Source organism: Elizabethkingia sp. YR214 (assembly GCF_003058195.1).
Lineage (GTDB): Bacteria > Bacteroidota > Bacteroidia > Flavobacteriales > Weeksellaceae > Elizabethkingia.
In genome coordinates, this window is the sequence record NZ_QBUH01000001.1 from 173,014 (window position 1) to 230,684 (window position 57,671).

Annotated in this window: 37 protein-coding genes (2 of these 37 only partly in view); 21 read left to right on the forward strand and 16 right to left on the reverse strand. The window is 35.8% G+C overall.

Features of this window, described 5'->3' with window-relative positions:
• The 4 genes from C8J95_RS00770 to C8J95_RS00785 all read right to left on the reverse strand — a co-directional run.
• A protein-coding gene (locus C8J95_RS00770; protein ID WP_107807206.1) for a putative porin crosses the window boundary here: on the reverse strand, positions 1 to 492 show its beginning. It extends 1,449 nt beyond the left edge of the window; 492 of the gene's 1,941 nt are visible here — the first part of the coding sequence; it begins with the start codon at positions 490 to 492; the stop codon falls past the left edge of the window.
• Between the two features lie 207 nt (positions 493 to 699).
• Positions 700 to 2,130 (reverse strand): RagB/SusD family nutrient uptake outer membrane protein, encoded by a 1,431-nt coding sequence (locus tag C8J95_RS00775; RefSeq protein ID WP_107807207.1) that lies wholly within the window; start codon positions 2,128 to 2,130, stop codon positions 700 to 702.
• Between the two features lie 10 nt (positions 2,131 to 2,140).
• Positions 2,141 to 5,068, reverse strand: a complete 2,928-nt coding sequence (locus C8J95_RS00780; protein ID WP_107807208.1) for a SusC/RagA family TonB-linked outer membrane protein — start codon at positions 5,066 to 5,068, stop codon at positions 2,141 to 2,143.
• A 459-nt stretch (positions 5,069 to 5,527) separates the two neighbouring features.
• A complete protein-coding gene (locus tag C8J95_RS00785) occupies positions 5,528 to 5,734 on the reverse strand; it encodes a hypothetical protein (protein ID WP_107807209.1) in 207 nt (68 codons plus the stop codon).
• 89 nt (positions 5,735 to 5,823) lie between these two features.
• On the opposite strand from C8J95_RS00785, the gene C8J95_RS00790 reads away from it, so the two are divergent.
• Positions 5,824 to 6,222 carry a peptidase S24 gene (locus C8J95_RS00790; protein ID WP_107807210.1) on the forward strand — a complete coding sequence of 133 codons (399 nt, stop codon included), beginning with the start codon at positions 5,824 to 5,826 and terminating at the stop codon, positions 6,220 to 6,222.
• A gap of 200 nt (positions 6,223 to 6,422) precedes the next feature.
• Here the strand turns inward: C8J95_RS00790 and C8J95_RS00795 are convergent, their stop codons facing one another.
• The 10 genes from C8J95_RS00795 to rimP all read right to left on the reverse strand — a co-directional run bounded on the left by C8J95_RS00795 (position 6,423) and on the right by rimP (position 26,277).
• Positions 6,423 to 6,632 carry a SusD/RagB family nutrient-binding outer membrane lipoprotein gene (locus C8J95_RS00795; protein ID WP_255412692.1) on the reverse strand — a complete coding sequence of 70 codons (210 nt, stop codon included), beginning with the start codon at positions 6,630 to 6,632 and terminating at the stop codon, positions 6,423 to 6,425.
• Between the two features lie 745 nt (positions 6,633 to 7,377).
• A complete protein-coding gene (locus C8J95_RS00800) occupies positions 7,378 to 8,913 on the reverse strand; it encodes a RagB/SusD family nutrient uptake outer membrane protein (RefSeq protein WP_107807211.1) in 1,536 nt (511 codons plus the stop codon).
• Between the two features lie 13 nt (positions 8,914 to 8,926).
• Positions 8,927 to 11,869 (reverse strand): SusC/RagA family TonB-linked outer membrane protein, encoded by a 2,943-nt coding sequence (locus tag C8J95_RS00805; protein WP_107807212.1) that lies wholly within the window; start codon positions 11,867 to 11,869, stop codon positions 8,927 to 8,929.
• Positions 11,870 to 12,074: 205 nt separating this feature from the next.
• A complete protein-coding gene (locus tag C8J95_RS00810) occupies positions 12,075 to 13,505 on the reverse strand; it encodes a RagB/SusD family nutrient uptake outer membrane protein (RefSeq protein WP_255412693.1) in 1,431 nt (476 codons plus the stop codon).
• Positions 13,506 to 13,507: 2 nt separating this feature from the next.
• Positions 13,508 to 16,453, reverse strand: a complete 2,946-nt coding sequence (locus C8J95_RS00815; protein WP_107807213.1) for a SusC/RagA family TonB-linked outer membrane protein — start codon at positions 16,451 to 16,453, stop codon at positions 13,508 to 13,510.
• A 332-nt stretch (positions 16,454 to 16,785) separates the two neighbouring features.
• Entirely contained in the window at positions 16,786 to 18,168 is a 1,383-nt protein-coding gene (locus C8J95_RS00820) for a RagB/SusD family nutrient uptake outer membrane protein (RefSeq protein ID WP_107807214.1), read from the reverse strand.
• Between the two features lie 18 nt (positions 18,169 to 18,186).
• Entirely contained in the window at positions 18,187 to 21,096 is a 2,910-nt protein-coding gene (locus tag C8J95_RS00825; RefSeq protein ID WP_107807215.1) for a SusC/RagA family TonB-linked outer membrane protein, read from the reverse strand.
• Between the two features lie 491 nt (positions 21,097 to 21,587).
• On the reverse strand, positions 21,588 to 24,473 hold the full coding sequence (gene infB / locus C8J95_RS00830) for a translation initiation factor IF-2 (protein WP_107807216.1): 2,886 nt from the start codon (positions 24,471 to 24,473) through the stop codon (positions 21,588 to 21,590).
• Positions 24,474 to 24,539: 66 nt separating this feature from the next.
• Entirely contained in the window at positions 24,540 to 25,775 is a 1,236-nt protein-coding gene (gene nusA / locus C8J95_RS00835) for a transcription termination factor NusA (protein WP_034871968.1), read from the reverse strand.
• A 34-nt stretch (positions 25,776 to 25,809) separates the two neighbouring features.
• Positions 25,810 to 26,277 carry a ribosome assembly cofactor RimP gene (rimP, locus tag C8J95_RS00840; protein ID WP_059325601.1) on the reverse strand — a complete coding sequence of 156 codons (468 nt, stop codon included), beginning with the start codon at positions 26,275 to 26,277 and terminating at the stop codon, positions 25,810 to 25,812.
• Between the two features lie 232 nt (positions 26,278 to 26,509).
• Between rimP and C8J95_RS00845 the strand changes: the two genes are divergently transcribed.
• The 5 genes from C8J95_RS00845 (at position 26,510) to C8J95_RS00865 (ending at position 33,056) form a co-directional block, all read left to right on the forward strand.
• Positions 26,510 to 28,618, forward strand: coding sequence for a glycoside hydrolase family 97 protein (locus tag C8J95_RS00845; protein WP_107807217.1), 2,109 nt, complete (start codon positions 26,510 to 26,512; stop codon positions 28,616 to 28,618).
• Positions 28,619 to 28,686: 68 nt separating this feature from the next.
• On the forward strand, positions 28,687 to 30,006 hold the full coding sequence (locus C8J95_RS00850; RefSeq protein WP_107807218.1) for a UDP-glucose/GDP-mannose dehydrogenase family protein: 1,320 nt from the start codon (positions 28,687 to 28,689) through the stop codon (positions 30,004 to 30,006).
• 157 nt (positions 30,007 to 30,163) lie between these two features.
• Positions 30,164 to 30,826, forward strand: coding sequence for a carbonic anhydrase (locus tag C8J95_RS00855; RefSeq protein WP_107807219.1), 663 nt, complete (start codon positions 30,164 to 30,166; stop codon positions 30,824 to 30,826).
• Positions 30,827 to 30,933: 107 nt separating this feature from the next.
• Positions 30,934 to 31,170: a hypothetical protein gene (locus C8J95_RS00860; protein ID WP_107807583.1), complete on the forward strand. Its 237-nt coding sequence runs from the start codon at positions 30,934 to 30,936 to the stop codon at positions 31,168 to 31,170.
• Between the two features lie 293 nt (positions 31,171 to 31,463).
• Positions 31,464 to 33,056: a SulP family inorganic anion transporter gene (locus C8J95_RS00865; RefSeq protein WP_107807220.1), complete on the forward strand. Its 1,593-nt coding sequence runs from the start codon at positions 31,464 to 31,466 to the stop codon at positions 33,054 to 33,056.
• Between the two features lie 8 nt (positions 33,057 to 33,064).
• Here C8J95_RS00865 and pth read toward each other — a convergent pair whose 3' ends face one another.
• A complete protein-coding gene (gene pth, locus C8J95_RS00870) occupies positions 33,065 to 33,628 on the reverse strand; it encodes an aminoacyl-tRNA hydrolase (RefSeq protein ID WP_107807221.1) in 564 nt (187 codons plus the stop codon).
• Positions 33,629 to 33,653: 25 nt separating this feature from the next.
• Positions 33,654 to 37,010, reverse strand: coding sequence for a transcription-repair coupling factor (gene mfd / locus C8J95_RS00875; protein ID WP_107807222.1), 3,357 nt, complete (start codon positions 37,008 to 37,010; stop codon positions 33,654 to 33,656).
• Positions 37,011 to 37,322: 312 nt separating this feature from the next.
• On the opposite strand from mfd, the gene C8J95_RS00880 reads away from it, so the two are divergent.
• From C8J95_RS00880 to C8J95_RS00950, 15 genes are all read left to right on the forward strand, one after another.
• Positions 37,323 to 37,670 carry a hypothetical protein gene (locus C8J95_RS00880; protein WP_107807223.1) on the forward strand — a complete coding sequence of 116 codons (348 nt, stop codon included), beginning with the start codon at positions 37,323 to 37,325 and terminating at the stop codon, positions 37,668 to 37,670.
• Positions 37,671 to 37,897: 227 nt separating this feature from the next.
• Positions 37,898 to 39,412 carry a GH3 auxin-responsive promoter family protein gene (locus tag C8J95_RS00885; protein ID WP_107807224.1) on the forward strand — a complete coding sequence of 505 codons (1,515 nt, stop codon included), beginning with the start codon at positions 37,898 to 37,900 and terminating at the stop codon, positions 39,410 to 39,412.
• A gap of 37 nt (positions 39,413 to 39,449) precedes the next feature.
• Positions 39,450 to 40,685 (forward strand): MFS transporter, encoded by a 1,236-nt coding sequence (locus C8J95_RS00890; protein WP_107807225.1) that lies wholly within the window; start codon positions 39,450 to 39,452, stop codon positions 40,683 to 40,685.
• 205 nt (positions 40,686 to 40,890) lie between these two features.
• Positions 40,891 to 42,468, forward strand: coding sequence for a replicative DNA helicase (gene dnaB / locus C8J95_RS00895; RefSeq protein WP_107807226.1), 1,578 nt, complete (start codon positions 40,891 to 40,893; stop codon positions 42,466 to 42,468).
• Positions 42,468 to 42,935 carry a ribonuclease HI gene (rnhA, locus tag C8J95_RS00900; RefSeq protein WP_107807227.1) on the forward strand — a complete coding sequence of 156 codons (468 nt, stop codon included), beginning with the start codon at positions 42,468 to 42,470 and terminating at the stop codon, positions 42,933 to 42,935. Before dnaB ends, rnhA begins: the two co-directional genes overlap by 1 nt.
• A gap of 50 nt (positions 42,936 to 42,985) precedes the next feature.
• Positions 42,986 to 44,563, forward strand: coding sequence for an L-aspartate oxidase (nadB, locus tag C8J95_RS00905; RefSeq protein WP_107807228.1), 1,578 nt, complete (start codon positions 42,986 to 42,988; stop codon positions 44,561 to 44,563).
• Between the two features lies 1 nt (position 44,564).
• On the forward strand, positions 44,565 to 45,404 hold the full coding sequence (locus tag C8J95_RS00910; RefSeq protein WP_107807229.1) for a sulfurtransferase: 840 nt from the start codon (positions 44,565 to 44,567) through the stop codon (positions 45,402 to 45,404).
• Position 45,405: 1 nt separating this feature from the next.
• A complete protein-coding gene (nadC, locus tag C8J95_RS00915) occupies positions 45,406 to 46,272 on the forward strand; it encodes a carboxylating nicotinate-nucleotide diphosphorylase (protein ID WP_107807230.1) in 867 nt (288 codons plus the stop codon).
• Positions 46,273 to 46,351: 79 nt separating this feature from the next.
• On the forward strand, positions 46,352 to 49,036 hold the full coding sequence (locus C8J95_RS00920) for a TonB-dependent receptor (protein ID WP_107807231.1): 2,685 nt from the start codon (positions 46,352 to 46,354) through the stop codon (positions 49,034 to 49,036).
• A gap of 387 nt (positions 49,037 to 49,423) precedes the next feature.
• Positions 49,424 to 52,006, forward strand: coding sequence for a TonB-dependent receptor (locus tag C8J95_RS00925; protein ID WP_107807232.1), 2,583 nt, complete (start codon positions 49,424 to 49,426; stop codon positions 52,004 to 52,006).
• Positions 52,007 to 52,156: 150 nt separating this feature from the next.
• Positions 52,157 to 54,766, forward strand: coding sequence for a TonB-dependent receptor (locus C8J95_RS00930; protein ID WP_107807233.1), 2,610 nt, complete (start codon positions 52,157 to 52,159; stop codon positions 54,764 to 54,766).
• An 89-nt stretch (positions 54,767 to 54,855) separates the two neighbouring features.
• A complete protein-coding gene (locus C8J95_RS00935; RefSeq protein ID WP_059155971.1) occupies positions 54,856 to 55,296 on the forward strand; it encodes a hypothetical protein in 441 nt (146 codons plus the stop codon).
• Positions 55,297 to 55,423: 127 nt separating this feature from the next.
• Positions 55,424 to 56,413 carry an aspartate-semialdehyde dehydrogenase gene (locus C8J95_RS00940; protein WP_024563996.1) on the forward strand — a complete coding sequence of 330 codons (990 nt, stop codon included), beginning with the start codon at positions 55,424 to 55,426 and terminating at the stop codon, positions 56,411 to 56,413.
• 72 nt (positions 56,414 to 56,485) lie between these two features.
• On the forward strand, positions 56,486 to 57,484 hold the full coding sequence (locus C8J95_RS00945) for a cation diffusion facilitator family transporter (protein WP_107807234.1): 999 nt from the start codon (positions 56,486 to 56,488) through the stop codon (positions 57,482 to 57,484).
• Between the two features lie 121 nt (positions 57,485 to 57,605).
• Positions 57,606 to 57,671: the 5' end (the start) of an aminoglycoside phosphotransferase family protein gene (locus tag C8J95_RS00950; protein WP_107807235.1), read on the forward strand. Its footprint extends 957 nt past the window's final position; only the first 66 of its 1,023 coding nucleotides appear in the window; the start codon lies at positions 57,606 to 57,608; the stop codon falls past the right edge of the window.

Genomic DNA, 57,671 nt, shown 5'->3' on the forward strand with positions numbered 1-57,671 from the left:
AAAGTCTTTCCCTATATTCTGGGTATAAGTAGAGCTTAGTACATGTCCGCTTCCGGGTGCTGTGTGATATATAAATGTAGTTGTAGGTGTTTTTACATCATAGTATTTAATATCATCTACGCCTAATATACTAAAGGATTTTCCTGTTGGTAATACCGCAAGATTCTGCTGTAGATTAGTTTCGTACACTAACGGATTAAAAGTCTGTCCGGAGTTAGCGAACTGGACTTTCCCGAAGTTGTCTTTGTTATTATACTGTGAAAAGATATATGTTTTTTCATGTGAAAAAACTGTATCAAATATCTTTGCTTCCCCTCTCTGCGTTTTGAATTTATAGTCGCTAATTACCGGTCTAAAGATTTTCATAGAATCTTTTTTACCATTATCTACAATAACAGAATCTTCTGCAATTCTATTATTATCAGTCTTATTAACAACCTGTGCCGATATAGTTCCCGACACCAAAACTACCCATAAAAAAAAGTACCTCATCTTGTTGGAATGAGGTACAAAAGTAGAGATTTTTTTGATAAAGAATTACTGATTCTTAAAGTCAACCAATTTCACGATACGATCTTCTTTACTGAGGTCTATTTATAACCTAATCAGCAAGAGCTTTTATTCAAATACAATCTCCTTTTTCAGCATACCAGGCAAACACCTATTCTTCTCTCACTAGTACTACTTTTAGTTCTTATATTATCTGTTATTGTTTATATCTTTAGGAATATGGGGATTTGCATCAATTTCTGATTGCGGAATTTTTAGAAAGAAACGTTTATCATCTGGCAGTATTGGATTGTTTGCCAGATTAACTCTATGCCAAATATCTCTTGGAAGTCCTCTTCTCAATCTTTTAGCATCATACCACTCCACTCCTATTTCTCCATATAGCTCCTTTTTCCGTTCTGTCAAAATTTCCTCATACAGTGCTACTCCGACATTTGATGACTTTACAGCCTGAACATCTCTATTTTTTTGTAATTTGTATAACAAATCATGAGCTCCACTATCATTCCCTTGTTTATACATTGCTTCGGCTTCGATTAAAATCATCTCAGGAGTTCTCATTAAAACCAAATGAGAGGTAAAAGCAAACTTAAATTTTTTGGTATACCATTCTCTATAATCCGTAATCCCGGCACCAGTTTTAAAAAACTGATTCCTAACATCAGTTGGAGAGAAAAGTGCAACAAAGGATTTATTAATAAAAGTATTACTGTATCCGTCCTCGGTTCGGGTATAAAAGGCGTGCGGTGCCAGCCAAAAATAACTGGATTGATCTGCTTGTTGCGGATCTGCCAGTAACCATTCATTCCCTCTATTCATATCGTCAAAGCCTGATGCATAAAATTGGGGACTAAGGACTGCATCTACATTTCCTCCATATGCTTTATTAGCATATTCCTGAGCTTTAGGCCAATTGCCCATCACCTGATATACTCTGGCAGCTATACCATATGAAACTGCCTTACTGAAATAAGATTTATTCTCTCTATTTAAAGAACCTATAGCAATAGCTCTTTCTAAATCATCCGTAATTAATTTATACATATCCTTCATAGTACTCATTGCCTGGCCAGTTGTAGCATTGGATTTTGTATATATCGGTAGAGCTTGCAGATTAGGATCATAAGTATAAGTATGCTGAAATTCTAAACTAAGTTCAAAATAAAAATAGGCTCTCATCGTATAAGCTTGGCCAAATAATATTTTCTTGTTTTCTTCTGATATCGCTGTACTTGCTTCCACACCTTCAATAAATGAGTTTACCTGATTAATAAGATAGTATGGGAAATTCCAGCTGAATTGAGACCTGCTGGAATTTGGTTCTCTAAAATTATTTTCATAGTCATTTCTGAACCAACTACCACTAACTGCACTAATATTACCTTTCACCTCTCTGGCAAAATACATGGATCCCAGATTTCCACTTTCGGTATTTAAAAACTGGCCTCTGGTACGCCTTAATATTCCTGCAATGTGAGCCTTTGCCCCTTCATACGATCCATATACGACATCCGGAGACACAACATCTGTTGGTTTAGGTTCATTCAGATATTCTTCACTACAAGATAACATTGCAACGGAAAGACCAATAATCACTATTATATATTTAATATTTTTCATTGTTTTTGTTTTAAAATCCTATACTAAATCCTAAAGAAATGGTTCTTAAGTTATATGATCGACTATTTGTTGTTCCTGCCAAACTTTGCTCCGGATCAATTCCTTTGTGACTCTGCCACGTCCACACATTATCTCCTTGTAGAAAAATTCTCATACTAGACACTCCCATTTTATCAAGTAAATCTTCTCTTACATTATACCCAAGTGTTAATGATTTTAGTCTTATAAAGTTGTTTTTAAACAAGAACCTCGAGGAAAGTGCATTATTTTGATTATTAGCCATTATATTAACGGGTACATCTGTAATATCTCCAGGTTTTTGCCATGCATTCCTGACATCTACAGATTGTTGATTTCCGGGCGATAAGAATCCTGACATTAATGATGCGTAGGAAGAATCATATATATAAGAACCAAATGAAAAGTTAAACAGAGCATTCAAATCGAAACTTCCGTATTTGAAAGAATTGGTAAAGCCCCCTCTGAATTTGGGCAAAGAACTTCCCATATACCTTTTACTAGCTTCCGCATTAGCCAAATTATAATCGGTAGTTTTTTCTCTTGTTACATTTCCTTGTGCGTCTTTCTTATCATACCACCAGGTACCCATTCCGGTTTTAGTATCAACCCCCGCCCATTCAACCAAAAAGAAATCATACAATGACGAACCTACCTCCCATCTTTTAGTTCCATTGATAAATGATTCCTGAGTAAGTTCTGTTATTTTATTTTTTTCAAATGTGAGATTAAGACTTGTTCTCCACTGGAATTTATCAGAACTGATATTTAATGAGGAAATATCGAATTCCCATCCGTAATTTCTTAGTGCTCCTATATTAGTTGTAATCGAAGTATTTCCGGTAGAACCAGGTAAGGGTTTGGCATATATTAAGTCTATAGATCTTTTGTTAAAGTAATCTACATTTGCTGTTATTCGGTTTTTTAAAAAGCCTATTTCTGCACCTGCATTTAAAGAAGCAGTCTTCTCCCACGTAAGAAAATAGTCTCTTGCCCCACCCAATAAAACGCCTGTTTGCCCAAGTTGATTCCAACCTGTTGCAAAGGACATCATGTAAGGAAAATACCCATCCGCTCCATTATTCCCTAATTCTCCATACGAAGATTTCAGTTTTAAGTAATTGACTATCTTATTTTTGAAAAAATTTTCCTGACTAACAACCCAGGCCCCACCTACAGAATAAAAAGTTCCCCATCTGACTTCAGGAGCAAATCTTGTTGAACCATCATTTCTTACAGATCCTTCAATAAAATATTTATTGGCATAATTATATCCTAATCGTCCCAAATAACCTACAAGTCTCTCTTGGTTAATATATCCTCCAACTCCCTCGGAAACTGTTTTTCCATTCAAAACATATACTTCTGGTAGAAACCCTGTTCCTTGTGCATTAAGAGCATCATATCTATAATCCATCAATTCAAATATGGCTTGGGCATTAATATTATGCTTCCCAAAATTTTTATTAAAGTCTAAACTATTTGTCCAGTTTATGGTTTTCGCCAAATCTCTGTTTTGGGAAACTCTTCCTTTTACACTCGCAGCAGCTCCATAAGCATAATGTGTATAAGAATAGCTATCATAATTATACAGCTGAAATGACCCTTGGGATCTTAGCTTTAGATAATCTGTAAGGGTAACTTCTGCAAATCCGTTAATAAAGGTATCATATCTGTTATATCGTATTTTATTATTATATAATACTCCAAGAGCATTTTCATTCGTTAACAAAGGCCGCTGTGCATTTACAGGCCTCCCCGAAACAGAGGTATCTCCATAATCATATTGTGATCTGCCAAAAGCATCTAAAATAATATTCCCTTTTTCATCTCTCATATAAATCGGATAAATACCCGACAAAGTATAAACCCATTGTATTGGACTTTGAAATGTACTTCCTGATTGCGTTGGATAATTCTGAGAAGAAGCACTAAATGATGTATTTAATCCCACCTTCAGCCATCTATTAATCTTTGAGTCAACATTAGCCCTGAAGCCCAAGCGCTCAAATCTTGACGTTTTAATATTTCCATACATATCCAGATAATCTACACCTATAAAATAGGTTGTATTCTCACTGCCACCTGAAATATTTAGTCTATGTTCTTGTTTGAAAGCTGAATTATTGATAAGCTCTTTTTCCCAATCAGTATCCCACAACAATTTGGCACCGGTAGCTACATTTCCCTTATCATCAATAGGATTGGTTACATTATAAGGATTGTATCCCAATGTATTTATTATATTATTTGTAGCATATTGTGCAGCTACGCCTGGTGTTTCTCCATTACTAACAATTCTTGCATTTCTTATAGCCTGCCAGGAATACTTCATGAAATCTTCCGCCCTAAGCACTTCGTGAAATTTCACTGCCGATGAAGAGACTCCAATTAAAGAAGTAACATTCACTTTGGGTTTTGTATTTAGCTTTCCTTTTTTAGTTGTTATAATAATAACACCATTAGCACCTCTTGATCCATACAACGCAGTAGCAGATGCATCCTTCAGTACACTCATTGATTCCACCTGATCTTGTGGAATAGAGTTGATATTCCCGCCATAAGGTGACCCGTCTACAATAATTAATGGCTGAGTACTAGCATTAATAGATGAGACACCTCTTATATAAATAGAAGGGTTATCACCAGGCATACCGCCCGCGGCTATTACATTCACACCTGTTACAGTTCCCTGAAGCGCTCCTAAAATACTTGTTGCCTGCTGGGTTTCAATTATTCTTTTATCAACAGTCGCTACAGAGCCTACTATTGCTTCTTTCTTTTGTTTTCCAAAGGCCACAACCACAACTTCTTCTATATCTTTAATGGAAGTTGTATCAGGCTTTTTCTTTTGTGCCAGCAGTCCTTGTCCTATAAAGAACAGAACACCTACACGAAGCATGTGTAATTTTACTTTCATATTAATAAGATTTATTTTATTATTAAAGCAACAGGAGTCTAGACAGTGAATAATTAATATACAATTAGAGGAACATAGCAATGATTGAAAACTTTACTTGAAACTAACTTGTTTAATTTATGAATGTGCCATGAACATACAACCGAGAAAGTATTTAACTATTGAATACTATCCGGACTCTGTTGCAGTATATTTTCGGGAGTACTATTACCAATGTAATTTCACACTAGTAATTCCCTGTGAAGAAATAAGAAACTGTTGATATTATTTGTTATTTGTGATCGATCGTACATGTACTGCATCTCATCAACAATGTTTCCCAGAATTATTCCACTAATTTAGTATTCATGACATACTTTTACCAGTGGTTTTTCGTAAAGTGTTTATAGTTCAAAATTTCATCAGAAACCTGTACACTCCTTTTTATCCGAATTACCGGATTTTGTTCATTTTGTAAAACTAATTACCAGTTCTAAAATCATTTATAGCTCTATCTGAAGGACCCGCTAATTCATAGTATTTCTTACGTATAGCATCTGCGGTAAGACTATATTTTTCTTTACGGATACATTGTCTAACAAATTGAGGTGTCACCCCAAACTCATCCGCCAGAACTTTTACAGCTTCAGTATTGTAAGTCTGTCTTTTTTTTGTAGGTTTGTTCATTGCTCTTTTTGTTTCAATTAAGAAACAAGTATACGGAATATTTTCTAAATAACAAAGCTTAAATAGTAATTAATCTAAATTTTAACATTTTGATAGTTGACAGAATTCTACAAATTATCGATTTTAAGGGAATTAATAAAAGTACTTTCTATAAAGAAGTTGGCTTATCCAATGGGTTCTTAGATAAAGCAACAAAGAATATTGGGGCTTCGAAGATAGAGCAGATACTAAAGGCATATCCTGAAATAAATCCTGACTGGTTTCTGACAGGAGAGGGAAACATGTTGAAAAAAGATATTCCCAACACAAGTATAAAAGAGTCTTCAAAAGCCTACAGTCAGGAAGATGAGAAAAATATTATTAGTGAATTGGAGAAAAGATACAAAGAAGATAAAGAGCTCTATGAAAAACTAATCCTGTCGTACAAGGAGAGAATATCTGAACTTAAAGAAGAGATTGTTTTCTTGAGAGAACAACTAAAGAAATAGTGTATTTTCTAAAACATAGAAAATACACTACCTATATTCCTCTCATTTTTAGTATCAGTTGAAAAGTAAATAAAACCACTTTTACTTTCCAATATATCTTTTTGGATATTAAACACTTAATTATTTATAAAATAAAACCGGAAGAAATTTCTTCCGGTTTTTTAATTAGCGACTATAATATTGCAATTAATCTACTGATCTCACCAAACTTTGGTCTTGAGAGACTCGAATAGAACAGGTATCCCCGGGCCATTCTGCAACGAGTTTGTATTAACATTAATCTCTATCTGCGGATAGGAAAGCCTCCTTGGAATTGTATTTCCAGTCATATTGAAAGATGGTATTTTTGTAAAGACTGGAAAACCTGTTCTTCTCCAATCTACCCATGATTCATAAGCGCTCTGAAACATTGTAATCTACTTCTGTTCCACAATTCGCTCTAGCGAGCTATTGTAAGCTACTTTTAAACCTGCTAAATAGGCCAAAATTTCCCCTGAAAATCCAATAGTTCTTACAACAACCCCTTCAATATCTCGTATTGAAGAAGTGTATTTTTTACTTTCTGTACTGTAATATTTTGCCCTATAAAGAACATATACCATCATTTGGCATGTATAATTTCACATTCATGTTTAAACAAACTTAAGCTTCATATTTTTACTATTACTTAAAAAGAGTTTAGCACATGAAACATTTGATTATGCATCCTTAATATTTATGACAAAAGGTGAAAAAGAAATTTTAGTTGAAAAATAATTTGCTTTATGAATGTCATATAAATGTAGAAAACCGGCTAAGAACCAAATGCACAGTACTAAACTCTATAGTATTTACTATATCAATAATATGCTAAAGGTAGCCCCAACCTATTGATCGTCATAAAAATTTGTATTCCGCTATCTTACTGGTAAGCATACGATTTCTTACTCATTAAATAAAGTGCTATTAATGAACATTTCAGGGAATACTAAAAAATACAAGTCAGAGAAAGTTTATATGGAATGACTATATATTAGTTGCCAAAAAGTAGTTTCGTAAGGGAATGTATAGACATTTTTATAGTTATTATATCCATATACCTTCTAGATTTCAGGCAAATAAAAAAGCGACAGATTTTTCTGTCGCTTTACTTATTTATGCAGTAATTTGATTTAATTATTGCAATGGATTTTGAGTAACCACTCCTTGAGAAGCATTGATTTCTGCTCGAGGAATTTGCCACTGCCATCTAAAGTCTGTTGATGGAACTTTTATAAGTCCATTCATTACTACATCTGATTGATTAGTTCCAGTTCTATCAAGATCTTGACCAAGTCTTTTCAAATCAAACCATCTGAATCCTTCTCCCCAAAGCTCAAGTCTTCTTGTATTTAGAATTTCAGTAATATAAGCTGCTCCAGAAGTGATAGCTCCTGCATATGCTGTATTTCTATTTTTCTGTAATTCATTGAATATAGCTTTAGATCCAGCTTCATCACCTAGTCTAGCCAATGCCTCAGCTTCGATAAGGTACATTTCAGCAGCTCTCATATATGGTACATCTGCTGTTGCTTCACCTTGATCTTTAACCATAAATTTCTGACTGGAATATGGGAATACTGAATAATTGCTATAAGCGCTAGTTCTAACTATTTTACCTTGTGCATTTTTAGTAGAAAGCCAAGGAATATGATTTCCGCTAGGGTCAACAACTTGTGTCCTAACATCGGTAGCAGGAAATAACTGAACTAATGTAGAGTTCATTAATTTAGGAGCTTGTCTGATTTGTGTAGAGTTATAATTCCTGGACATATAAGCAGAGAAATTACCAAAGCCATCTGACTGATCCGGAACCATAATTGTAGCCCACATCCATTCGATATTAGCCGCAGAATTGAATCCAGCTTTATATGCTGCATTATCCATAAGTGGATATCCAGCTCTTGCTTCTTTTGCATAATTCGCTGCTGCTTTATAGTTACCCTGAGTCAGTGCCACTCTCGCTAAAAGACCTTTTACAATATTTGAATCAAAGTGAGATTTGCTATATCTGCCAACTCCATTTAACTTAGTTAAGGCTAATTGAAGATCCTTGTTAACTTGAGCATACACCTCTTCAACTGATGCTCTAGCCAAAGGTTTTTCGTTAGCTTCAAGTCTTAAAGGAACTCCTTCCTGATTATTATTTGCTCCTGCAACATATCTTTTACCATAGAATTGTACAAGATTAAAGTAACTAAATGCTCTGTATGTTAAAGCCTCTCCTACAGCCGTATCAATTGTTTGCTGATCACCAGTTACTTTTGCAGCATTATTAATTACCAAATTAGCATTTCTAATCATAGAATAATAAAACTGGTATGGGTAGTAAGTATTACTAGAATTCTCATTCCCCTGATCTAACCATCTTACCGAACTAATATACCAGTTATTACCAGTAGAAGCCCAAATCACGTCATCACTAGCAGCTTCAGTCATAATCATAACACCAGCCTGACCACTCTGACCTTGTGATGAATTCTGACGGTAGTACATATTACGATGCATACCATTAACAAGGGCTTTTAAATTATCCGCAGTTGATAAAGCCATTTCCTCATTAACATTATCCGTTGGTGATGTTTCTAAGTAATCTGAATTACATGATGCAAGACCAGCCGAAATCCCTACAATAAGGATAAAAGTTTTTATATTAAATTTTATTTTTTTCATTGTTTAGATAAAATTAGAATGAAACATTAAGACCTAAAGAAACAATTCTTGCAGGAGTATATCTTGGAGCCACGGTTCCATTAAAACCGCCACCTCCTGGCTCTAATCCTTTTCTTGCTGTTTTAGCCCAAATATTTTCTCCAGATACATAAAGGCGTAAGTTATCTACACCAAGATCCTTAAGAGATTCTTTATTAAATGTATATCCAAAAGTTGCGTTTCTCAATTGAATATAGCTTGCACTTACTAACCATCTTGAACTTTGCTGTCCAGCAGTATTATATGTTGCTGTATTCATTGCAGGAGTATCTGTTATCTGCCCAGGTGTTGTCCATCTGTTTAGTATATCTGTACTAAGCGCTCCTCCTTGTGGATAACCAGACATTAAACCAGCATAGTTAGAATCATAAATCTTACCACCAATCTGATAAGTAAACATTACACTAAGATCCCAGTTCTTGTACTTGAAGTTAGAACCAAAACTACCATACCAATCTGGAATCGCAGATCCTGACCAGTCATATTTTGCCTTAGTATGAGTTGTAGTTAAAGCCTGCCCATCAATCATTCTGATATCCGGTGACAATGCATTAGGATTTACAAATTGAGGGTCAGCTACAAATAATGGAGCTCCATCTTTAGGATCTACACCATACCATTGTCTTAACCAGTAGTCATAAATACTCTTACCTTCAATAATTCTCTTTGTTCCGTTAATAATTTCGGACTGTCCAGGAATTAATTTTTTCAAAACATTTTTATAAGTCGATGCATTTATATTTACATTCCATTTAAAGTTTTGATTCTTGATAATATCTGCTGACAACTGGAATTCCCATCCTGTATTCTGCATATCACCTACATTTCTTGCTACACCATCATCTGGTACACCAGCTGAAACAGGCACAGGAACTCTGAATAGCATATCTTTTGTATATCTTCTATACCATCCAGCACTACCTGTAATTCTACTTTTAAATAAACCGAATTCTAATGAAACATCCGTTTGGTTATTGGATTCCCATGTTAATTTAGGATCTGATAACTGATTGAATAAAATACCTCCTTCAGTTACGTTTGGATAACCAATACTATATAGCGTCTGGTATGGATAATATCCATTTAAAGCATCATTACCTACCTGCCCGTAAGAAGCCATTAGCTTTAGGTAATTAATTACTGAGTTTCCTTTCAGGAACGATTCATTTGAAACAACCCAGTTACCTCCTACAGACCAGAAAGCATTCCATCTAACATCTTTCGCAAACCTGGAAGAAGCATCCCATCTGATAGACCCCTGTAAATGGTATTTACCTTGGTATCCATAACTCAAATTACCAAACCAGCTTTCTTTTGTATAAATATTATAATAACCATTGGTATTCTTTGGAGTAACAAAGTTTATCATTTCATCATTATTATCTACAGTCTGTCCAGTCTTATATGCATATAAATAATCATATGAATATCTATAGTTTTCATGTGCAAAGAAAGCATCTAAAGAGTGATCACCAAATTTTCTTGTATAAGATAATTTCTGATTCCAGTTCAAAGTCTGATAGAAATTAGTATACCTTTCTGCACTACCTAGACCTGCAGCATCACCAATTAATTTATTGGTATATGTTTTACGGAATGTATTTTGGTAGCTGTATGCAACATTCGTTGTGAACTTTAAGTAAGGATCAATTGCTACTTCTGCATAAAGTATTGAATTTACATTATAGTCTCTTGTGAAGTTTCTATTCCATAATGTTTCTGCAATAACATTTCTACCCGCTGCGGCATCAGTACCTCTTTTATCTCCCGGGTCAAACATTTCCTGTCCTGTTACTGGATCAATAACACGCTGCCCTGTTACAGGATCAATAATATATGGACTATAAATAGGCCCCATAACTCTCGTCCATCTGTAAGGGTTCACGTAAGAAGCAGAACTAGCAGCTCCATCTACTCCATTATTTCTAGTAATAGCTGCTGCAGATAAATTAGCTCCTAGCTTTAACCAAGACTTAACCTGTGAGTCTACAGCAACACGAAGTGTAAATCTTTCGAAGTCTGTAGTTTTAAGATATCCGTCTTCCTTAGTATAGCCTAATGATGTACGGTATGTTGTTTTCTCTGTTCCTCCACTAAGACCTAAGTTATATTCATTTCTGATACCAGTACCAATTAAAGGTCTTGCCCAATCAAAATCATCATATCTAAGCTTAGCATTTGGATTCAATATACCATTCACCACTAATTGATTATCTGGTACATTGTACACATTTGTCTTAAGGACATTAATCAAATTGTTGGTTGCATAAGAATTTGCAGCATCTATTCCTGAAGACAAACGTCCATTTCTAAGTGCCTCCCAAGTTAACGGATAATATTGTGCAGCATTTACTCTGTCATATTCAGGGATTGAACGTGCAGAAATACCTGTTGTTGCAGAAAAATCAATTCTATCTTTTCCTTTTTTTCCCTTTTTTGTAGTTAATAATACAACACCATTTGCTGCACTGGAACCATACAAAGAAGTTGCCGCAGCATCTTTAAGCACATTAATTGACTCGATATCTGCAGGGTTAATAGCAGATAATGGGCCGTTATAAATAGCACCATCTAAAACGTAAAGAGGGTTATTACTATAGCTATATGAACTAATACCTCTAATACGAACCGACAAACCTTCTCCTGGCTGACCAGTACTTGCACTTACCTGAATACCAGGGCCGGCGCCATCTAATGCCTGAGATACATCACTGATTGGTCTTTCAGCCAATTTTTCAGATTTTATCTGTAGGTTGGACCCTACAACTGAGTTTTTCTTTTGCTTTCCATAAGCAACAACAACAACTTCTTCAATTTCTTTTGTAGCTGTTGTATCTTTTTTGGCCTTTTGAGCCATAGCCCCCTGTCCTATAAAAAATAGTACACCGGCGCTCAACACGCGGAATTTTACATTCATATTAACAAATTTTAACTTTTGAGGATTGCAAATATGTTAATATTAATTAATATGACCAAATTAAATTCCGAATAAAGTTAAAAAACAGATTATATATCTATTAAGAAACTAATAAAACTCTTTTCTTTAGATTATTTATCTTTACTATTGTAAATAAATAAGCCCACCATAAAATGGCAGGCTTTAGTAATTATGAAAGTAAATACTATCTACTTAAATTAATATCTTGAGGGATATTTGGATTTGCATCTAATTCCGTTTGTGGAATCTTTAGGAAAAATCTTTTATCATCTGGTAATAGTGGGTTACTAGCCATATTAAGTCTATGCCAAGAATCTCTCTTGAGCCCTCTCCTCAATCTTTTTGCATCATACCACTCTACACCAATTTCCCCATAAAGCTCCTTTTGTCTTTCTAAAAGAATTTCTTCATAAAAAGCATTACCCGTTGTAGAAGATTTTACAGCCTGAGGATCTCTATTTTTTTGTAATGCATAAAGCAAATCGTGAGCACCATTTTCATCACCCAGCTTATACATTGCTTCAGCTTGAATTAAAATCATTTCTGGAGTCCTTATAATGGCAAAAGCTGCTGTAAATGAAAATTTAAATTTCTTAGTATACCACATTCTATAATCTGTTGCAGTTGTTTTAGCAAATTGATTTCTTACATCGGTCGCAGAGTATAGGGCAACAAAAGATTTATTTATATAAGTGTTATTATAAGCACTTTCAGTTCTGGTATAAAAACCATGGGGAGCAAGATAATAATAATTACTCTGATCAGATTGTTGCGGATCCGCAAGAAGCCATTCATTACCTTTATTCATATCATCAAATCCTGATTGATAAAATTCTGGACTTAAAACAGCTGTTGGATTACCACCATAAGCCAATGTTGCATAATCTTTTGCTTTTCCCCAATTACCCATTACCTGATATACTCTAGCAGCAACAGCATAAGAAACATTTTTATTAAAATAGGATTTATCTCCTCTATTTGCAGAGCCTATCTGAATAGCTTTTTCTAAATCATTAGTTATAAAAGCATAAAGATCTTTCATTGTAGACATTGGAGCTCCTTCCAAAACTTTTGAAGATGTATAAATAGGGGGAGCAGGTAAATTTGGATCAAAATTATAAGTATGTTGGAATTCTAAACTTAATTCAAAATAAAAAAATGCGCGCATTGTATAAGCCTGTCCCAATAGTTCATTCTTTTGATCTGGAGAAAGCGCAGTAGAAGCACTAACCCCTTCAATAACATCATTTATTCTGTTTATTAAATAATACGGAAATCTCCAGCTAAATACTGTTCTTCTAAAATTTGGTTCTCTATTCTCATTTGCATAATCAAATTGAAACCAACTTCCTGAATTTATAGAAATATTTCCTTTATTCTCTCTAGCAAAATATATTGATCCCACATTACCAGCATCATAATCTGTAAATTGACCACGAGTTCTTCTTAAAATTCCGGCAATATGCGCTTTTGCACCTTCATAAGAACTATACACAACATCCGGAGCAAGAGAATCCGTTGGTTGCGGAGTATCTAAATAATTGCTCGTACATGAATTAATTAAGGCAAAAAAACCTAATAATATTATATATTTTATCTTTTCCATTTCTTTCATTATTAAAAATTAAGTGTGAATCCCATTGAAACAGTTCTTAAATTATAAGATCTGCTATCAGTATTTCCAGATATACTTTGTTCAGGGTCAATTCCTTTATGAGACTGCCATGTCCATAAATTATCAGCTTGAATAAATAATCTCAATCCTCTGATTTCCATATTTCCAAATAATTTTGGATCAACATTATAGCCTAGCGTTAATGCTTTTAGTCTTATATAATTATTTTTAAACAAAAATCTAGTAGAAGTACCATTATTATTATTTTGTGCCAATATATTAACTGGTATATCACTTACATCTCCTGGTTTTTGCCATGCATTCATTACATCCACTGACTGTTGTCTTCCTGCAGCACTAAAGCCAGACATTAAACCTGCATAAGTAGAATCATAAATATATCCACCAAAACTAAAATTAAATAATGCATTCAAATCAAAATTACCTATTTTAAGATAATTATTAAAACCTCCAGTTACATCTGGCAATGAACTTCCAGCGTAAATTTTATTTGCTTCTAGATTTGCTACATTATAATCTGCAGTTTTTTCCCTTGTCACATTACCATTCGTATCTGTTTTATTATACCACCAGGTTCCCATACCTGTTTGAGAATCTACACCCGCCCATTCAGGAATAAAGAAGTCATATATTGACCTTCCGACTTCCCAGCGTTTATTACCATTAATAAATGACTTCTGCGTAAGCTCTGTTATTTTATTTTTAGCAAATGATAAGTTAAGACTAGTTCTCCACTCAACACTTTTAGTACTTATATTCAGTGATGTTAAATCTATATCAACTCCATAGTTTTTAATCGCTCCTACGTTAGTGATTATACTGGAGTTACCTGTAGAAATAGGTAATGGCTTATTATAAATAAGATCTACAGATTTTTTATTCCAGTATTCAACATTACCTGTAATTCTATTATTAAACAACCCAAATTCAATTCCAAAATTCGTTGCCGCTGTTTTTTCCCATCTTAGATTATAATCAACAGGTCCTAACAACAATATCCCAGTAGCACCAAGCTGATTCCAGCCGGTATCATACTGCATCATATAAGGGAAGAAATTTTGTGATCCATCAGAATTTTGAGTTTTATTATTTCCTAGCTCACCATATGATCCTTTTAGTTTCAAATAATTAACAATATCATTTTTGAAAAAATCTTCCCCACTGATTACATAAGCTCCCCCAACAGAATAATATTTACCCCATCTGTTACTTGATGCAAATCTTGATGAACCATCAGCCCTAAAAGACCCTTCAATAAAGTATTTATTCTTATAGCTATATCCTGCTCTACCCAAGTAACTTACAAGCCTTTCCTGATTAACATACCCACTAACACCTTCAGATACGGTTTTGCCATTCAGCACAAATACATTTGGCAAGAACCCTGTTCCCGCTGCGCCTAAACCATCATATTTATAATCCATAATTTCAAAGATAGCCTGTGCATTCACATTGTGATCCCCAAAATTTTTATTAAAATTTAAACTGTTAGTCCAGTTAATAGTTTTTGCTATATCACGGTTTTGAGAGATTCTTCCTCTTACAGACGCTGCACTACCATATTGATTTGAAGTATAAGCATAGGAATCATATAGATACATCTGATAAGATAACTGAGATTTTAAATTTAAATAATCCGTAAGATTAGTTTGTGCATAACCATTTACAACAACATCGGATCTTTTATAATACCTCTTATAATTATATAGGGCTCCAACTGCACTTTCATTATTCAAGATATCCCTTACCGCATTCACCAATCTTCCTGAAGCACCTGCAGATCCATAATCATACTGTTCTTTTCCAAAGGTATCCAAAAGTAAATTCCCTTTTTCATCTCTCATATAGAGTGGATAGATATTTGGAACTGTATAAACCCATTGTATAGGACTTTGATAAGAAGCTCCTGATTGTGTTGGTGAATTCTGGAAAGAAGTTGCAAATGATGAGTTTACCCCCACCTGTAGCCAATTATTTACCTTACTATCAACATTAGCTCTAACAGTGACTCTTTCAAACTCTGAAGTTTTAAGTCCTCCTTTAGTATTCAGGTAATCAGCTCCAACAAAGTAAGTCGTATTTTCACTACCTCCGGTAATATTAAATCTACTTTCCTGCTTAAATGCAAAATCATCAATAAGATATTTTCTCCAGTCTGTATCCCAAAGCAATTTAGCTCCATCTACTACATTTCCATCAACACCTATTGGTTTATTTACATTAAAAGGATTATACCCCAATAAGCTTATAATATTATCCGTTGCATATTGTGCCCCTACTGCATCTGTAGTATTATTCTTATATACCTGATTATTTTTAATCGCTTGCCATGTATATTTCATAAAATCAGTTGCCCCCATAGTCTTATAAAAATCAACAGCAGGTCCTGAAGCACCAACCAAAGAAGTAATACTAACTTTTGGTCTACTATTCAGCTTACCTTTTTTGGTAGTTATAATAATCACACCATTCGCGGCTCTGGAACCATACAGTGCTGATGCAGATGCATCCTTCAACACAGTCATTGATTCTACCTGATCTTGGGAAATACTATTAATATTCCCTCCAAAAGGAGCTCCGTCAAGAATAATTAAGGGTTGGGTACTAGCATTAATTGAAGAAATACCTCTAATATAAATATTAGGACTATCTCCTGGCTGTGCACTGGAAGTAACAATATTAACACCTGATACTGTTCCCTGTAGTGCAGACAACACACTTGTCGCTTGTTGATTTGCCAGCACCTTGCTATCAACTCTCGCAACAGAACCTACAATTGCCTCTTTCTTTTGCTTTCCAAAGGCAACGACAACCACCTCCTCTATATCTTTTACAGAGGTTGTGTCTACTTTTTTCTTTTGTGCCATAGCGCTCTGCCCAATAAAGAACAGTACACCTGCACTAAGCACGCGTAATTTTACATTCATATTAACAAATTTTAATATTTCAACTATTACAAATATGTTAATAATTTTTAACACTTCCAAAAAAAATAACAATACATAGGCACTTATAATAAGCTAAAATCACAAAAACACTTATTACCAGAAGGATTATTTAAATTATATTTTTTTTATAATATGAAAAATAGACAAAGTATAAACAAAACAATTAACAAATAATCTCAATAAACTGAATTAAATTATTCATTATGCATAACAAAACATATCATAAGCCCAATAAACAAACTGGCTAACTATAAAAAAAAGAGCTACCCAAGGGTAGCTCTTTTTTTAGTTCTAATTACCAATAAAGTATCTTAGTTGTCATATCCAGGATTTGATTTAACTGGCGTTCCAGCAATATCTGTCTCTGCTCTTGGAATAGGAAATATAGTAAGCCTGATGTCTTTACTTGCATTTGTAGGTCTTGGAACCTCTTTACCCCATCTTAGTAAATCCCACATTCTAAATCCTTCTCCTAATAATTCTTTAGATCTTTCTAACTGAATCGCATCCATTGTTACAGTCGTAGCAGCAGTCAACCCTCTATTTGTTAAGATCATATTGTAATATTCTAAAGCTTTTGCAGTATTACCCAAGCTCAACTCAGCTTCTGCACCATCCAAAATAATCTCTTCATATCTAACAATCTTAACATTATTAGACCCATTGATATCCGGGTATTTTCCATCTAGGAAATATGTTGCACCTGATTGATTAATTAATTTTAATCTCACGTCATTAGCAGCATACTTACCAACTAAATCAGCCTTAATAACTGTATTAGCATAACCCGTACTATTAATCATATTACTATATGATGTAGCTCCAGTCATACCTGCTGTACCAAAAGCCAATTCGAAAATTGAATTTTGAGTAGCATTATTTACTGTTGGGCTCCATGAATTTACAACTGCATCCGTCTCAACTACTTTATAGTTTCCGCTTCCAACAATATCATCAACTAAAGATTTAACTTTTGCAAAATCTTTTTTATAAAGATAATATCTAGCCATTAACCCTTTCAATCCATTGATTGACAATTCGGTTTTATTAGCATAATTATCTCTGGATTTAGATGCCGTCATCTTTTGCAATGCATTACTAAAATCACTCTCAATCTGTTTTTCAGCATCTGCAATACTAGATCTACCCTGCTTTACAAGAGGATCAAATTTTAAAGGAAGCACAACTCCTGTATCACCCCCAGTATATTTCTGACCATAAAGTCTCAGCAAGTCAAAAAAACCTAAAGCTCTCAGAGCATATGCCTGACCAACATAATAATTAGCCTCTACCTGATTAGCCGCTGCATTATCAAGCTTATTTGTATCAAAATTAATTAAGCTATTTGCTTTCGCAACTACTTTATAAATTCTTTCATAAGTATTTCTTGCATAACCATCATTAGACAACATATTATAGTTATACACTGTTTGGTAATATCCAGAAGCACCATTAGAGAACATTTCATCAGATCTAACTTCCGCAAATAATTGAAAGTCTTTTCCATAATACTCCTCCTGTCTCATATCAACATAAGCACCCAACACAAACGAGTGCATCTGATCAGTAGTTTTCCAATCACCAGCAATTTCATCCTGATTAAAAACTGTTTCCGTAAAATCACGGCTACAACTAAACGTAACTACAGATAAAGTAAATGCTAATGCTGCAATTTTTATATTTTTAAATTTCATTTTTGTAAAGTTATTTAATTAAAATCCAATATTTACACCCAACATATAGGCTTTCTGAATAGGAATACCTAAGTTATAATTACCAGTTACGCTAATTTCAGGATCAAGTCTTAAGTTTTTGTCAAATGTGTGAGTCCATACATTATTACCTAAAACATAAATCTGTAATGATGTCAATTTTGTCTTTTCCAAGATATCTCCCTTAAAGGTATATGCAAGTTTTATGTTACTCAAACGTATATAATCACTCTTATATAGTCTTCTTGTAGACATTGCGAAACTTCTCTTATTTCCTAAATCAAGAATTGGTTTTGGGTTACTTGCATTTGGATTTTCAGGAGTCCAGAAGTCCATTTGAGACTCATAACCCGGAGTATTTCCAATAGAAGAACCATCAGAAACAGTATATCCCATCCATTGATCAAGTATTTTTCCACCAAACCCATAAGTAAAGAAGGCATCAAGACTAATTCCTTTGTATGAGATATTAGTACCAAATCCACCTGTAACTTTATTTAATGAAGTGCCCTGAATCGCTTCTTTAGCCTCTGCATACTTATTGGTAGTTGCACCATCTTTTCCATTGATATACCATAATGGATCACCATTAGAAGGGTCTACACCCGCCCACTTTCTCATATAGTAAGAATTCATACTCTCACCCTGTCTAAGAATAGTACCAGTCATTGAAGCACCGTTAATTCCTACCGGTGGGTTAATAATATCTCCTCCAGGAAGATTGGTTATTACATTTTTTAATGTAGAAAGATTACCATTTACGCTCCAATTAAGACCATCGGATTTTTTTAGGATATCTGCGTTTACAGTAAATTCAAATCCTTTATTAACCATATCCCCAATATTCGCCCAATAACTTGGTAATCCTTGAGATATTTGTAAAGGCATCTGGAATAATAAATCTTTGGATTTCTTATTATAATATTCTGCAGTTAAAGTAATTCTATTATTTAAGAAACCTAAATCAACTCCTATATTTAATGGGTTAATTGTTTCCCATGATAAATTTGGATTATAAACTCCTCTTAAATCAGCTGAAGCTAAATCATTATAATTACCTCTGTAGCTATATAAAGCATATGGGTTTGCTAAAACCTGGTTTCCAACTTTACCATATGAAGCTCTTAATTTAAGCATAGACATAGCCTTCCAATCTTTCATAAAATCAAAACGTGCTACATCCAACCCTAAACCTACCGACCAGAAGTTCCCAGCCTTTTTACCTGGTGTAAAATTAGATAGAACATCTCTTCTATAAGAAGCGTCTAATAAAATAATTCTGTCATAATCATAGTGACCAACTAAACCATAACCCCATCTAGAGTCAATATTCTTTTGTCCTCCAACGCTATATGGCTTAATAAAATTATCCATTGTCTGCAAATATGGAGACCCTACAACCATTCCTGTTGCAGAAACCAAATCCAACTGCGTTCTATAAGCCTCTTGTAAAGCTGTAAAACTCATATTATTAAGATCCGCAGAGAAGTTATAAGTTAAAATATTCTGCAAGTTGAAATTAAAATATCTTGTAGAAATATCTGTTTTTTGTCCTTTACTACTTCTACCATCTCCATGTATTGGCGAATAATAAGCACTTTCTAAAAGGTTTATAAACTCAGGAGCAAATACAAATTTGTAAGTAAGACCTTTTGCTAATTTATATTCCGCCTGTAAATTGGCAAAAATTCTGGAAGTTTGATTTCTTTGATAATTATAATCCTGTATTGCTGCATTATTGAACTGTCCATTAGTCAATCTTCCATTTTGTCCTAGATACCATGACCCATCAGGATTTCTAAGAGGATCTGTAGGCAAGTTAAAATATTGTCCTAGCAAAGGGTTAGTGTACACCCCTCCTTCCGGTTGGCTATTAGTATTACTATATGCCATTTGAATATCTGTAGAAATTTTCAAACGCTCTGTAGCCTGATAAGCAACACTTGTAGTAGCAGTAATTCTCTTAAAATCAGCCCCTTTAACGGTTGAGTTCTGATCAAAATAATTTATTGATCCAAAATAAGTCATTTTATCATTACCTCCAGACATGTTAGCCTCGACGTTTCTCATGTACGCCACATCTCTTTGTGTCGCTTTTTTCCAATTGGTATTGTATGGGCTATTTAATATCCCACTATAATACCCACCATCTTCAGCATCTAAACCACCTCCTTTTACAAAGTCATAAGAAGATTGATAATTTTTAAAGTTATCACCATAACTTGGATCTCCTTGATAAGCATTCATTATTGAGTAAGTCAATAATTTTTTATACTGATCAGCGCTTAGGACACCTTGTCTTTTAACAGCATCCTGGGTAATCCCCTGAGTAAAATTCATATTGAATTTTGCGGCTCCTCTTTTACCCTTCTTTGTTGTAATAATAATTACACCTGAACCCGCATCAGCACCATACATGGCAGTAGACACAGCATCCTTAAGAACAGTAATATTCTCAATATCATTTGGATTTAAATTCGCAAGCACGTTCCCTTGGTTCGATACTCCATTTACACTACCTTGACTAAGGTTTCCTGATTTTATTCTAACCCCGTCAACAATGTAAATTGGATCCTTAACTCCATTAATAGAAGAGATACCTCTTACACGAACTGAAGCAAAACCACCTGGCTGACCACTAGAAACCCCTGTCTGCACCCCAGCTACTCTACCTTGAAGCATCTTATCTACTGAAGTAGCCACAGGGTTATCTTCAATAGCTTTAGCATTCATTGTACTTACAGCCCCTGTTAGTTCTTTCACAGTTTTCTTCTGTCCAAAGCCAACAATAACTACTTCTTCAATACTTTTGGTTGAAGTTGCAGAATCCTTTTTTGTATTTTGCGCCAACACACTTTGCCCCATAAAGAACAATACTCCGGCGCTTAGCACTTTAAATTTTACATTCATATTAACAATATTTAATATTTCAACACACAAATGTGTTAAAAAATATTAACATCCGCAAAATTCATTTTTTTTCAACAATATTAATACATAATTAATAAATTAAATACAAAATAAATTAATAATTACAGAGCTAAAACAATCAAAATACTAATAATAAATCAAAATTAGTTAACACAAAATACACAGATCGTACTAAAAATAAATAAAACAAATAAATACCCCATTTATAATAACACTAAACAAAAAGAATAATATTTCGAATTGAATATAAATGAAATAAATCACAAATAACTGATATATATATAAAAATAATAAATAATACCCATTTTAAGTAGCAATAGCAAACAAAACACACCATATTACAGATATTAAAATAATTAAACCATATAATAATTAACATTAAAATTTTTCTTTATATAGACTAAAATTAAATTTTCATAAAAAAAAAGCCCCCGTTAACAATAACGGGGGCTTTCTATATATAAATTGAATTATTTCAATTTCTTCTTAACAGCTACTTCTTCGTAAACCTCGAGTATATCGCCAATTTCGATGTCGTTATAGCCTTTAATGTTAAGACCACATTCGTAACCTTTAGTTACCTCTTTAACATCATCTTTGAAACGTTTTAAACTCTCTAACTCACCTGTATGCTGTACAATTCCATCACGGATTAGTCTGATCTTAGAGTTTCTGGTTATCTTACCTGTCAATACCATACAACCCGCAATTGTTCCAACTTTGGAAATTTTGAAGGTTTCACGGATCTCAACATTACCAATAACCTGCTCTTTAATCTCAGGAGAAAGCATTCCCTCCATCGCTTCTTTAACCTCGTCAATAGCATCGTAGATTACAGAATAAGTTCTGATTTCAATTTCCTCTTTATCAGCAAGGTCTTTTGCATTACCACCAGCTCTAACGTTAAAGCCAATAATAATTGCATCAGATGCAGAAGCTAATAATACGTCTGATTCAGTAATCTGTCCTACACCTTTATGAAGGATGTTAATATGGATTTCTTCAGTAGATAATCTTGCTAACATGTCAGAAAGCGCCTCTACAGATCCATCCACGTCACCTTTAAGGATAATATTTAATTCTTTAAAGTCTCCTAATGCAATACGACGACCAATTTCATCAAGCGTAAGATGCTTCTTAGTTCTGATTGTCTGCTCACGCTGAAGTTGCTCACGTTTAGTTGCAATTGACTTCGCTTCACGTTCATCTTCGAAAACTCTGAATTTATCACCTGCCGTCGGCGCACCGTCAAGACCAAGTATCGTTACAGGAATAGAAGGTCCGGCTTCCTGCATAGGCTTGCCTCTTTCATCAAGCATTGCCTTCACCTTACCGTGGTTTTTACCCGCTAATACATAGTCACCAATTTTAAGTGTACCATTTTGCACTAACATAGTAGCCACATAACCTCTTCCTTTATCTAAAGCAGCTTCAATAACTACTCCGGAAGCTTTTCTATCTGCATTTGCTTTTAATTCTAATAGCTCTGCCTGGATTAATACTTTTTCTAATAGCGTATCTACATTGTTACCAAACTTAGCAGAAATTTCCTGAGCCTGAACATTACCTCCCCACTCTTCTACAAGGATATTCATCCCTGAAAGTTGCTGGCGGATATTATCAGGATTCGCCCCTGGCTTATCTACTTTGTTGATTGCAATAATCATTGGTACACCTGCTGCTTGAGCATGGGCAATTGCTTCTTTAGTTTGTGGCATCACGTCATCATCCGCTGCAATCACAATAATTGCAATATCAGTTACCTGAGCACCACGTGCTCTCATCGCTGTAAAGGCCTCGTGACCTGGTGTATCTAAGAATGTAATTTTCTCACCATTATCAAGCTTCACGTTGTAAGCTCCGATATGCTGTGTAATACCTCCGGATTCCCCTGCAATTACGTTCGTTTTACGAATGTAGTCCAATAGGGATGTTTTACCGTGGTCTACGTGTCCCATTACCGTAACAATAGGAGCTCTTTTTGACAAATCTTCTTCTGCATCCGGTTCTTCTTCTAATGAAGCGTCATCGATATCCGCATCCGAGAATTCAACTTTATAACCAAATTCGTCAGCAACTAATGTAAGTGTATCAGCTTCTAAACGTTGGTTCATTGTAACCATTACACCTAAAGAGAAACAAGCTGAAATTACTTCAGTAGCACTTACATTCATAAGGCTCGCTAATTCGCTTACCGTAATAAATTCAGTTACTTTAAGAGTTCTGTCTTGTGCTTCCATTTCTTGCTGAAGCTCGTCCTGCTCTCTTCTAAAAGATCTCTTTTCTCTTCTGTGCTTAGCCCCTTTAGATTTACCACCTTTATTAGTAAGCTTCTCTAAAGTTTCTTTAATCTGGTTTTTAACTTGTTCGTCAGTTAATTCAACAGGCATAACCTTATTCCTGTTGTTGTTTCCACCACGGTTATTATTATTGCCACCACGGTTGTTATTGTTACCACCGCGGTTGTTATTATTACCACCTTGTTGGTTACCACCTCTGTTAAATGGCTTTCTGTCGGAATTATTATTGTTATTATTATTTCCGCCCTGGTTGTTATTTTGTCCCTGGTTATTGTTGTTATTCTGCCCTTGATTTCCTCCTTCCTTGGTTATTCTCTTTCTTTTCTTTTTGAAAGAGTTATCTCCGCTTTCTTTCTTAGGCTTTTGTTGGAACTGTGATAAATCCACTTTCTCCTTTAGGATCTTTGGACCATCCAATTTCTGATAAACAGTTTCAATTTTCTGTGGCTCTTGCGGAGTTTCCGGCTGAGCAGGTTTTACTTCTTCCACTTTTTTCTCAACAGGTTTTACTTCCGCTTTTGGTGCTTCAGCTTGTACCTTTGGCTCTTCTTTTTTAGGAGCTTCTGGTTTTTTATCTTTTTTATCAGAATGTTTAGGTCTGTCTGATCTTATCTGAGATAAATCAATTTTACCTAAAACTTTGAATTCCTGCTCCTGAGGCTCCTCCGTTTTTTCAACAACAGGCTGGGCAGGTTCTTTTACAGGTTCTGGTTTAGGAGCTTCTTCTACTTCTTTCGGTTTCTCTTCTCCCAAATCAATTTTCCCTAAAATTTTGGCACCAGTTTGTGGTGCAGCTTTGGCTCTTATCACCTCAGGTTTAACCTCTTCTATTTCCAGTTTTTCATCCGGAACTTTAGAGATCACAACCTCATGGGAAGCTTTCTTCTGTTCGCCATCTTTACGGAACTCAGCCTCCAATGCAGAAAATGCCTCGCTTTCTAATAGAGCGTTAGGATTACTTTCCACATCAATCCCTTTAGACTGTAGATATTCTACAGCTCTGGAGATAGAGATGTTAAGTTCCTTTACAGCTTTATTCAATCTAATTTTTGGCATAAAAAATATTCGTTCTTTTGAATTTTTAAATTCGTAATTATTATAAAAATTGGGTTAAGATCCAGATTAGTCGTCTAATTCGTCTCTCAATATTTGTTTTACTTCCTCAATGGTTTCTAACTCAAGGTCAGTCATCCCTACCAATGCAGCTGTTTCTTTATCCAGTACACTTCTTGCAGTATCAAGACCTACTTTTTTAAACTCATTAATGATCCATTCTTCGATCTCGTCAGCAAATTCTACTAACTCAACATCGTCACCTTCTTCCTTATCTCTGTATACATCGATATTATATCCTGTTAACCAAGATGCAAGACGTATATTCTGTCCTTGTTTCCCAATAATTTTAGAGATCTCTTCTGCAGGAGCGTATACTAAGGCATGTGACTGCTCTTCGTTCATATCAGCTTTCTGAATATTAACATTTCCTAAAGCTCTCTTTACTAAGATCTCAGGGTTTTTAGACCACTGAATCACATCAATATTTTCATTGCGAAGCTCTCTTACTACTCCATGAATTCTTGATCCTTTAACCCCTACACAAGCTCCTACAGGGTCAATTCTGTCATCGTAAGCATCAACAGCAATTTTCGCCTTTTCACCCGGAATTCTCACTACTTTCTTCAAAATAATGGTTCCGTCTTGGATTTCAGGAATTTCAAGTTCTAATAATTTCTCTAAGAATTTAGGCGCCGTTCTGGAAACAATAATCTGAGGTTTAGAACCTTTAAAGTCTACACTTTCGATTACTGCACGTACGCTATCTCCTTTTCTGAAAAAGTCTGAAGGAATTTGATTTTCTTTTGGTAAAATGAATTCATTCCCTTCATCATCTAACAAAATTACATGTTTATGACGAATATGGTGTACTTCTCCTACTGCAATTTCACCAATCCTATCACGGAATTGATCGTATAGCATTGCATTATTATGCTCCTGAAGCTTAGTTGCCAGGATTTGTTTTAATGTAAGAATATTTCTTCTTCCTAACTGTGCAACTGGAATTTCCTGAGTAAATTCTTCTCCCACTTCGAAAGTCGGATCAATTTTCTTAGCCTCAGAAATTTCAATTTCCAAATCATCATCTTCTGACATTTCATCTTCAACAATTCTCTTGTTTAAGAAAATCTGGAAATCTCCTTTATCAGGATTTACAATAACATCAAAGTGATCGTCCGAGTCATATCTCTTTCTTAAAAGAGTCTTAAGAGAATCCTCAATGATTGCCATAAGGTCAATCTTGCTGATTCCTTTTTCATCTTTAAAATCCCCAAAGGATTCGATTAATGCTATATTGTTGATTATATTGCTCATTTTTTTTATTTTTCTTTTTCAATCAAAATTTAATTACCACAAGGGCTTTTTTAATTTCAGTCAATGGAATTATCCGGTCTTCTACTACATCTTCTTTCCCTTTCCCTACAAGCTTAGGACGTCTGTATTTCAGTTCTAAGGTAATTGAATCTTCTCCTGCAATCTTTAGTTCCCCTTGGATTTTAGTATCATCATTCAACAATACATCCAGCTCTCTTCCTATATTTTTAGCAAACTGCCTTGGCAATTTTAACGGTTCTGAAAGTCCTGGTGACATTACCTGAAGACTAAAATCATGCTCTTCTCTGTCTAACTGAAACTCTACTGCACGGCTAACATCCAGACAATCCTGAAGACTTACACTCTGATCTCCATCAATAATAACTGTAATATTGCTATCCGCAGAAATTTTAAGTTCAATTAAAAACAAATCTTCCCTTGTTACAAGGTACTGATCTACTAATTCTTGTACGCGCTCCCTAAATTCCATATTTCATTGTTATGTCTACGAAAAAAGGCTTTCTTCCGAAGGCCTTTGCATTGAATTCCGTAAAACTTCTGCAAATATAGTTTTTTATTTTGAAAATCACAAACATACACGCAGAAAACCAACAATTTAATGAAAAATATCTGCGCGAAAAACATTCAAAACCAAACAATTATTCTTCAAAAGGCTTTTTTTGTAACTTCACCCATCTAATTAACCACAAACAGAAAACCCTATGAAGCATTTTACAGTTTGCTTTTTCATACTATTTATTTCAGTTTTTATTCAGGCTCAAAAGCTGGAATCTCCTGACAAAAATCTTAGCCTCAGTTTTCTACTAAACGAAAAAGGAGAAGCCTATTACGATCTGAAATATAAAAATAAAGACGTAGTAAAAAGTAGTAAGCTTGGCTTTTTAATTAGCAGCCCAACTCCTTTTGCAGAAAGCTTTAAAATAACCAACATACAGTTTTCTTCTTCCGATACATCATGGAATCCCGTATTGGGAGAGCAAAAAACGATCCGAGACAATCATAATGAGATGTTAGTTTCTTTACAGCAAGCCAAAACCGGATATCAACTCAACATCAGATTTAGGCTTTTTAATGATGGCTTGGGATTCAGATATGAATTCCCGATTCAAAAAGACTTAAGACACTTTCGCATAGATGAAGAACTTACAGAATTTAATTTAGCCCAAAACTGCAAATCTTTCTGGATTCCTGCGGATTACGATACCAATGAATTTCGAATTACGACCTCCCGGATTTCAGAAATACCTTCGTTAATAACAAAGGCAAGAGATGAACCTTTAGCAGCAAAAGCACCATCAAAAAATCTTGCTGTACAAACGCCGCTCATGCTAAAATCCGACAATGGTCTATACATCAATATTCATGAAGCTGCGTTGGTCGATTATCCCGCCATGCACCTAAATGTAGATGATAAAAACTATAAATTAAGCACCCATCTCACCCCTAATAAAAATGGAGAAAAAGCCTATATACAAACCCAAATAAAAACTCCATGGAGAACAATCGTTGTCAGTGATGATGCACGCGATATACTCGCCTCCAAACTGATCCTAAATCTAAATGACCCAAGCGCAATTGAAGACACTTCATGGATAAAGTCCACAAAATACATCGGTGTCTGGTGGGAATATTTTACAGGAGGAGGTTCTACGTGGGCTTATAGCGACAATCAAGATATTATCATCGGAAAAACAGATTACACCCACCTAAAACCAAACCAACATCATGGAGCCAATACCCAGCACGTAAAGGAATACATAGACTTTGCCGCTGAAAATGGATTTGATGCCGTACTTGTTGAAGGCTGGAATGAAGGTTGGGAAGATAACTGGGCCTATGGAAAGGAAAAAATATACAGCTTCACAAAAGCTTATCCCGATTTTAATGTAGAAGAATTACAGACTTATGCAAAAGCAAAAGGCATAAAGATAATCATGCACCATGAAACAACCTCTTCAGCAGTCGACTACGAAAGACAATTAGATGATGCGTTTTCTTTCATGAATAAACATGGATATACAGCTGTAAAAACAGGATATGTTGGCCCCATCATTCCAAGAAGCGAATATCATGACGGACAATGGATGGTAAATCATTATAACTATATAGCCCAAAAAGCGGCACAGTACAGAATCATGGTAAACTCCCATGAAGCAGTAAGACCTACCGGACGATCCCGAACCTATCCTAACTGGATAGCTCAGGAGTCTGCAAGAGGAACTGAATTTGAGTCTTTCAACGGAAACAACCCCGATCACACGACCATTTTACCTTTCACGAGATTAATGGGTGGCCCTATGGATTATACACCGGGAATTTTCCAAGGAGATCTTTCCGTATACGGAAAAAACAAAGCAAGGCTTAGTACAACTTTGGCTAAACAATTAGCACTCTATGTAACCTTATACAGTCCTTTACAGATGGCCGCTGACCTCCCAGAAAATTACAAAAAACACATGGATGCCTTCCAATTTATTAAAGATGTGGCAGCCGACTGGGACAACACTTACATTCTGGAAGCTGAACCCGGAGATTACATTACGATTGCTCGTAAGGCAAAGAATAAAAATGAATGGTTTATTGGTGGTATCACCGATGAAAATGAAAGAACAGCAACAATTAATCTTAGCTTTTTACCAAAAGGGAAAAATTTTGAAGCTATTATCTATGAAGACGGAAAGAATGCTGACTGGCAAACCAGCACAATAGATTATAAAATAAATAAACTAAAAGTATCCTCCTCTGTTATTCTGAAAAAAAGACTGGCTCCAAGCGGAGGCATTGCAATAAGCATTAAAGAAATCAAATAACAACAAAAAAGCGAAATACAAATTAGTTTATTTAGTAATTTTGCATATTATCTTTTAAAGACAAAACATTGAATATTACGATAGTTGGAACGGGCTATGTGGGCCTTGTTACCGGAACATGTCTGGCAGAACTGGGAAATTCGGTTTTCTGTGTAGACATTGACGAGAAGAAAGTAGAGGGCATGAAGAATGGAGTTGTTCCTATTTATGAGCCTAACCTGGAAGAAATGTTTCTGAGAAATATTCAGGCAGAACGTATACATTTTACAACTGAACTTAAGGAAGCTTTAGATCAGTCAGAAATCGTTTTCCTTGCTCTTCCAACTCCTCCGGGAGAAGACGGATCAGCAGATCTTTCATATGTTCTTAATGTTTCTGAAAACATTGGTAAGTTAATTACTGATTACAAAGTTATCGTAAATAAAAGTACGGTTCCCGTAGGAACTGCTGACAGAGTAAGAGAGACTATTGCAGCTTTTACATCTGTAGAATTTGATGTAGTCTCTAACCCTGAATTTTTAAGAGAAGGCTATGCTGTTGAGGACTGTATGAATCCTTCCAGGGTTGTTATCGGTACCAGTTCCGAAAGAGCCAAAAACTTGATGGCGAATCTGTATGAACCTTTTAGCAATATCGGCATCCCAATCATCTACATGGATGAAAAATCTTCCGAGCTGACCAAATATGCAGCTAACTCATTCTTAGCAGTAAAAATTACTTTTATGAATGAAATTGCCAATTTCTGTGAAATGGTAGGGGCTGATGTCGACAAAATAAGATTAGGAATGGGATCCGACAACAGAATTGGACATCGTTTCTTATTCCCCGGAATCGGATATGGAGGAAGCTGTTTTCCTAAAGATGTAAAAGCGCTAATAAAAAGTGGTAGTGAACAGGGATTCGATTTCGAAATCTTAAAAGCTACCGAAGAAACCAATCAAAAACAAAAAACAATTCTAATTCCTGCTATCGAAGAATATTTCAATGGAAACATACAAGGTAAAAAAATTGCAGTGTGGGGATTAGCATTTAAAGCAAATACCGATGATATCCGTGAAGCTTCTTCTTTAGACAATATCAGTTTATTACTTGAAAAAGGTGCTGAAATTATAGCTTTTGACAGCATTGCTGAAGGTAATGTACAAAAGATTCTTGGTAACAAAATCAGCTATGCAAAAGATATGTATTCCGCTCTGGAGAATGCAGATGCCTTACTAATCTGTACTGAATGGCCGGAATTTAAGAACCCGAACTTCGAATTAATAGCAACGAAATTAAAAAACAAAGCTATATTCGACGGACGTAATATGTTCTCTACGGAGTTACCATCCAAACATGGTTTCTTTTACAAAAGTATTGGACGTAAAACTGTACAATCAGAAAATTAGATAATTCTAAAGCAACAATAAATTGTTGCTTTTTTTATGCGAAATACTGACTGGTAAAGTGATATCATGTTAAAAAAATATTAAACCTGATGAATTATAGAATTTTTCTATCAGATTTTACATATTTTTAGCCCCAATAAATTTTAATTTTTTATTTATGTCAAATTCTTATGAACAAATTTTCGAGAATAATCGGAAATGGGTAGAGAGCAAGCTCTCTCAGGATCAAGATTTTTTTACAAATCTTGCTGCAACACAAACTCCGGAGTACCTTTACATTGGTTGCTCAGACAGTAGAGCCACTGCTGAAGAACTAATGGGTGCTAAACCAGGAGAAGTATTCGTTACACGTAACATTGCCAATGTTGTAAATACTTTGGACATGAGCTCTACTTCTGTTATTCAGTACGCTGTAGAACATTTGAAAGTAAAACACATTATTGTATGCGGACACTACAACTGTGGAGGTGTTAAAGCTGCTATGACTCCTCAGGATTTAGGACTTTTAAATCCTTGGTTAAGAAACATTCGTGATGTCTACAGAATTCACCAAGCAGAACTAGATTCTATCGAGGACGAGCACAAAAGATACGATCGCCTTGTTGAACTAAACGTTCAGGAGCAATGTATCAACGTTATCAAAATGGCTTGTGTACAGGAAAGATATATCACTGAAAACTTCCCTATTGTACACGGATGGGTATTCGATTTGAGAACAGGAAAATTAATTGATTTAGAGATTGATTTTGAAAACATCCTGAAGGACATCCAAAAAATCTACGATCTTACCAATTCTAATTGGATGATGCGTAATAAATAATTAACATCAGTGAATTAATTTTTTGCATTATTTTTGCATTATAAAGTCACCATTTTCAGAAAGTGAAGTATATAAGTATTATCATATTAGGCATTTTTCTCAATTTCATGGCATTACCAAGTATTGCTAAACTAATGGATTGGAATCTACCTACTATGTCTCAAAATCTTTCTGAAGAAGAAGTGAAAATCAAGAGAATGAGCGAAGAGCAGCTACACAGCGAGCCTTTGCAAATTCAAAAAATACATTGGGACCACAACCTCAAGAAAGCATTTGTTCTTTACGATGATAGCAAACGCGTGGATCCCCTTCTTATGATATTTTCCCCTCCTCCGGAGGTGTAATACACTCTTTCACAGCTTTTACACAAAGCTTTTTATCCAAATTAATTTTCTTTTTATTGATTTATTGAGAATCGATTTTCATATCATTATTTTTCAAGCGAAAAAACTAATTCCATGAATTCTCAAATTTTTCAATAAAAGCATACTTGTACACAGTCCAGGTATAATGTATCAGCTATTTCAATATCTAAAGTATTGAAACAGTCTCTGGTTCAACATATTCTATATATGATATGCTGGTAAATATTTTATGCCCTTACATAAGATATTGATCCATCATTAAAATTAATATTATGAAACAAAATAAAACCAATATATTTAGCGACGTTAAGCCCAACTTTGCATCGGGTCTGGTTGTTTTTCTTGTCGCTTTACCTCTTTGTTTAGGTATTGCTTTAGCTTCTGGTGCCCCACCTTTATCGGGTATTATCGCCGGAATTATCGGCGGTATCATTGTAGGCTTTCTCAGTACATCCAACATCAGTGTAACCGGTCCTGCTGCAGGCCTCACAGCTATTATCCTAGCTTCAGTGACCGAATTAGGAGCATTTGATCTGTTTCTTTGTGCCGGAATTATTGCCGGAGCGACTCAACTAGTCTTAGGCTTTCTAAAAGCCGGAAGTATTTCTAATTATATACCTACAGCCGTTATCGAAGGGATGCTTGCCGGGATTGGCATCATCATTATTCTGACTCAGTTACCCCATGCATTAGGTTTTGATAAGGACTACGAAGGCAAACAAACATTATTCGAAAACGGGTTCAATTTGGTTCCATATATGAATGAAATTGCCTCTGCAATTCATCCGGGAGCCATATTAATTTTTGTAATTTCAATAGCTATACTGATTGTGTGGGACAAAATACCAGCACTCAAAAAAATAAAAATGCTTCCTGCTGCTCTTGTTGCAGTGACAGCGGGAATTGTGATTAATCTGTTGTTTACATCTTCCGGGAGCTCTTTAGCTGTAACTTCAGATCACCTGGTGAAGCTTCCTGTACCTAAATCTGCAGAGGACTTTAAAGCATTGATTACCTTTCCAAACTTTACAGGCTTTACAATGCCCGCAGTTTGGGTCACTGGTATTACAATCGCAATTGTAGCCTCTATTGAAACGCTTCTTTGTATTGAGGCCGCAGACAGAATGGATTTTAAGAAAAGAATTACTGATACCAATCAGGAACTTCGTGCACAAGGAATTGGTAACCTCATCAGTTCATTTATCGGAGGATTACCTATGACATCAGTAGTTGTAAGAAGTTCAGCTAATGCCAATGCAGGTGCTACAACCAAATTATCAGCTATCATCCATGGTGTATTATTATTGGTATGTGTACTGAGTATTCCTGCAATCCTAAATATGATTCCGTTGGCAACTCTTGCAGCTGTCCTTATCCTTGTAGGATATAAGCTTGCAAAACCTGCAACAATAAAACATTTCTGGGACAAAGGAAAATATCAGTTTATTCCATTTATTGCAACTATGCTTGCTGTAGTTTTCACAGACTTGTTAAAAGGTGTAGCTCTTGGTTTAGTAATCAGCATTATTTTCATCCTTCTTGGAAACATGAAACGTGCTTACTACCTAAGCCGTGAAGAGCTAGAAGACGCTGATGCCATTACAATTGAGCTTGCCGAGGAAGTATCTTTCCTGAATAAAGCTGCAATCAAAAAAACGCTGAAGAATATTCAGCCAGGATCGCAGGTAACAATTAACGGAAAGCGTACATCTTATATTGCAACAGATGTTCTTGATCTTATTCAGGAATTTGCAAATATTACAGCGAAAGAAAACAATATAGCCGTAAATCTGGTTGGTTTCCGAACAGATTATAAACAAATCAAAGAATCCCACGTTATAGTGGATCACAAAAGGTCTATGTAATCAGAATTTTATTTTCCGTTAAAACCGGACATTGTGTTCTGTATGCCTGCAAATACAAAAGATAAAGCTGCTTGAGAAAACTTATCAATTCTTTCCTGCAGCTTTTCTTTTTCTTCTTCACTCCAGCCGCCCAGAACATAGTCTACCTGCTGTCCCTCTTTAAAATCTGCAGAAATTCCGAAACGAAGACGTGTATACTGACCTGTATTTAGTACAGCCTCAATATTGCGCAACCCGTTATGACCGCCATGACTTCCTTTCATTTTCATCCTTAGTGTTCCAAAAGGTAACGCCAAATCATCCGTAACAACCAACAGATTTTCTAACGGAATATTTTCTTTCTGCATCCAGTATCGTACAGCATTTCCACTAAGGTTCATATAAGTATCCGGCTTTAGGACAAAGACTTTTCTTCCTTTATACTTCCCTTCAGCCAGCCACCCAAAATTGGTGGCATTAAATGGTGCATCTATAGCTTCTGCTATTTTTTCTGCAACTTTAAATCCTATATTGTGTCTTGTTTCTTTATATTCATCGCCTTTATTACCAAGGCCTACGATTAAGTATTTCATTGTTTTTATTTAAAAAATATGAAGTTTATGCCAATATACTATTTAGCAAAGCATTAACCTCATCTACATTACTAATCTTATCTTTACGCATCATCAGTTGGTTACCTTCAGGCGAGTGCTTCTCTTTTAACTGTGCATGTTGCGGATTGGAACCAAGGTATTGAATAATCTTTTTAAATCTGTCACTCTGATAAAACTTATCTTGTGGGTTACCCGGAAAGTACCCAAGGAAGATTCCGTTTTTCATAACTATCTTATCGAAACCTATATCCGCAGCCAACCATTTCAGCTCAATACTCTTCAATAAATTAATCGCCTCTTTTGGCAATGTACCGAAACGGTCATTCAACTCGTATTCGAAACGACTAAGCTCTGCAGCATTCTTTACATCCGCCAGTTTTTGATATAGCAACAATCGCTCTTCTGTACTATTTACATAATCATCCGGAAGCATCAGTTCTAAATCAGTATCGATATTCACATCTTTAACAGAATTGAAAAGCTTTTTGCGTTCTTCTTCATTTTGGAAAAGCCCCTCCATATCTTCATCCTTCAGCTCTTCCAAAGCCTCTTGCATAATTTTCTGATAGGTATCGAAGCCCATTTCGTTAATAAAGCCACTCTGATCTCCACCTAATAAATCTCCGGCACCACGAATTTCTAAATCTTTCATAGCGATATGAAAACCACTTCCCAAATCCGAAAATTGTTCAATAGCTTCCAAGCGCTTGCGGGAATCTGAAGAAACCAAATCCATTGGTGGTGTAATTAAGTAACAAAATGCTTTTCTGTTACTACGTCCCACACGTCCACGCATCTGGTGCAAATCTGCCATACCAAATCGCTGTGCATCGTTGATGAAAATAGTATTGGCATTAGGCACATCCAGACCGCTTTCCACAATCGTAGTAGAAACCAAAACATCGTATTTACCTTCCATAAAATCCATCATATTTGCTTCCAACTGCTTACCATCCATTTGTCCATGGCCTGTAATAACTCTGGCATCCGGAACCAATCTCTGGATAAGACCTGCAATTTCTTTAAGATTTTCTATTCTGTTATTAATAAAATAAACCTGTCCGTCTCTTTGCAATTCATAGCTAATAGCATCTCTCAGAATTTCTTCGTTGAAGCCCACCAATTTGGTATCTACAGGCTGACGGTTAGGCGGCGGTGTTTTAATCACTGAAAGATCCCGTGCTGCCATTAGAGAAAACTGTAATGTTCTCGGGATAGGTGTTGCAGTAAGTGTTAGTGTATCGATATTGGTTTTCATAGTCTTCAGCTTATCCTTTATAGCTACGCCGAATTTATGTTCCTCATCAATAATCAGTAATCCCAGATCTTTAAACTTTACGCTGGCGCCTACCAATTGATGTGTACCAATTACAATATCTATTTTACCAGAGATTAATCCTTCCAGTGTTTCTTTCTTTTGTTTTGCAGTTCTGAAGCGATTAAGATAAGAAACTTCTACAGGGAAATCTTTAAGTCTTTCTTTAAAACTTCTGAAATGCTGAAATGCCAAAATCGTTGTAGGAACCAAAAGTGCTACCTGCTTTCCGTCTACAGCAGCTTTAAAGGCTGCGCGGATAGCCACTTCAGTTTTTCCAAAACCTACATCTCCACAAATCAAACGATCCATAACTGTATCTGCCTGCATATCGGCTTTTACATCCATTGTAGCTTTTTCCTGATCCGGAGTATCCTCATAAATAAAGGACGCCTCCAACTCATTCTGCATATATCCGTCTGGTGAATAAGCAAAACCTTTTGCACTCTTTCTTTGAGCATAGAGCTTAATCAGGTCAAACGCAATTTGTTTAACTCTCGCTTTGGTTTTTTGCTTCAGGGACTTCCATGCGGAAGATCCCAACTTACTCAGTACAATATCTTTTCCGTCCGGGCCGTTATATTTTGATATTTTATGAAGCGCATGGATACTTACGTACAATAAGTCTCCATTTTTATAAGACAATTTAAAACACTCCTGAACTTTCCCGTTATTATTAACCTTAACCAGCCCCATGAATTTTCCTATTCCATGATCAATATGGGTAATGTAATCTCCAACTTTCAGAGACATCAGATCCTTTAAGGTAAGTTGTTCACTTTTGGCAAAAGCATTTTTTGCTTTATAACGTTGGTATCTGTCGAATATCTGGTGATCGGTATAAACCGATATTTTATTTTCATTATCTACAAATCCTTCATGCAACTCAGAAGCAAAACTCTTAAACGGAATATTCTTTTCTAGTTCTTCGAAGATGTTCTCCAGACGATCCTTTTGTTTTTCGGATGAGAATGAAATCCATGCATCATAACCTTTTTCCAGCTTATCTTCAAGATCCTGAATCAGCCATTCAAAGTTTTTATTAAAAACTGGTTGCTGGGTGAGTTTCAGTTGAATTTCTGCTCGTGAAGATTTTAATACTTCTGAAGTAAAATCTGCCCATACAAAATGGTTTACTTCGTTCAGAAACTCTTCTTCCGATACAAAAATAGCTTTAGGCTCGCTATATTTAATATCCTGATGCAGGGTTTTATATACTTCCTGTGCCTTTTCATAAAACTCACGAATATGCTTTACTCCCAAAAATGCATTTCGGGTAAACATTACAGTTTCCTTAGGCAGAATTCCTAATAAAGATGTTTTGGAAGTATCTCCTGAGATATCCTGAATAGCGGATACCAACTGGAATTCCTCTACTTTTTCCTGCGTAAGCTGACTTTCTATATCGAAAGTACGAATACTGTCTACTTCATTTCCAAAGAAACTTATACGAAAAGGAAACTCATATGCATAAGAAAATACATCTATAATACCACCACGTACAGAAAATTCACCAGGCTCTGATACAAAATCTGTCCTGTTGAATTTATAATGGTTCAGTAATTCATCTATAAAATCAAAATCCAGTTGTTCACCCACTTTTATGGTATGCGAGAACTTTCCAAACTCCTCTTTCTTAATCACCTTTTCCGAAAGTGCAGCTGCATAAGCTACAATTACCTTAGGTGATTTAGACGAATTCAACTGATTGATAACCTCTGTCCTCAATACTCTATTAGCATTCTGAGTTTTTTCTATCTGATAAGGTTCCAGAAAAGTTGCCGGAAAATACAGTACATGCTGTTTACCACAAAGCTCTTCGAGTTCTGCTGTGACATATAAAGCATCCTCTTTATCATCCAGAATTACCAGCACAGGCTGATGAAATGACACAAAGTATTCTGCAGCAAGCAAACTCAGAGAAGAACCCGCAGCACCTTTTATGCTAATCTTTTGCTTTTCACGCAGTGTATCGAATATTTCTTTTCCCCATTGTTTCTTTAACAAATCGGGTAACAGCGTATTTTTTATAGAAGTTAATTGCACTTGGTATCAAATTTCATTTAAACGACGAAAAACGGATTCAGTACTTCCTGAAACCGTTATCGAACTGCAAATTTACAAATAATATAGTTATTCTATAACAGATAATTGAAAATGAGGCTATAAGCCAATACATACTATTACAGAACAAGAAAACCTCCTATGTCTGACTATTGCATTTAAGCCCATTTTAAACTGTGATAAAGTTTTGTTAAATTAATTATCACTGTAATTTTTAGCACGTAAGTTGATAGTTTTTAAATGTAACTTCACAGAAGTAAAATTTAAATTATACATTAAAAAAACCATTAAAAAATGAAAAATCTATTATCAGCATTATCTCTGGCTTTAGGACTAGGATTTGCAACTGCTCAGACAACTACACCACGTCAGACTACTCCGGTTACTCCGGTAAAAAAAGAAGTTAAATCTTCTGTAAAAGAAGTTAAATCAACTGCAAAAGATACTAAGACGACAGCGGTGAAAGAAGTAAAAACAACTTCTAAAGATGCTAAAGGGGCAGTGAAGGAGGTAAAATCTACAACAACTACACAAGGTGTAAAACTAAAAAAAGATGGAACTCCTGACAAAAGATACAAATCTTCACAACATCTTAAAAAAGATGGAACTCCCGATATGAGGTATAAAGAAAACAAAAAGTAATAATAATCAATCCAAATTCTCTATAACGCAGTTTAGCATTAACGCTAAGCTGCGTTTTTTTTTGCTAATCTATAGAACATCAATCCTATCCGGTCTGACGTATCCCTTATACCATTACTAAACAGTATTTAATCTAAACTTTGTTTTTTTAATAGAAAATATCTTCCGATCATTCTCACTTTTACAACATTAGTTTCAAGTGGAATTACGTAATTTTGCCTACGATTATGTTGAACATCTTAAAGAAAGCTGTTGCCAAAATCTGGGCAAAGCAATATGTAAAATCATCGGAAAAGTTCACCCGAAATGCAATTTCTGATCAGGAAAACTTATTAAAAACCCTGATTATAAAAGCTGAAAATACAAAATTCGGAAAAGAGCATTACTTCGGAAGCATCAACAATATTCAGGATTTTCAGGCAAAAGTTCCTTTAGCTGATTATGAAGATCTGAAAAATTATATTGAAGAAATAAAAGAAGGGAAAAAGGATATCTTGTGGCCAGGACAACCAGAATATTTTGCAAAAACATCCGGAACAACATCCGGAAGCAAATACATCCCGATTTCTAAAGAAGGAATGCCTTATCAGGTTGACGCTGCCAGAAGTGCACTATTTTTCTATATTGCACAGAAAGACAATGCTGATTTTGTAAATGGAAAAATGATTTTTTTACAGGGGTCTCCCGAACTCACAGATCTGCATGGGATAAAAACTGGTCGTCTTTCCGGAATTGTAGCCCATCACATTCCAAATTATCTGCAAAAGAACAGACTCCCAAGCTGGGAAGCTAATACAATAGAGGACTGGGAAACTAAAGTTGACAAAATCATCACCGAAACGGAAAAAGAGAATATGACGCTTATTTCCGGTATACCACCATGGTTAATCATGTATTTTGAAAAACTTACAGAAAAATCTGGCAAAAGAATAAAAGAAATATTCCCAAATCTTCAACTTATTGTTACCGGCGGAGTCAATTACGAACCCTATCGGGAAAAGATGAATAGCCTTTTAGGTGGCACTGTAGACATTGTCCAGACTTTCCCCGCATCAGAGGGATTCTTTGCATATCAGAATAATTATAAGGAAGAAGGACTTCTTTTATTAACCAATCATGGTATATTCTACGAGTTCATTCCTCAGGAAGATCTTGGAAGGGAAAATCCAAGGAGGCTAACCCTTGGAGAAATAGAGCTTCATAAAGATTATGCTCTTGTCATTACAACTAATTCTGGGCTTTGGGCTTATATGATTGGTGATATGATAAGATTTATTTCTAAAGATCCATATAAAATTCTGGTAAGCGGAAGAACCAAACATTTCACTTCAGCATTTGGTGAGCACGTTATTGCCTATGAAGTAGAGGAAGCTATAAAAGAAGCTATGAAAGAACATCCGGCACAAATTTCCGAATTTCATTTAGCTCCACAGGTAAATCCGGAAAATGGCCTTCCATATCATGAATGGTTTATAGAGTTTGAAAAAGAGCCTGAAAATATGGAAGCGTTCCGACAAAGGCTGGATTTAGCACTAAGAAATAAAAACACCTATTACAACGATTTAATTACAGGCAACATTCTGCAGACACTTGTTATATCCCGACTGAAAAAAGACAGCTTTCTGGAATATGCAAAATCACAAGGTAAACTAGGAGGACAAAATAAAATTCCGCGTTTAGCAAATAACCGTGACATTGCAGACTTCTTTCATCAGCCAGATTTAAATCTCATTATACAATAATTAACAAAACTAACTTCCTCTATATTTTCACTATATTATGATATCACTGGCTCCCCTCCAAACACTAAGAAATACTGAATACAGAAGTCTTCTTATTGGCCGGTTCTTTCTGATTATTGCTTTCCGAATGCTTGCGACCTTACTTGGCTGGTGGGTATATCACTTAACCAAAGACCCATTCTCTATCGGACTTATTGGTTTATCCGAAGTAATCCCCGCTGTTGGTTGTGCTTTATACGCCGGGCATATTATAGATATGAGTGAAAAGAAAAAGTTATTACTGATCTGTAACTATGCATACTTTTTCCTCTTATGCTGTTTATTAATACCGGCATTCTGGGGACATAGACTTAGCTTTAGCAATCATCAGATTACTTATTATATCTACGGTATTATTTTTCTTTCCGGAATCTGCAGGGCATTTTTATCACCTTTGGTTCCCGCTCTAATTCCTAATATTGTTAAAAGAGAAGAACTACCAAATGCCATTACACTTAATCAGGCAACATTTCTTACGGCATCAGTATCAGGTCACGCACTGGGAGGTTTTCTAATTGCATGGCTGGGCATTAGTGGTACTCTTGTAGTTATATTATGCTTTTTATTCATCGGATCATTATTTTTCTGGACACTGAATAAACATAGATCTGAATACGAAGGACAAGAGGTAAATGTATGGGAAAGTATGCGTGAAGGCGTAGTTTACATCTATAAAACGAAAGAAATTCTCGGCGCTCTTACACTCGATCTTTTTGCCGTTTTATTTGGAGGTGCTGTAGCAATGATTCCGGTTTATGCTACAGACATTCTAAAAGTAGGCTCCGAAGGATTTGGACTACTAAATGCGGCATCAGATATTGGCTCTATGTGTATTATTATTACACTATCATTTATGCAACTTAAAAAGAATCAGGGAAAAATCCTTATTGCTGCTGTAAGTGGATTTGGTCTTTGTATTATAGGCTTCGGACTATCTCATTTATATTGGTTATCTTTCGGATTCCTAGTTCTAAGCGGTATGCTGGATGGTATTAGCGTTGTGATTCGAGGTACCATCGTCCAGTTGAAAACCCCGGACAAAATACGCGGCCGCGTATTGAGTGTCAACACCATATTTATAACTTCCAGCAACGAACTTGGTCAGTTTGAAAGTGGTCTTGCTGCAAAAATGATGGGCGTAGTACGCTCTGTTGTTTTTGGTGGTAGTATGACGCTTTTGGTTGCCTTAATGGTAGGAACATTTGCACCAAAACTCCGTAAAATGGAATATTAACATCAGTCACACAACCTGTAATAGTTATGCAAAACTATTGCAACATATTATAAGACATAATAAATATGATGTACAGAACATTAACACATAATATTTATATTTCTTAACACGATTTTTTCCTAATTTAGAGGAGAAATCGTTACTTAAAATTTATTTGTGAATAAAGCAATTGTGCTTTTAGTTTTTTAAAATTTATCTTTGCCACATGGCTCAAAAGGAAACATTATCATCATTAACGCAAGGGAATTTTGCCAAGGAATTATCTATTTCACAAGGTAAGATGCCTCCTAATGCAGTGGAATTTGAAAAGCTGGTTATCGGAACTTTTCTCATAGACAAGAAGGCTTTAGACTTTTCTATAGACCTTCTCACCGAGAAGGTTTTTTATGATCCTCGCCATCAGGAAATCTATTCTGCTATTCTGAAATTATACCAGGACAATCATCCAGTAGATATGATGACCGTTATTCAGGAACTGAAACGTGAAGACAGATTAAATCTGGCGGGCGGAGACTCTTACATCATAGAGCTTACCCTTGGAGTATCTTCTTCTGCACACATAGAATATCATGTAAGAATCGTTCTGGAAAAATTCATTCTGAGATCCCTTATCAATGTATCCGGAAATGTAATTGATCAGTCTTACAAAGAATCTACCGATGTATTCGAACTTTTAGATGAGGCTGAAAAAAGCTTCTTCGAGATTACCAATGGTACGATTAAAAAAGGTTTTGACACGGCAAATTCATTAGTAAAGGAAGCTTTGGACAAAGTAAAATCTCTAAGAGGGAAACAAGGTCTTTCCGGTGTTCCTTCAGGATTTAAAGCTGTAGACAAAGAAACAGGAGGCTGGCAACCGTCCGATCTTATTATTATTGCAGCACGTCCGGCAATGGGGAAAACTGCGTTCATTCTGTCAATGGCCAGAAACATTGCCGTAGACCAAAATATACCTCTTGCCTTGTTCTCTCTGGAGATGGCATCAGTACAGTTAATTATGAGGATGATTTCCTCCGAAACTGGAATTTCTTCGGAAAAACTAAGAAAAGGAACTTTAACCGATGAAGAGTGGGAAAGACTTTTCAGTAATGTTTCCAATCTGGAGAAGGCTCCTCTTTATATCGATGAAACACCTGCCCTTTCCATCTTCGACTTTAGAGCAAAATGCCGTCGATTGGTTATGCAGCATGGTGTGCGAATCATTATGGTAGACTACCTTCAGCTGATGACAGCCCAAAGTGGAAAAGGTGGTGGAAACCGTGAACAGGAAATCTCAACTATTTCCCGTTCCCTTAAAGCGATTGCAAAAGAATTAAATGTACCGGTAATTGCTCTTTCTCAGTTATCGCGTTCCGTAGAAAACAGACCAGGTAAAAGACCTCAGTTATCTGACCTTAGGGAATCCGGAGCAATTGAGCAGGATGCGGATATTGTATCCTTTATTTACCGTCCGGAATATTATAAAATTGAATATTGGGAGGATGAAACTCCTTCTGCAAATCAGGCCGAATTAATTATTGCAAAACACAGAAATGGTACAACGGAAGATGTTCGTTTAGCATTCCATGGCTCTATGGCAAGATTCGGGGACTTAGGTGAAGACACTTTCGGTGGCGGCATGGGAAGCCCTTCGCAAGCCAATAATGATAATTTCTACGATAAGATAAAAACGACAATGGATCCTGGTTCGGCATTTGGAATGCCTCCTACTCCACCAAGCAGTAATAAAGTTTCAGGTTCAGCCATGAACGATGATGATGAAGATGAAATGATGCCTTTCTAATGAAAATAGACATCTATACAGACGGAGCATGCAGTGGTAATCCCGGAAAGGGCGGATACGGAATCGTAATGAAGGTTGTTGAAAAGAAATATGAAAAACAATTTTCTGAAGGTTTTCGTCTTACAACCAACAACCGTATGGAGCTTTTAGCTGTTATTGTTGCATTGGAAAAACTCAATACTCCACAAAGTGATGTTCACATTTACACCGATTCCAAATATGTTTCGGATGCTATCAACCAGAACTGGATATTCGGATGGATCAAAAAAGATTTCAAAAAAGTAAAGAATGATGATCTTTGGCGCAGGTTCATTCCTTTAATGAGGATGCACAAGCTACAATTCCACTGGATAAAAGGACATGCCGGACATCCGGAGAATGAACGCTGTGATCAGTTAGCCGTAAAAGCTGCGCAATCTCAGCAATTATCTGTCGATCTTGTCTTTGAACAGCTACAAAATTCGTAAGTTTATACTTTATTAACGAGAAGGAATATAGACTTCAAATTTTATAAGCTATGATTAAAGCGGATGTTTTAGTTATTGGTTCCGGTATATCAGGTCTGTCTTATGCTATTAAGATTGCAGAGACCCTGCCGGATGCACAAATTACTATTGTCACCAAGTCGGATGAAGATGAAAGCAATACCAAATATGCACAGGGCGGGCTAGCCGTTGTCACTGATTTTTCAAAAGATAATTTCGAAAAACATATAGAAGACACTATGCGTGCCGGAGACGGAGAAAACAAACGCAATGTTGTCGAAATGGTAGTAAAAGAAGGTCCACACCGCTTCAGAGAACTTGTAGAATGGGGAACTCGTTTTGATAAAGAAAAAGACGGCGACTTCAAACTGGGAAGAGAAGGCGGACATACCGAAAACCGAATTGTTCACCACAAAGACATTACTGGCTTCGAAATTGAGCGAGCGCTCCTGGAAACAGTTAACAAACTTCCAAACATCGAAGTTCTGGATCACCATTATGTGATCGACCTGCTTACGCAGCACCATGTTCCCGGTAAGGAACTGAATCATGATAACATTCATTGCTACGGTGCTTACATTCTGGATCAGAAAAATAAAAAAATAAAGAAAATTACGGCCAAGATCACCCTTGTTGCAACAGGTGGTGCCGGGCATGTTTATAAAAATACTACAAATCCTATTATTGCAACCGGAGACGGAATTGCCTTTGTTCACAGAGCGCGTGGCAAGGTATCCAATATGCAGTATTACCAGTTCCATCCTACTGCTATGTTTTCAAAAAGAAGCGGTATGCTGTTTCTGATCTCGGAAGCTGTACGTGGTGATGGAGCAAAGCTGAGAACCAAAGATGGCCAGCCCTTTATGCAAAAATATGATGAACGTGAAGAATTAGCTTCCCGTGACATTGTAGCCAGAGCGATAGATAATGAGATGAAAATTTCCGGGGACGACTACGTCGGTTTGGATTGCCGCCATATGGATCAGGAAAAATTCAAAGAGCACTTCCCGAATATTTATAAAAAATGTCTTGAAGAAGGTATAGACCCTTTCCAGCAACTTATTCCCGTTGTACCTGCCTGTCATTATTTAATGGGCGGAATTGATGTGGATATAGACGGACAGTCTTCCATTAAGAATCTTTTTGCTGTAGGCGAATGTACCAATTCAGGATTACACGGAGCCAATCGATTAGCATCTAATTCTTTGCTGGAAGGTTTAGTATTCGGACATGAAGCTGCCGTAAAAACAGTAGAATTGTTAAAACAAAATGAATTTAATTTCAATGATCTAAAGGCTATTCCTGAATGGAATCAGGAGGGAATGAAACTAATGGATGAAATGGTAATGGTTTCTTATTTCAGAAAACAGCTGCAAGAAATGATGAGTGATCTTGTAGGAATTGTAAGAAGTAATTCCCGCTTAAAAATAGCACAGCAGAAACAGAGAGAGATTTATGAAGCTGTAACAGCTCTTTATAACAACTCTATTCTTTCGCCACAGCTATCTGAACTTAGAAATCTTGTGAATGTTTCTTATCTGATAATCAAACATTCTATGGAGATGAAGGAAAATAAAGGTGCCTTTTTTAATAAAGATTTAGTAAAATAAAATGAATTCTATCATTAATCCTGATGAGTTAGTAAAGATTCTGAATCAACCAGAAACTATCATCATCCATGCCGGAAACAATGCCAAGAACATATACGATAACGGGCACATAAATAATGCTTATTATCTGGAACTAAACACTGATATGTCCGATGTTCCTCAGGATTATAAAAATGGAGGTCGGCATCCGCTACCTAAAATAGAAAATTTTATAAAAGTACTGCAGGAAACCGGTATCAAAAATGACTCTCATATTATTATATATGATGATAAAAACGCATCGAACGCTGCTGCCCGATTATGGTGGATGCTTCGCTCTGCAGGACTCAAGAATGTACAGGTACTGAACGGAGGCTTGCAAGCTGCTATCAATAATGCTATTCCTATAACAAAAGAAGCTTCCCTAGAAAGAACGCCTGGAAATTATACTTTTACAGAATGGCAACTCCCTATTGCCGATATTCAGGAAACTGAAAAATTCACCCAACAGGATAACACCTTAATTATTGACGTTAGAGAAACGCCTCGCTATAATGGCGAGACAGAACCTATAGATACCATTGCAGGACACATTCCATCAGCAAAGAACTACCCTTTTGCCAACAATCTTAATACAGATGGAACTTATAAAGATCCGGAAGAATTAAAACAGTATTTTACAAAAATATTCGAAGGCTATGAACCTGAAAACATTATGGTACATTGCGGCTCTGGTGTTACAGCTTGCCACACACTGTTAGCAATAGACTATGCCGGACTCAATATCCCAAAACTTTATGTAGGCTCCTGGAGTGAATGGTCCAGAAACGATAAACCAATTGAAACAAAAAGAACAATATAAAATGAACCGTCCAAGTTATATTACAGACAAAGCACTAAATACTTTTATTAAAAATGCCTTGGCAGAAGATCTTCAGAAAGGAGATCATTCCACATTGGCAACTATTCCTGCCGCATTGCAACAGTCTGCAAAATTATTGGTAAAGGAAGACTGTATTCTTGCAGGTGTAGAACTTGCAGAGTACATCTTTAAATATTATGATAAAGATCTTACTGTCGATGTCAAGATTAAAGATGGTGAACAAGCCAAAGTTGGTGATGTCGCATTTATTGTAACCGGTTCAGCCCAATCTATATTATCTACAGAAAGATTTGTACTGAACTGTATGCAGCGCATGAGTGGTATTGCAACTCTTACCCATGATTGGGATTCTCGATTAGTAGGAACCAAAACCAAACTTTTGGATACCCGTAAAACTACACCTAATTTCCGTCTGTGCGAAAAGTGGGCAGTAGCCATTGGCGGTGGAACTAATCACAGATTTGGATTATATGATATGATTATGCTAAAAGATAATCACATCGATTATAACGGCAGTATTTCTAATGCAGTGAAAATGGCTAGAGAATATGTGGAAAAAAATAAGCTCAATCTGAAAATAGAGGTTGAGACCAGAAACTTAAAAGAGGTTCAGGAAGCTATCAATACTCCAGGAATAGACCGTATTATGCTGGATAACATGGACAATGAAACCATGGCAGAAGCAGTAATTCTTATTAACAAAATTTGTGAAACTGAGGCTTCTGGCAACGTTACAAGAGAAAGGCTTAAAGATATCGCCAAAACTGGTGTAGACTATATTTCAGCAGGTGCATTAACACATTCCGCTAAAAATATTGACCTGAGTCTCAAGGCATTGAAAATTTAACATTTCGTTAAACTCTGTTAAAAAAAAAATGTGCATTTTGCAACCTGAAACTATCTGCGTATAAAAGTAAATCAATAATATGAAGATCAATTTTAGAAAGCCAATGCTTGCGGCGGTACTTACACTAACTACAGCCAGCGTGTATTATGCACAGCAAACACAGGACACTGTAAAATCCAAATCAAAAGACATCGATGAGGTTATTTTAAGGGGTGTTACTGACATTGCTAAAGATAGAAAAACTCCGGTTGCGGTTTCTACCATTAAAGAAGCGCAGATCGTAGAGAGACTGGGTAACCAGGAACTTCCTGAAATCTTAAAATCAACTCCCTCTGTTTATGCAACAAAAGGTGGTGGTGGTTTTGGTGACGGACGTGTAAATATCAGAGGTTTTGATACCAATAATATTGCCGTAATGGTTAACGGTATGCCAGTCAATGACATGGAAGGTGGTACTGTTTATTTTTCTAACTGGCAAGGGCTTTCAGATGTAACTTCCGCATTACAAGTACAAAGAGGTCTCGGTTCTTCTAAATTAGCTATTGCTTCTGTTGGTGGTACTATGAATTTTATTACCAGAGCAGCTGACAAAAAAAAGGAGGGCAATGTAACGATAGGTGTTGGTAATGATGGCTATTTAAAATCTATGTTTTCTTATAACACAGGTAGATCTGCTAAAGGATGGTCCACTTCATTCTTAATGGGCAGGACATCTACTGACGGTTATGTTAACGGAACAAAGGGTGAGGCATATAATTACTATTTTGCTTTAGGTTATCAGCCTAATAAGAAACATGATTTCCAATTTACGTTTACTGGGTCTCCACAATGGCACAATCAAAATAACTTCCAGAATACTATTGCAACAGCTATAAAGTATGGCAATGGTGTTGACAAACCTAACAGAAGATATAATTCCAACTGGGGTTATATGACAGGAGATGATGGTATTGCCAGAGAGTATTCTCAATCAGTAAACTGGTATAGCAAACCGGTTGCTATGCTAAACTGGGACTGGACCATGGATGAAAAATCTAAATTATCTACTGTACTTTATGGCTCTTGGGGACGCGGTGGCGGTACAGGGGTTATTGGAGCTATCAATGGAACTAATATTAATAGCCTTCCAAAAACTTCTGATGGTCTTATCAGATTTGATGATATTGTTAGATGGAACCAAGGAGGAAATATTGCCGACTTTGGTGCAAATAACAAAACACCCGGCGTTGCTACAAGAACCAATGGACTTGTGAGAAGATCTAGTGTTAATTCACATGACTGGTATGGGTTTCTTACTAATTTTCAACACAAAATCAATGATAACTGGAATTTCTCTGTTGGTTTAGATGGTAGATATTATTATGGCTATCACCCAGGTTTATTAACAGGTCTTTGGGGAAATACTAAATATATTGAGAAAGACAATATGAATATTCCCGGAGGTTATGATGTAACCCTTGTACAAAAGCCACAACCATCTGCAAACCCTTTCGTAAAAGCTGTTAAAGACCAAAGCCAGATTGTATACAGAAATTATGACGGAGAAATATTATGGGGAGGTGTTTTTGGACAATTAGAGTATTCTAACGATGTAATATCTGCTTTTGTTCAAGGATCTGCTTCAGAGCAGGGCTTTCAGAGAATTGACAATTGGATTATAGATGGGGTAACGGTACAACAAGGTCAAACAGTTAATAGAAAAACCGGGTTCAAATATATTTTCGGATATAATGCTAAAGCTGGTATTAACTTCAATATTGATGAGCATAACACTGTTTTTGCAAATGCCGGATATTATTCTAAACAGCCTAATAACTATGCTGTGTACAATACTCCTGTCTCAGATGGCCGCCAAACAGGTAGCCAACAAATAATAAATCCCAATTTAACGAATGAAAAAATTGCTGCTGCCGAACTTGGTTACAGATTTAGAAGCGCAATTTTTAATGCAGACGTTAACTTTTATTATACATCATGGAAAGATAGATATCAAAGATTTTCTAATTTATCCGGAAATGATGCTAATAACAAGCCATATACAAGAGCATTTGTAGATGCAACAGGTATTCAGCAGGTTCACATCGGAGCTGAATTTGAAGGTACTTTGAAAGCTACTGATTATTTAACATTTAACATGATGTTCTCTATTGGTAATTGGAAGTACAAAGGAAATCCTACAGGAAATTTATTTGATCTAAATGGTGCTCCAATTCCAATTAATGGAAGCAGTAATACTGCAACATTTGCTTTAGATAATGTCAAAGTTTCAGATGCAGCGCAAACAACAGGTTCAATAGGCTTTACCTTAAAACCTGTAAAACAGTTAAGCATTTTTGGTAACTGGAATTACTTTGGGAATTACTATGGTGGTGTGAGCTTCGGTAATGATTATGTTGTTCGACCAGACGGTTCAATAACAGATAATGCAAAAAAAGGAGCTTTAAAATATCCTGATTATAATACAACAGATGTTGGTCTCTCTTATACATTTAACATAGGTAACAATCAAAGATTAATTATTACCGGGAATGTGTTTAACCTATTTGATACAACATATATTTCAGATGCAAGATCTTCTAATTTCGTAAAAGAATTGTCTGATTTTTCTACAACCACATCAGGAGGAGTAACAACTACAGCACAGCAAAAGTATGATGCTTATAGAAATAATCCTTTAAATTTCTATAAAGGAATAGATACCAGTAACAACGTTTATTGGGGATTTGGAAGAACTTGGTCTGCAAGTATTTCGTATAGATTCTAATTATTAGAATATAAAAAATAAAAGAACGAGGCTGCCTTTTTAAGACAGTCTCGTTTTCTTTGTTACAATATTATAGATTTTTAATTACTACTGGTGATTATTTTCATTATTATCAGATTACCTCTTTCTTACTTTACAATCAAAAAACAGCCCAATAAATATAGGTTTTGTTAACAAAATTTGTGAGATCTAATAATTCAAACAGATTGCAAAAACCGTTGTGGAGCGCATTTCTACAATCTGTAGTTCAGATCATTTCACAAGAAATATAATCCTGATTATCAAAGTTTTGAAAATTTAACAATTTGTTAAACTACGTTAAAAAAAAAATATGCATTTTTGCACTCCAAAACTATCTGCATAATAAAAGTAAAGTAAATCAATAATATGAAGATCAATTTTAGAAAGCCAATGCTTGCGGCTGTAATTACACTAACCACAGCAAGTGTTTATTACGCACAGCAAACACAGGACTCCACAAAATCCAAATCGAAAGACATCGAGGAGGTTATTTTGAAAGGTGTAACCGACATTGCTAAGGACAGAAAAACTCCGGTTGCAGTTTCTACTATCAAGGAAGCACAAATTATAGAAAGACTGGGAAATCAAGAGCTTGTTGAAATCCTGAACACAACACCATCAGTTTACGCAACAAAAGGTAGCGGTGGTTTCGGTGACTCTGGTATCACCATGCGTGGATTTGAGAACAGAAACATTGCTGTGATGGTTAATGGTATGCCGGTTAATGATATGGAAACAGGTGCTGTTTACATGTCTAACTGGACAGGTCTTTCTGATGTAACAAGCTCTATGCAGGTACAGAGAGGTCTTGGCTCTTCTAAATTAGCTATTGCTTCTGTAGGAGGAACAATGAATTTCATCACACGTTCTGCCGATAAGAAGGAAGGTGGTGTTATCCGTTTAGGTGTTGGTAATAATGATTTCTTGAAAACGTCATTTGCTTATAACACTGGGAAAACTCAAAACGGATGGTCTTCTTCATTCTTGCTAGCAAGACAATCAGGCTCTACATACATACAAAACACAGATTACGAAGCATATACTTATTTCTTTGCATTAGGATATCAGCCAAGCAAGAAGCATAACTTACAGTTTATGATTACTTCTTCACCTCAGTGGCATGATCAAAGATCTTTTGCACCGACTATTGCTAACTTTATCAAGTTCAATCCAGACCATGATGGAACTCCAGACAGAAGCTATAATTCAGACTGGGGATACCGTACAATGCCAAATGGAAGAAGAGTACCTATTGCCAATGCAATGAATTACTATGCAAAGCCGGTTCTTATGTTGAACTGGGATTGGACAATTAGTGACAAATCTACATTGAGTACTGTAGCCTATATGTCCAACGGACGTGGTGGTGGTGCCAGAAATGCAGGTAACATAGGAGGAAAAACTATGAATGCTTTCTTCGACAATGAAGGTCATTATGACTACGATAAGATATTTGCTGCCAATGGTGCTGTAAATCCAGCTACAGCTAGTACATTAGTACGTACTTCCAGTGTTAACTCTCACAACTGGTATGGTATCCTAATGAACTTCCAACATAAGATTAACGACAACTGGAACTTCTCTGTAGGTACAGATAACAGATATTACTACGGCTACCACTTCCAGACACTTTCTGATCTTTACGGAGCATCAGGGTATAAAGATAATACTAATAAGAATGCTCCTAACCGTTTAATAAACAATGTTTACGATTACAAGAAACTATCTTGGAATCCGTTTGGAGGCTCTTTGGCGCCAATGCAAGATAGAATTGCATTCAGTAACGACGGTGAGGTACTTTGGTACAGTGGATTTGGTCAATTAGAATATTCTACTGAAAAGCTATCGGCTTTCATCCAAGGATCTGTTTCTAACCAAGCTTATCAAAGAATTGATGATTTTGTACTACCTGGATCTACACAACAAAATCAGATTGTTGACAGAAAAACCGGTTTCAAAAATGTATTTGGTTTTAACATCAAAGGGGGAGCAAACTATAACATCGACTATAACAATAACGTATTTGCAAATATTGGCTATTACAGTAAGCAACCATTTATGGGTACTGTCTACCCAAGTAACCAGCAAGTAGTAAACCCTAACCTTACCAACGAGAAAATTTTCTCTGCAGAAATTGGTTATGGTTTCAGATCTGCAAATTTCAATGCAAAGGTTAACTTATACAGAACTCAGTGGAAAGACAGATTCTACAGAAGAGGAAATGTAATATTCCAGCTAGATCCTGCAGATCCTAGTAAAACAGCAACTGGATATTCTGAAATTAGTGGTATTACTCAATTACACCAAGGGGTAGAATTTGAAGGTAACTACAAGGTAAACAAGTATTTGGAGTTTCAGGGAATGTTCTCTTGGGGTGATTATCAATACAAAGGAAATGCTACTGGAGCTAACTACTTAGATGACAATACACCACTTGCAACCAATGGTAACAACTCCTCTACTTTATATTTGGATAAAGTAAAAGTAGGAGGTAGCAACAACAACAGTATTCCACAAATGACAGCTTCATTAGGAGCAACTATTATACCTATAAAGGATTTAAGAATCTATGGAGACTGGCAGTATGTAGGGAAAATTTATTCCGCAATGAATATTAACGATTTCCTTTCGCCAGGAAAATCAGCATTACAGTTACCTAACTTTAATCTTGTGAATGTAGGTGCATCTTACAAAATCAGATTAAATGACAAGCAGTTCTTCACTCTTGGGGTAAATGTAAACAACCTGTTTGATACAACCTATATTCAGGATGGGGCAACCAATATACAAAAGACAGATGCTCCAGCAAAACTTGCTGACGGAAGTAACAATACAAAGAAATTAACTTATGAACAATTAGGTTATATGTATAAAGGTATTGCTACTGATAATAGAGTTTACTTCGGTTTCGGAAGAACTTGGGCAACAAGCTTATCTTTCAACTTCTAATAAATAAAAACAACATTAGAATATAAAAATAAAACCTGCTAAATAGCGGGTTTTATTTTTGCTTTTTTCATAAAAAAATTAACATCATGTTAAAGAATGTTAAAGAATAAATACTCATATTTGCAGCGTTAAAAATCAACACTGTTATTTATGAACTTTAATTTCAAAAAGCCATTAATTACGGCTCTTGTATTATCCACAGCCAGTGTGTATTACGCACAGAAAACTAAGGATTCTCTAGAAAAATCCAAGTCTATTGACGAGGTAGTTTTAGTAGGAAGAAACCTTACACAGGTTGCTAAAGAAAGAAAAACACCTGTTGCAGTTTCCACAATTAAAGCAACGGAAATTCAGGAAAAATTAGGAAACAGAGAGTTTCCTGAAATTATGAAGTCAACGCCATCTGTTTATGTAACCAAAGTAGGTGGTGGATTCGGCGACAGCAGAATTAACATGAGAGGTTTTGATGCTACCAACATTGCGGTAATCATCAACGGACAACCTGTAAATGATATGCAGAGTGGTGCTGTATACTGGTCCAACTGGACTGGTTTAGCAGATATTGCCAGCTCTATCCAAATTCAGAGAGGTCTTGGGGCATCTAAATTTGTTGTTCCTTCTGTAGGAGGAACCATTAATATTGTAACCAAAGCTACAGATTCAGAACAAAAAGCAATGATAAAGGCTGAGGCAGGTAATGATAACTATTCAAGATTATCAGCCATGTATTCTTCAGGCTTAAAAAATAAATGGGGAACGACTGTATTACTTTCTCGCTGGCAAGGTGACGGTTATATTAACGGAACAAAAGGAGAAGGTTATTCATGGTTTTTCTCTGTAGGTTACAAACCAAATGAAAAACACGCTTTCAACATTATTGCAACAGGAGCACCGCAAGTACACGATACCAGAAGATCTTCTGCAACAGGAGCCAATGTAGCAACATTACGTCAATTAGACACATACGGAAGAAGATACAATCCACAAACAGGAATACTAAACGGATCTCAATTCAATTTAGCACCTAATTTCTATCACAAACCAATTGCTTCAATTAACTGGGACTGGACTATTAATGATGCTTTAAAACTTTCAACAGTAGTTTATGCTTCTTGGGGCCGCGGTGGTGGTGGTACCGGATTGAACGGTAATATCAAGAATGCCAATAACCAAACCATGAATTTCATGAACTATGGCCCGGGCGGCGATGGTACAATCAACTGGGATATGATTTATCGCTACAACAGAGGAGGTATGGTAACTGATTACAACGGAAATACATTCCAAAAAGGAACCTTCACTGCACAACCAGGACAACCAACCGATTATAACGGAAGATATGTAGCAACGTTGAACGGTACAAGTGGTATTGTAAGAAAACAAAGTATCAATGCACACGATTGGTATGGTGCTATTGCAGACCTTAACTATAAGAAAAACAACTGGACATTCAACGGAGGTATAGATCTTAAAACTTACAAAGGAGCTCTTTATGATATCGTTACAGATATGTTAGGTTCTGATGCATTCTTCGTAAAAAGTACAGTTAATTCACCTAATGGCTATTTTGTCAATAAAATAGTAAAACCGGAAGCAATCACAAACCTAAACAATGTTCAAAAGGTATCCATATACAACGAAGGGTTGGTAAAATGGGCTGGAGCATATGGAATGGTTGAGTATTCTGATGAAAAACTAAGTGCATCACTTCAAGGTTCCGTTTCGAAGCAATACTATAAGCGAAGAGATTATATGTTATACACTCCGGAAAGCCAGGAAACGAAATGGTATAACAAAACTGGTTATATTGTAAAAGGAGGTGCAAACTATAATATAGATGAGCATCACAATGTATTCTTCAATACAGGTGTTATTTCCAGACAACCGTTATTTAGTGCTTTATTCCCGACTAACCAGAACGTCTATAAAGATGTAAAAAACGAGAGAATTTTCTCAATAGAACTAGGTTACGGATTCAAATCTCGTTATGTAGATGTTAACATTAATGCCTACAGAACACAATGGGATGACAGATTTATTACAAGAACATTCAATGCTACTGCCGGAGATGTTGCAAACTTCTCTCAGTTACAGTTAGGAAACTCTTATTTCTACAATGCTTTGAACGTAGGACAGCTTCACCAGGGAGTTGAATTAGAGGCTAAAGCAAGACCTTTTTCTAATCTTAGACTTAGAGGTATGCTTTCCGTTGGTAACTGGAAGTATAAAGGAAATGCAAACTTCAACATCATAGATGTCCTAAGCAACCAGGAAGTTCCGGGAGCAACAGGAACAATAAACATTAAAGATCTAAAAGTAGGCGATGCTGCACAAACAACAGCAAGTATCGGAGCTGACTACAACATTACCAAGGCATTTAGTATTGATGCAAACTGGGAATATTATGACAAATTATATGCTCAGTTTAATCCGATTAACTTCCTTACAGCAGCTGCAAGAGACAAAGGTGTTGTAAAATTACCAAGCTATAACCTATTCGATGTAGGTGCTGCTTATAAGTTTACTATCGATCAGAAAAGATCTTTAACTTTAAGAGTTAATGTATACAACTTATTCAATAAGTATTATATCTCCGAGCTAAGCTCTAATATCTACACAACTGATAAAATTGCAAATGGTCCGGATGCTGGTAAAACATATCAGGAAGCAGGAAGAGTATATCAAGGTGTTGCAGATGGTAATACAGGATTCTTAGGTTTCGGAAGAACCTGGTCTGCCGCAGCAACTTTCAGATTCTAACATTGGTTAAAAATCATCTGAATGATAATCAATTAAACCCGCCAATCTCGGCGGGTTTTGTTATATTTGTTCACATTTAAATTTAGATTATGCACAATATTTTTTTACAAGCGCACAGAGGCTTCGCTTATCTGGAGCTACTATTAGTCGCTCTTTTTATCATTGCATTGCTTACAGTGATACTTGGATATTCCGGTAAAGTTTCCAAATTACTAAGAAAATCAACTCTATTCGTAATGATCTTCTTCCACATCCAGTTTCTTATCGGTATTATTATGCTTGTAGGAACCTCCGGCTTTATGGATACAATCAAAGCGATGGGTATGGGCGGACTTATGAAAAATTCAGCTCTAAGATTCACCTATATAGAGCATCCTTTCTCTATGCTTATTGCTGCTGTACTGATGACTATTCTGAATAAGAAGCTTAAAACAAACGATACAATTTCTATGGGAATGGTCGTATTAGCAGTTCTTGCAATTGCACTTTTTGCTTTTGCTTTGCCGTGGGCAAAATTAATGGGAGCTTAATTATAACTTATCAGCAGTAAAGAAAGCCGATAGCTAAAAACTATCGCCTATTTACGGTTATATATTAAGTATTAAGCTTTTATTTCTTAATTTTGACAATTATTTAACCAATATATCATACATTAAAATGAAAATCGCTGTTGTTGGCGCAACCGGGATGGTTGGCCAGGTTATGCTGAAAGTTTTGGAAGAGAGAAACCTTCCGATAACTGAATTGATTCCTGTAGCATCTGAAAGATCTGTAGGAAAGAAAATTACTTTCAAAGGTCAGGAATATGCTATTGTAAGCATGCAAGAAGCTATTGACCGAAAACCTGAGATCGCTCTGTTTTCTGCGGGGGGAGAAACATCCAAACAGTTTGCACCTAAGTTTGCTGAGGCAGGCACAACAGTAATTGACAATTCTTCAGCATGGAGAATGGAGGTTGATAAAAAATTAGTTGTTCCGGAAATCAATGCTAATGTATTGACGAAAGAAGACAAAATTATCGCTAATCCTAACTGTTCGACAATTCAGTTAGTAATGGTATTAGCCCCTCTGAATAAAAAATACGATATCAGAAGAGTTATTGTATCTACTTACCAATCTGTAACCGGAACTGGTAAAGATGCTGTAGACCAATTAAACGCCGAAATTAAAGGTGAAACTCCACAAATGGTTTACCCTTATCAGATTTTCAAAAATGCTTTACCTCATTGTGATGTATTCGCAGATGATGATTACACAAAGGAGGAAATCAAATTAATGAAAGAGCCTAAGAAAATTATGGGTGACGATACTTTCAGCCTAACAGCTACTGCAGTAAGAGTACCTGTACAAGGAGGACACTCTGAAAGTGTAAATATCGAGTTCGAAAATGAATTCGACCTTCAGGAAGTTCGTCAGATCCTTTCAGAAACTCCGGGAGTTGTTGTATTAGACGATGTACAAAACAAAGTTTACCCAATGCCATTAGAAGCTGAAGGAAAAGATGAAGTTTTTGTAGGAAGAATCAGAAGAGACCTTTCTCAGCCGAAAACGCTAAATCTGTGGATTGTTGCGGACAATCTCAGAAAAGGCGCAGCTACCAACGCTGTACAAATAGCAGAGTATCTGGTGGCAAACGAACTAGTATAAAATAAAAACCAAGGCATCTTTAGAAGATGCCTTATTTTTGTAATATATTTTTTACCATAATATATCAAATTGATGAAAGAGGAGACAGTCAATAAAGATATTAGTAAGCTTGCTTTTCAGCGAGCTATTGCTTTTGCCGGAATAATATTATTTATAGGCAAGTTGGTTGCCTGGCAACTAACAAAATCAGATGCTGTATTTTCCGATGCCATGGAAAGTATAGTTAACATTGTGAGCGCATTTTTAGGCCTGTACTCATTATATTTAGCCGCAAAACCGAAAGATAAGGAACACCCTTACGGTCATGGGAAAGTAGAATTTATAACCTCTGGTGTGGAAGGGCTTCTCATCATTATTGCAGGTATACTAATTATCGTTCAGTCCAGTAATAGCTTAATTAAGGGAAATCACGTAAAAGATCTTGATTGGGGAATCTTCATAGTACTTATAACCGGGCTTATTAATTATGGACTTGGCTGGTATTCCCTGATAAAAGGAAAGAGAGAAAATTCTCTGGTACTTATTGCTTCCGGAAAACATTTACAATCCGATACTATTACTACTCTGGGAGTTGTAATAAGCTTGGTCATTGTACACTTTACACATTGGTATTGGATAGATAGTGTCGTAGCACTAATATTTGGGTCTTATATTATTTTTATTGGTTATCAGATTGTCCGTAAAGCGCTAAGCGGAATAATGGATGAAACTGATGATAAGCTTTTAAAAGAAATCACTGCAATATTACTGGCCAACAGACAGCCTCAGTGGATAGATATTCATAATATGAAAATTCAGCAATACGGGGCCAATCTTCATATTGATGCTCATATTACGCTGCCGTGGTACTACAGCCTAAGAGATGCTCATAACGAAATGGAAAAGGTACTGATCTTACTTGCTAAAAACCTGGATAGACAAATAGAATTCAATTTCCATATGGACGATTGTAAGCCTATCTCCTGCTCTGTATGTCAGCTTAGTAATTGTCCGGTTCGTGAATTTCCGTTTGAGAAAAAAATCGAATGGACTATTAAAAACATCAGCCAGGTACAAAAACACACCGTCTAAAACAATAGCAGCTATTAATTACGGACAACAAAAAGCTTTTAAAACATTATTTAATACATCTATATCGCTCTGTTTCCGCTTCTATAAATATCATTTAGTATATTTGTAAGGAGATCAGACTATGCGAGAAGAACTATTTCAGAAATTTTTAGAAGATTATTTTGGACATTCCGACTTTACAATAACC

Bases quoted from the DNA above. Each gene is read 5' to 3' on its own strand.
- C8J95_RS00775 (WP_107807207.1), bottom strand. From the start codon at position 2,130: ATGAAAAATATTAAATATATAATAGTGATTATTGGTCTTTCCGTTGCA.
- C8J95_RS00780 (WP_107807208.1), bottom strand. From the start codon at position 5,068: ATGAAAGTAAAATTACACATGCTTCGTGTAGGTGTTCTGTTCTTTATA.
- C8J95_RS00785 (WP_107807209.1), bottom strand. From the start codon at position 5,734: ATGAACAAACCTACAAAAAAAAGACAGACTTACAATACTGAAGCTGTA.
- C8J95_RS00795 (WP_255412692.1), bottom strand. From the start codon at position 6,632: ATGTTTCAGAGCGCTTATGAATCATGGGTAGATTGGAGAAGAACAGGT.
- C8J95_RS00800 (WP_107807211.1), bottom strand. From the start codon at position 8,913: ATGAAAAAAATAAAATTTAATATAAAAACTTTTATCCTTATTGTAGGG.
- C8J95_RS00805 (WP_107807212.1), bottom strand. From the start codon at position 11,869: ATGAATGTAAAATTCCGCGTGTTGAGCGCCGGTGTACTATTTTTTATA.
- C8J95_RS00810 (WP_255412693.1), bottom strand. From the start codon at position 13,505: ATGAAAGAAATGGAAAAGATAAAATATATAATATTATTAGGTTTTTTT.
- C8J95_RS00815 (WP_107807213.1), bottom strand. From the start codon at position 16,453: ATGAATGTAAAATTACGCGTGCTTAGTGCAGGTGTACTGTTCTTTATT.
- C8J95_RS00820 (WP_107807214.1), bottom strand. From the start codon at position 18,168: ATGAAATTTAAAAATATAAAAATTGCAGCATTAGCATTTACTTTATCT.
- C8J95_RS00825 (WP_107807215.1), bottom strand. From the start codon at position 21,096: ATGAATGTAAAATTTAAAGTGCTAAGCGCCGGAGTATTGTTCTTTATG.
- infB (WP_107807216.1), bottom strand. From the start codon at position 24,473: ATGCCAAAAATTAGATTGAATAAAGCTGTAAAGGAACTTAACATCTCT.
- rimP (WP_059325601.1), bottom strand. From the start codon at position 26,277: ATGGAATTTAGGGAGCGCGTACAAGAATTAGTAGATCAGTACCTTGTA.
- C8J95_RS00845 (WP_107807217.1), top strand. From the start codon at position 26,510: ATGAAGCATTTTACAGTTTGCTTTTTCATACTATTTATTTCAGTTTTT.
- C8J95_RS00855 (WP_107807219.1), top strand. From the start codon at position 30,164: ATGTCAAATTCTTATGAACAAATTTTCGAGAATAATCGGAAATGGGTA.
- C8J95_RS00860 (WP_107807583.1), top strand. From the start codon at position 30,934: ATGGCATTACCAAGTATTGCTAAACTAATGGATTGGAATCTACCTACT.
- C8J95_RS00865 (WP_107807220.1), top strand. From the start codon at position 31,464: ATGAAACAAAATAAAACCAATATATTTAGCGACGTTAAGCCCAACTTT.
- pth (WP_107807221.1), bottom strand. From the start codon at position 33,628: ATGAAATACTTAATCGTAGGCCTTGGTAATAAAGGCGATGAATATAAA.
- C8J95_RS00880 (WP_107807223.1), top strand. From the start codon at position 37,323: ATGAAAAATCTATTATCAGCATTATCTCTGGCTTTAGGACTAGGATTT.
- C8J95_RS00885 (WP_107807224.1), top strand. From the start codon at position 37,898: ATGTTGAACATCTTAAAGAAAGCTGTTGCCAAAATCTGGGCAAAGCAA.
- C8J95_RS00890 (WP_107807225.1), top strand. From the start codon at position 39,450: ATGATATCACTGGCTCCCCTCCAAACACTAAGAAATACTGAATACAGA.
- dnaB (WP_107807226.1), top strand. From the start codon at position 40,891: ATGGCTCAAAAGGAAACATTATCATCATTAACGCAAGGGAATTTTGCC.
- rnhA (WP_107807227.1), top strand. From the start codon at position 42,468: ATGAAAATAGACATCTATACAGACGGAGCATGCAGTGGTAATCCCGGA.
- nadB (WP_107807228.1), top strand. From the start codon at position 42,986: ATGATTAAAGCGGATGTTTTAGTTATTGGTTCCGGTATATCAGGTCTG.
- C8J95_RS00910 (WP_107807229.1), top strand. From the start codon at position 44,565: ATGAATTCTATCATTAATCCTGATGAGTTAGTAAAGATTCTGAATCAA.
- nadC (WP_107807230.1), top strand. From the start codon at position 45,406: ATGAACCGTCCAAGTTATATTACAGACAAAGCACTAAATACTTTTATT.
- C8J95_RS00920 (WP_107807231.1), top strand. From the start codon at position 46,352: ATGAAGATCAATTTTAGAAAGCCAATGCTTGCGGCGGTACTTACACTA.
- C8J95_RS00925 (WP_107807232.1), top strand. From the start codon at position 49,424: ATGAAGATCAATTTTAGAAAGCCAATGCTTGCGGCTGTAATTACACTA.
- C8J95_RS00930 (WP_107807233.1), top strand. From the start codon at position 52,157: ATGAACTTTAATTTCAAAAAGCCATTAATTACGGCTCTTGTATTATCC.
- C8J95_RS00935 (WP_059155971.1), top strand. From the start codon at position 54,856: ATGCACAATATTTTTTTACAAGCGCACAGAGGCTTCGCTTATCTGGAG.
- C8J95_RS00940 (WP_024563996.1), top strand. From the start codon at position 55,424: ATGAAAATCGCTGTTGTTGGCGCAACCGGGATGGTTGGCCAGGTTATG.
- C8J95_RS00945 (WP_107807234.1), top strand. From the start codon at position 56,486: ATGAAAGAGGAGACAGTCAATAAAGATATTAGTAAGCTTGCTTTTCAG.